This window comes from Chromobacterium paludis, assembly GCF_008275125.1.
Classification (GTDB): Bacteria; Pseudomonadota; Gammaproteobacteria; order Burkholderiales; family Chromobacteriaceae; genus Chromobacterium; species Chromobacterium paludis.
This window is the reverse complement of record NZ_CP043473.1, coordinates 1,258,229-1,313,024: the sequence shown is the minus strand read 5'-3', so window position 1 is coordinate 1,313,024 and position 54,796 is coordinate 1,258,229. Positions and strand designations below refer to the sequence as shown.

Annotated in this window: 57 protein-coding genes and 1 other RNA gene (2 of these 58 cut by a window edge); 19 read left to right on the top strand and 39 right to left on the bottom strand. The window is 63.9% G+C overall.

The features are described 5' to 3' along the window. From FYK34_RS05950 to FYK34_RS05940, 3 genes are all read left to right on the top strand, one after another. Positions 1-303, top strand: the 3' end of a protein-coding gene (locus tag FYK34_RS05950; RefSeq protein ID WP_149295511.1) for a transglycosylase SLT domain-containing protein. It extends 597 nt beyond the left edge of the window; 303 of the gene's 900 nt are visible here — the last part of the coding sequence; its start codon lies beyond the left edge, outside the window; its stop codon occupies positions 301-303. Between the two features lie 66 nt (positions 304-369). Continuing rightward, on the top strand, positions 370-3,387 hold the full coding sequence (locus FYK34_RS05945) for an ATP-binding protein (protein ID WP_168209658.1): 3,018 nt from the start codon (positions 370-372) through the stop codon (positions 3,385-3,387). 202 nt (positions 3,388-3,589) lie between these two features. Then, a complete protein-coding gene (locus FYK34_RS05940; RefSeq protein WP_149295509.1) occupies positions 3,590-4,981 on the top strand; it encodes a methyl-accepting chemotaxis protein in 1,392 nt (463 codons plus the stop codon). Positions 4,982-5,210: 229 nt separating this feature from the next. On the opposite strand, the gene FYK34_RS05935 is transcribed toward FYK34_RS05940, so the two are convergent. The 3 genes from FYK34_RS05935 to FYK34_RS05925 are packed head-to-tail and all read right to left on the bottom strand — an operon-like array spanning position 5,211 to position 5,989. Beyond that, positions 5,211-5,408, bottom strand: a complete 198-nt coding sequence (locus tag FYK34_RS05935; RefSeq protein ID WP_149295508.1) for a hypothetical protein — start codon at positions 5,406-5,408, stop codon at positions 5,211-5,213. Beyond that, positions 5,405-5,719, bottom strand: coding sequence for a helix-turn-helix domain-containing protein (locus tag FYK34_RS05930; RefSeq protein WP_149295507.1), 315 nt, complete (start codon positions 5,717-5,719; stop codon positions 5,405-5,407). Before FYK34_RS05930 ends, FYK34_RS05935 begins: the two co-directional genes overlap by 4 nt. Positions 5,720-5,728: 9 nt before the next feature. Then, the gene (locus FYK34_RS05925; protein ID WP_149295506.1) at positions 5,729-5,989 is read right to left on the bottom strand and encodes a helix-turn-helix transcriptional regulator; all 261 of its coding nucleotides are present in this window, start codon (positions 5,987-5,989) and stop codon (positions 5,729-5,731) included. Positions 5,990-6,386: 397 nt separating this feature from the next. Between FYK34_RS05925 and FYK34_RS05920 the strand changes: the two genes are divergently transcribed. Then, positions 6,387-7,472: an IS5 family transposase gene (locus FYK34_RS05920; RefSeq protein ID WP_149295505.1), complete on the top strand. Its 1,086-nt coding sequence runs from the start codon at positions 6,387-6,389 to the stop codon at positions 7,470-7,472. A gap of 142 nt (positions 7,473-7,614) precedes the next feature. On the opposite strand, the gene FYK34_RS05915 is transcribed toward FYK34_RS05920, so the two are convergent. The 6 genes from FYK34_RS05915 to FYK34_RS05890 all read right to left on the bottom strand — a co-directional run bounded on the left by FYK34_RS05915 (position 7,615) and on the right by FYK34_RS05890 (position 11,870). After that, a complete protein-coding gene (locus FYK34_RS05915) occupies positions 7,615-8,265 on the bottom strand; it encodes a hypothetical protein (protein WP_149295504.1) in 651 nt (216 codons plus the stop codon). Beyond that, positions 8,249-8,530 (bottom strand): hypothetical protein, encoded by a 282-nt coding sequence (locus FYK34_RS05910; RefSeq protein ID WP_149295503.1) that lies wholly within the window; start codon positions 8,528-8,530, stop codon positions 8,249-8,251. Before FYK34_RS05910 ends, FYK34_RS05915 begins: the two co-directional genes overlap by 17 nt. A 99-nt stretch (positions 8,531-8,629) precedes the next feature. Beyond that, positions 8,630-9,850, bottom strand: coding sequence for a tyrosine-type recombinase/integrase (locus FYK34_RS05905; protein ID WP_149295502.1), 1,221 nt, complete (start codon positions 9,848-9,850; stop codon positions 8,630-8,632). 184 nt (positions 9,851-10,034) lie between these two features. After that, positions 10,035-10,400: a transfer-messenger RNA gene (gene ssrA / locus FYK34_RS05900) on the bottom strand. A gap of 68 nt (positions 10,401-10,468) precedes the next feature. Continuing rightward, positions 10,469-11,086: a GTP cyclohydrolase II gene (gene ribA, locus FYK34_RS05895; protein WP_149295501.1), complete on the bottom strand. Its 618-nt coding sequence runs from the start codon at positions 11,084-11,086 to the stop codon at positions 10,469-10,471. A gap of 61 nt (positions 11,087-11,147) precedes the next feature. Next, the gene (locus FYK34_RS05890) at positions 11,148-11,870 is read right to left on the bottom strand and encodes a GAF domain-containing protein (RefSeq protein WP_149295500.1); all 723 of its coding nucleotides are present in this window, start codon (positions 11,868-11,870) and stop codon (positions 11,148-11,150) included. 103 nt (positions 11,871-11,973) lie between these two features. Here FYK34_RS05890 and FYK34_RS05885 point away from each other — a divergent pair, with 103 nt between their 5' ends. Then, positions 11,974-13,047 (top strand): hypothetical protein, encoded by a 1,074-nt coding sequence (locus FYK34_RS05885; protein ID WP_149295499.1) that lies wholly within the window; start codon positions 11,974-11,976, stop codon positions 13,045-13,047. Positions 13,048-13,095: 48 nt separating this feature from the next. On the opposite strand, the gene FYK34_RS05880 is transcribed toward FYK34_RS05885, so the two are convergent. From FYK34_RS05880 to FYK34_RS05835, 10 genes are all read right to left on the bottom strand, one after another. Further along, positions 13,096-13,434, bottom strand: a complete 339-nt coding sequence (locus FYK34_RS05880) for a DnaJ family domain-containing protein (protein ID WP_231137382.1) — start codon at positions 13,432-13,434, stop codon at positions 13,096-13,098. Positions 13,435-13,669: 235 nt separating this feature from the next. Continuing rightward, on the bottom strand, positions 13,670-14,008 hold the full coding sequence (locus FYK34_RS05875; protein ID WP_149295498.1) for a hydrogenase maturation nickel metallochaperone HypA/HybF: 339 nt from the start codon (positions 14,006-14,008) through the stop codon (positions 13,670-13,672). Beyond that, positions 14,001-14,486 carry a hydrogenase maturation protease gene (locus tag FYK34_RS05870; protein ID WP_149295497.1) on the bottom strand — a complete coding sequence of 162 codons (486 nt, stop codon included), beginning with the start codon at positions 14,484-14,486 and terminating at the stop codon, positions 14,001-14,003. Before FYK34_RS05870 ends, FYK34_RS05875 begins: the two co-directional genes overlap by 8 nt. Continuing rightward, positions 14,483-15,982: a Ni/Fe hydrogenase subunit alpha gene (locus tag FYK34_RS05865; RefSeq protein ID WP_149295496.1), complete on the bottom strand. Its 1,500-nt coding sequence runs from the start codon at positions 15,980-15,982 to the stop codon at positions 14,483-14,485. The genes FYK34_RS05870 and FYK34_RS05865 overlap by 4 nt, the downstream gene beginning before the upstream one ends. Positions 15,983-15,991: 9 nt before the next feature. Continuing rightward, positions 15,992-16,534 carry an NADH-quinone oxidoreductase subunit B family protein gene (locus FYK34_RS05860; RefSeq protein WP_149295495.1) on the bottom strand — a complete coding sequence of 181 codons (543 nt, stop codon included), beginning with the start codon at positions 16,532-16,534 and terminating at the stop codon, positions 15,992-15,994. A gap of 5 nt (positions 16,535-16,539) precedes the next feature. After that, a complete protein-coding gene (locus tag FYK34_RS05855) occupies positions 16,540-17,241 on the bottom strand; it encodes a 2Fe-2S iron-sulfur cluster-binding protein (RefSeq protein WP_149295494.1) in 702 nt (233 codons plus the stop codon). Between the two features lie 20 nt (positions 17,242-17,261). Beyond that, the gene (locus FYK34_RS05850) at positions 17,262-19,022 is read right to left on the bottom strand and encodes an NAD(P)H-dependent oxidoreductase subunit E (RefSeq protein ID WP_149295493.1); all 1,761 of its coding nucleotides are present in this window, start codon (positions 19,020-19,022) and stop codon (positions 17,262-17,264) included. A gap of 98 nt (positions 19,023-19,120) precedes the next feature. Beyond that, entirely contained in the window at positions 19,121-19,999 is an 879-nt protein-coding gene (hslO, locus tag FYK34_RS05845; RefSeq protein ID WP_149295492.1) for an Hsp33 family molecular chaperone HslO, read from the bottom strand. Positions 20,000-20,001: 2 nt separating this feature from the next. Continuing rightward, positions 20,002-20,592, bottom strand: coding sequence for an Ntn hydrolase family protein (locus FYK34_RS05840; protein WP_149295491.1), 591 nt, complete (start codon positions 20,590-20,592; stop codon positions 20,002-20,004). Positions 20,593-20,721: 129 nt separating this feature from the next. Next, positions 20,722-21,396, bottom strand: coding sequence for a substrate-binding periplasmic protein (locus FYK34_RS05835; protein ID WP_407923602.1), 675 nt, complete (start codon positions 21,394-21,396; stop codon positions 20,722-20,724). A gap of 101 nt (positions 21,397-21,497) precedes the next feature. On the opposite strand from FYK34_RS05835, the gene FYK34_RS05830 reads away from it, so the two are divergent. Both FYK34_RS05830 and FYK34_RS05825 read left to right on the top strand, forming a co-directional pair. Next, positions 21,498-22,574, top strand: coding sequence for an ISAs1 family transposase (locus FYK34_RS05830; RefSeq protein WP_149294873.1), 1,077 nt, complete (start codon positions 21,498-21,500; stop codon positions 22,572-22,574). 365 nt (positions 22,575-22,939) lie between these two features. Next, entirely contained in the window at positions 22,940-23,203 is a 264-nt protein-coding gene (locus FYK34_RS05825) for a hypothetical protein (protein ID WP_149295489.1), read from the top strand. A 74-nt stretch (positions 23,204-23,277) separates the two neighbouring features. Here FYK34_RS05825 and FYK34_RS05820 read toward each other — a convergent pair whose 3' ends face one another. Continuing rightward, on the bottom strand, positions 23,278-24,645 hold the full coding sequence (locus tag FYK34_RS05820) for an MATE family efflux transporter (RefSeq protein ID WP_149295488.1): 1,368 nt from the start codon (positions 24,643-24,645) through the stop codon (positions 23,278-23,280). A gap of 106 nt (positions 24,646-24,751) precedes the next feature. Between FYK34_RS05820 and FYK34_RS05815 the strand changes: the two genes are divergently transcribed. Then, entirely contained in the window at positions 24,752-25,366 is a 615-nt protein-coding gene (locus FYK34_RS05815) for a TetR family transcriptional regulator (protein WP_168209657.1), read from the top strand. Between the two features lie 15 nt (positions 25,367-25,381). On the opposite strand, the gene FYK34_RS05810 is transcribed toward FYK34_RS05815, so the two are convergent. The 8 genes from FYK34_RS05810 to FYK34_RS05775 form a co-directional block, all read right to left on the bottom strand. After that, positions 25,382-26,473, bottom strand: coding sequence for an ABC transporter permease (locus FYK34_RS05810; RefSeq protein WP_149295486.1), 1,092 nt, complete (start codon positions 26,471-26,473; stop codon positions 25,382-25,384). A gap of 4 nt (positions 26,474-26,477) precedes the next feature. After that, positions 26,478-27,590: an ABC transporter permease gene (locus FYK34_RS05805; RefSeq protein WP_149295485.1), complete on the bottom strand. Its 1,113-nt coding sequence runs from the start codon at positions 27,588-27,590 to the stop codon at positions 26,478-26,480. Next, a complete protein-coding gene (locus FYK34_RS05800) occupies positions 27,587-29,305 on the bottom strand; it encodes an ATP-binding cassette domain-containing protein (protein WP_149295484.1) in 1,719 nt (572 codons plus the stop codon). The genes FYK34_RS05805 and FYK34_RS05800 overlap by 4 nt, the downstream gene beginning before the upstream one ends. After that, entirely contained in the window at positions 29,302-30,288 is a 987-nt protein-coding gene (gene hlyD / locus FYK34_RS05795; RefSeq protein WP_149295483.1) for a secretion protein HlyD, read from the bottom strand. Before hlyD ends, FYK34_RS05800 begins: the two co-directional genes overlap by 4 nt. After that, a complete protein-coding gene (locus FYK34_RS05790; RefSeq protein WP_149295482.1) occupies positions 30,285-30,935 on the bottom strand; it encodes a TetR/AcrR family transcriptional regulator in 651 nt (216 codons plus the stop codon). Before FYK34_RS05790 ends, hlyD begins: the two co-directional genes overlap by 4 nt. Positions 30,936-31,058: 123 nt before the next feature. Then, a complete protein-coding gene (locus tag FYK34_RS05785) occupies positions 31,059-31,559 on the bottom strand; it encodes a metal-dependent hydrolase (protein ID WP_149295481.1) in 501 nt (166 codons plus the stop codon). A 306-nt stretch (positions 31,560-31,865) separates the two neighbouring features. Then, a complete protein-coding gene (locus FYK34_RS05780) occupies positions 31,866-33,500 on the bottom strand; it encodes a methyl-accepting chemotaxis protein (RefSeq protein ID WP_149295480.1) in 1,635 nt (544 codons plus the stop codon). A 171-nt stretch (positions 33,501-33,671) separates the two neighbouring features. Continuing rightward, positions 33,672-35,567, bottom strand: coding sequence for a methyl-accepting chemotaxis protein (locus tag FYK34_RS05775; RefSeq protein WP_149295479.1), 1,896 nt, complete (start codon positions 35,565-35,567; stop codon positions 33,672-33,674). A gap of 17 nt (positions 35,568-35,584) precedes the next feature. Here FYK34_RS05775 and FYK34_RS05770 point away from each other — a divergent pair, with 17 nt between their 5' ends. Continuing rightward, a complete protein-coding gene (locus tag FYK34_RS05770; protein ID WP_149295478.1) occupies positions 35,585-36,253 on the top strand; it encodes a hypothetical protein in 669 nt (222 codons plus the stop codon). 328 nt (positions 36,254-36,581) lie between these two features. Beyond that, on the top strand, positions 36,582-36,761 hold the full coding sequence (locus FYK34_RS05765) for a hypothetical protein (RefSeq protein ID WP_149295477.1): 180 nt from the start codon (positions 36,582-36,584) through the stop codon (positions 36,759-36,761). A 31-nt stretch (positions 36,762-36,792) separates the two neighbouring features. On the opposite strand, the gene FYK34_RS05760 is transcribed toward FYK34_RS05765, so the two are convergent. The 4 genes from FYK34_RS05760 to FYK34_RS05745 form a co-directional block, all read right to left on the bottom strand. Next, on the bottom strand, positions 36,793-37,170 hold the full coding sequence (locus tag FYK34_RS05760) for a nuclear transport factor 2 family protein (protein ID WP_149295476.1): 378 nt from the start codon (positions 37,168-37,170) through the stop codon (positions 36,793-36,795). Positions 37,171-37,181: 11 nt separating this feature from the next. Next, positions 37,182-38,318 carry an MFS transporter gene (locus FYK34_RS05755; protein WP_149295475.1) on the bottom strand — a complete coding sequence of 379 codons (1,137 nt, stop codon included), beginning with the start codon at positions 38,316-38,318 and terminating at the stop codon, positions 37,182-37,184. Between the two features lie 70 nt (positions 38,319-38,388). After that, positions 38,389-38,790 carry an RNA-binding S4 domain-containing protein gene (locus FYK34_RS05750; RefSeq protein ID WP_149299793.1) on the bottom strand — a complete coding sequence of 134 codons (402 nt, stop codon included), beginning with the start codon at positions 38,788-38,790 and terminating at the stop codon, positions 38,389-38,391. Then, positions 38,790-39,440: a fumarylacetoacetate hydrolase family protein gene (locus FYK34_RS05745; RefSeq protein WP_149295474.1), complete on the bottom strand. Its 651-nt coding sequence runs from the start codon at positions 39,438-39,440 to the stop codon at positions 38,790-38,792. The genes FYK34_RS05750 and FYK34_RS05745 overlap by 1 nt, the downstream gene beginning before the upstream one ends. A 338-nt stretch (positions 39,441-39,778) precedes the next feature. On the opposite strand from FYK34_RS05745, the gene FYK34_RS05740 reads away from it, so the two are divergent. Both FYK34_RS05740 and FYK34_RS05735 read left to right on the top strand, forming a co-directional pair. Further along, entirely contained in the window at positions 39,779-41,485 is a 1,707-nt protein-coding gene (locus FYK34_RS05740; RefSeq protein WP_149299791.1) for a PHA/PHB synthase family protein, read from the top strand. A gap of 81 nt (positions 41,486-41,566) precedes the next feature. Further along, positions 41,567-42,745 carry an acetyl-CoA C-acetyltransferase gene (locus FYK34_RS05735; protein WP_149295473.1) on the top strand — a complete coding sequence of 393 codons (1,179 nt, stop codon included), beginning with the start codon at positions 41,567-41,569 and terminating at the stop codon, positions 42,743-42,745. A gap of 69 nt (positions 42,746-42,814) precedes the next feature. On the opposite strand, the gene FYK34_RS05730 is transcribed toward FYK34_RS05735, so the two are convergent. Both FYK34_RS05730 and soxR read right to left on the bottom strand, forming a co-directional pair. After that, a complete protein-coding gene (locus FYK34_RS05730; protein ID WP_231137380.1) occupies positions 42,815-43,423 on the bottom strand; it encodes an HAD family hydrolase in 609 nt (202 codons plus the stop codon). An 89-nt stretch (positions 43,424-43,512) separates the two neighbouring features. Continuing rightward, on the bottom strand, positions 43,513-43,953 hold the full coding sequence (gene soxR, locus FYK34_RS05725) for a redox-sensitive transcriptional activator SoxR (protein WP_149295472.1): 441 nt from the start codon (positions 43,951-43,953) through the stop codon (positions 43,513-43,515). A 71-nt stretch (positions 43,954-44,024) separates the two neighbouring features. Between soxR and FYK34_RS05720 the strand changes: the two genes are divergently transcribed. Both FYK34_RS05720 and FYK34_RS05715 read left to right on the top strand, forming a co-directional pair. Then, positions 44,025-44,603, top strand: a complete 579-nt coding sequence (locus FYK34_RS05720; RefSeq protein WP_149295471.1) for a flavodoxin family protein — start codon at positions 44,025-44,027, stop codon at positions 44,601-44,603. Then, the gene (locus FYK34_RS05715; RefSeq protein WP_168209656.1) at positions 44,600-45,004 is read left to right on the top strand and encodes a VOC family protein; all 405 of its coding nucleotides are present in this window, start codon (positions 44,600-44,602) and stop codon (positions 45,002-45,004) included. Before FYK34_RS05720 ends, FYK34_RS05715 begins: the two co-directional genes overlap by 4 nt. Positions 45,005-45,142: 138 nt before the next feature. Here FYK34_RS05715 and FYK34_RS21055 read toward each other — a convergent pair whose 3' ends face one another. Then, positions 45,143-45,271, bottom strand: a complete 129-nt coding sequence (locus FYK34_RS21055) for a hypothetical protein (RefSeq protein WP_269203864.1) — start codon at positions 45,269-45,271, stop codon at positions 45,143-45,145. A gap of 403 nt (positions 45,272-45,674) precedes the next feature. Between FYK34_RS21055 and FYK34_RS05710 the strand changes: the two genes are divergently transcribed. The 3 genes from FYK34_RS05710 to ampH all read left to right on the top strand — a co-directional run bounded on the left by FYK34_RS05710 (position 45,675) and on the right by ampH (position 49,996). Beyond that, positions 45,675-47,459: an aminopeptidase P family protein gene (locus FYK34_RS05710; protein WP_196782701.1), complete on the top strand. Its 1,785-nt coding sequence runs from the start codon at positions 45,675-45,677 to the stop codon at positions 47,457-47,459. A 67-nt stretch (positions 47,460-47,526) separates the two neighbouring features. Next, positions 47,527-48,444: a LysR family transcriptional regulator gene (locus FYK34_RS05705; RefSeq protein ID WP_149295468.1), complete on the top strand. Its 918-nt coding sequence runs from the start codon at positions 47,527-47,529 to the stop codon at positions 48,442-48,444. 262 nt (positions 48,445-48,706) lie between these two features. Continuing rightward, the gene (ampH, locus tag FYK34_RS05700) at positions 48,707-49,996 is read left to right on the top strand and encodes a D-alanyl-D-alanine-carboxypeptidase/endopeptidase AmpH (protein WP_149295467.1); all 1,290 of its coding nucleotides are present in this window, start codon (positions 48,707-48,709) and stop codon (positions 49,994-49,996) included. A 104-nt stretch (positions 49,997-50,100) separates the two neighbouring features. Here the strand turns inward: ampH and FYK34_RS05695 are convergent, their stop codons facing one another. The 3 genes from FYK34_RS05695 to FYK34_RS05685 all read right to left on the bottom strand — a co-directional run bounded on the left by FYK34_RS05695 (position 50,101) and on the right by FYK34_RS05685 (position 51,708). Then, positions 50,101-50,799, bottom strand: coding sequence for an SDR family oxidoreductase (locus FYK34_RS05695; RefSeq protein WP_149295466.1), 699 nt, complete (start codon positions 50,797-50,799; stop codon positions 50,101-50,103). Continuing rightward, positions 50,796-51,323 (bottom strand): ester cyclase, encoded by a 528-nt coding sequence (locus FYK34_RS05690; protein WP_149295465.1) that lies wholly within the window; start codon positions 51,321-51,323, stop codon positions 50,796-50,798. Before FYK34_RS05690 ends, FYK34_RS05695 begins: the two co-directional genes overlap by 4 nt. A gap of 196 nt (positions 51,324-51,519) precedes the next feature. Next, complete coding sequence (locus tag FYK34_RS05685; RefSeq protein WP_149295464.1) at positions 51,520-51,708, bottom strand: hypothetical protein; 189 nt, start codon at positions 51,706-51,708, stop codon at positions 51,520-51,522. Between the two features lie 122 nt (positions 51,709-51,830). Here FYK34_RS05685 and trxB point away from each other — a divergent pair, with 122 nt between their 5' ends. Further along, positions 51,831-52,787, top strand: a complete 957-nt coding sequence (trxB, locus tag FYK34_RS05680; protein WP_149295463.1) for a thioredoxin-disulfide reductase — start codon at positions 51,831-51,833, stop codon at positions 52,785-52,787. A 15-nt stretch (positions 52,788-52,802) separates the two neighbouring features. After that, on the top strand, positions 52,803-53,435 hold the full coding sequence (locus tag FYK34_RS05675; RefSeq protein ID WP_149295462.1) for a Smr/MutS family protein: 633 nt from the start codon (positions 52,803-52,805) through the stop codon (positions 53,433-53,435). Between the two features lie 202 nt (positions 53,436-53,637). On the opposite strand, the gene FYK34_RS05665 is transcribed toward FYK34_RS05675, so the two are convergent. Continuing rightward, positions 53,638-54,796 (bottom strand): IS3 family transposase gene (locus FYK34_RS05665; RefSeq protein WP_149295461.1). Its coding sequence is split into 2 segments (ribosomal slippage): positions 53,638-54,551 and positions 54,551-54,796, totalling 1,173 coding nucleotides (it continues 13 nt past the right edge of the window); the frame shifts between segments, so codons are not numbered across the junction.

Below are 54,796 nucleotides of genomic sequence, written 5' to 3'. Positions count from 1 at the left end.
AGCGTAGAGGACAGCCTGCGAGCGGTGGACAGCGGCAAATTGGACTTCACCCTGCTGGATTCCGACATCGCCATCTGGACCACCCGCCACCAGCTGAAGCACGCCTACGTCGCCTTTCCCGTCGGCGCCAAGGACGAGGTTGGCTGGGCCATGCGCAAGCAGGACAAGGACCTTCAGGCCGCGGTGGCGGCTTTCTTCGCCGAGCAGAAACGAAATGAGGACTCCGCGCTGAACCGCATCTGGACCCCGCACTACGGACTGAGCCTCAATCGCCTGATCACGTTGGTGAATTCCACCCAATAGCCCATGCCGCTCCTCCATGCCCTGCGCCATCGGCTGAGGCACTCGATTCGCGATCGGCTGATCGCGATGAGTTGCCTCATCGTGTTGGCCGTGGTCTGCGCCCTGACCCTGGTCATCGCGCTCGCTGCCGCCGGCATGCTGCGCCAGGCGGCAGAACAGGAACTGTCCCAAGAACTGGAGCAGAGCAGCGCGCTGCTCTCCAATTTCCTGGCCGTCCGGGAGTCCAACCTGAAGCTGTGGGCGGCCAACCCGCTGTCCGAGGCCATGTTCAGCGATCCGGCGCTGGCGGCGGTGTTTTCCCCCAGCCTGCGCAGCTACTTCGCCGACGCCCGCTCCCGCGAGCCATGGATCGCCCATATCCTGCTGATGCGCAAACAGCAAGTGATCTATGACGACAGCGGCGGCTTTGAGGCCCATCCCGGGGCGCCGGCCGTGGCCGCCTGGCTGCAAGGCCTGCCCAACGACGCGCTGGCCGTGCTGGACATGAAGCGGCTGGATCCGCGCCTGGACCAGCGCGCCCTGGTGCTCAAGCGCCCCCTGATCAAGGAAGGCGCGGCGCTGAAAGGCGCCTTCATCATCCTGGTGCTGGACCTGGATCAAGTGCAGCGCGCCTTGTTTGAGCGCATGCGCATAGGCGAGCACGGTTTCGTCGCCATCGCCGCCGCCTTGCCCCAAGGCCGCATAGCGGTGCCCTCCCGCATCGCGGCTGCAGGAGAATCCCAGGCCGAGTTCCTGCGCCTCGCCGCGAGCCTGCCGCGGCTGAACGCGCTGCCGCCGCAATCCGACTCATTGGTGATTCGCTATCGCGCGCTGCCGCCAGGCCCCCTGGCGCTGATCGGCGTCGCCTCCCGCCACGACATCCGCGCGCCCATCACGCAACTCATCCTGTACTCCGGCGCCTTTGGCCTGCTGGCCTTGCTGGCCGGCGCTCTGGGCGCCGTCGTTTACGCCAGGCGGCTGACCCAGCCGATTCTGGAGCTGTCGCTGGCCGCGCAAGCATTGAAACAGGGCAATCTGGCCGACCCCATCGTCTGCGCCGGGGAAGACGAGATCGGCCTGCTGGCGCAGAGCCTGGAGTCCACGCGGCAGTCCTTGGCCGGACTGGTGGCGGACCTGGAGTCGCGCGTGCGGCAACGCACCCAGGACTTGTCGCGCAAGAGCGAGGAGGTGGCGAGACTGCTGGACAATTCAGGCCAAGGCTTTCTGTCCATCGGCGCGGACCTCAGCGTCGGCTCCGGCTACAGTCGCGAGTGCGTCCGCCTGTTCGGCCGCGACATTCAAGGCCTGGCGCTGCCGGACCTGTTGGCGCCTGACGACCGCGCCCTGCGCGAGCATGTCGCCAAGACCCTGCGCCTGGCCATAGGCAGCGCGGACAATGCCCTGCGCCGCGAGGCTTTCCTGAATCTGCTGCCTGCGGAATACCAGCTGGACGAACGCAGCTGCAAAGCCGAGTACCGCCCGCTGAGCGAAGAGCGGATGATGCTGATCCTCACCGACATCAGCGCGCAAAAAAAGCTGCAAGCCCGACTGGCGCGGGAACAGGCGCAGCAGGCCTTCATCGTCAACGCGCTGGAAAACCGGGATGAACTGCAGGAGGCGCTGCGCGACTACGATCTTTTTCGCCGCAACACGCTGCCACAGTTGCTGAGCTTCCAGCAGGACCCCCATGCGCTGCTGGCAGAACTGTTTCGCCGCATCCATACCTTTAAAGGCCTGTTCGCCCAGGCCATGTTGCCCACGCTGCCCGACGTCCTGCATGCGCTGGAGTCCAGACTGGGAGCATTGCGGGAGGCGCGGCCAGACCTCAACGACATCAAGCGGGCGCTGGGCAGCGTCGACCTGGGCGGCGCGCTGGAGGCCGACCTGGCGCTGTTGCGCGAAAAGCTTGGAGCGGGCTACCTCAACGCCGGACGCCAGGCATCCGTCTCCGCCGACGCGCTGGACGCGCTAGAACGGGAAGTCCAGACCCTTGGCCTGGAGCATTCGCGGCTGGCCGACCTGACGCGGCAATTGCGCCATGAACCGCTGCGCCGGCTGATCGAACCGCACTTCCGGGCCGCGCGCATGCTGGCGCAACGACAAGGCAAGCGTCTGGCGCCGCTGGTTTACGAAGGCGACGATCCGCCAGTGGACCCCGCGCGCTATGGGTCCTTCTGCAAGAGCCTGGTCCACGTGTTCCGCAACGCGGTGGACCATGGCATCGAAGATCCGGATGCGCGCCTGATGGCCGACAAGCCGGAGGCGGCCACCCTGCGTTGCCGCGTCGACGCCGCCGGCGGGACCCTGACCATCGCCATAGAAGACGACGGCCCCGGCATCGACCCGGCCCGGATCCGCGCCGCCGCCCTGCGCAAAAAACTGATCACGGACGAAACCGCGCAAACGCTGGACGATGCAGGCGCCTTGCGTCTGATACTGGAGGACGGCCTCACCACCCTTGCCGATGCCAGCGACGTGTCTGGACGCGGGGTTGGGCTCTCGGCCACCCATCAGGAGCTGCTCAAGCTGGGCGGCAGCCTCAGCATTGCCGCCCAGCCGGGCCAGGGCACGAAACTGACATTCAAGCTGCCCTATCAGGCCGTGCCACCCTCCGCTGCGGACGTGACCAGCCAGCGGCACCGCGAGCTGCTCAGCGCCCTTGCGGCCATCACGTCGCAGTTCTGCCGCGATCACCTTGGACTGACGTTAGCCCTGGACGGCGACAGCCAGCGCATCCGCGCGGACGATCTGGAAGCGTTCAGCGTCTTCATTCCGCTGGGCAGCGGCTTGGCCATCGGCCTGGGCCTCTCCTTGAGCCGCCCGCTACTGCTGGAAATGGTCCGTCGCTTCGAACCGGACTGGAGCGCCGAAGACATCGCCCCGCTCGCCGACAGCGTGGGCGCGGAAATCGCCAATATCGTCGTCGGCAAGACCCTGCCCTACCTGACCCACCTGGCCCGACAGGTAGAGATGGGCACGCCCAAGCGCGTGGACGCCGCCGCAAAAGGCCTGTTCGACCACCCGGACAGCCTGGGCATCCGCGCCTCCGCGCCCGCCGGCCGCCTGCTGGTGTTCTGTCTGCCACTGCCTCACCGCGCCGCTTGATCCAGGCCAAGAAAGCCAGCGAAAGCGCCTGCGCCTGCGCCGCCCCCTCTAGTATCATCCTTAAATATCAGCATGTTCTGATTGATAAGACCTGACGTCATTCCTGCGGTTGCAGACAGTCAATCAAACACAATGGCATAATCCATCCATTCAACACAGACGCACGCACAGGCCATCGCAGAGTGGCCAGCAGGAGAACACAATGTTCGTATCGGTTCGCAAACTCACCCAATTCCTCAAGCCGCTCGCGGATGCCACGCGCGACGGCGTCGACCTCACGCTGACGCTGAATGAAAGCGGCAGCCTGGCCTGGGCCGCTCAACGCATCAAAGCCTTGATCCAGCGCTTCCACGCCGCCTTGATCAAGATCGCCGGCACCGCCATCGGCCTGTCGCAACAGGCGCCGGAACTGGCAAGACTGTCCCGCCTGATGGAGGAGCGTTCCCACACGCAGCAGCGCAACGCGGAAAGCATCAGCGAGGCCAGCCGCATCCTGGCGAACACCGTGGACTCGATTACCCAGAGCGCCAGCGAGGCCTCCGCCTTTTCGCGGCAAGTCGCCGACGCGACCCGCAACGCCAATGACAACGACCAGCAAAGCCGGCTCCAAATCCAGGCGATAGGCGACAGCGCCGCGGCGCTGGAAGCGCAGATGAATCTGCTCAAGGCCAGCTCCGCCTCCATCGGCGAGGTGGTGGAATTGATCAAAAGCATCGCCGACCGCACCCGCCTGCTGTCGCTGAACGCCGCCATTGAAGCCGCCCGCGCCGGCGAGCAGGGCCGCGGCTTCGCCGTCGTCGCGGACGAAGTCCGCAAGCTGGCCGATCAGACCACAACCGCCACCCAGAACGTGGAGGAACTGCTGGCCACCATCCAGGAACAGGTTGCCACATCAGGCAAGACCATGGCCGCCATGTCGGAGCAGGTGCAAAACGGCATCCGCGTCTCCCAGGCCGCGGGCGCCTCCATTGAAACCGCCGCGCTCGACATCGGCACGCTGATCGAGCACGTGCGCGTCATCGCGGATGCCAGCGCGTCGCAAAACGAGAAAGTCCACGCCATCGCCGACCAGATCGGCGCCGTGGTGGCCAGCTCCCAGCAGCAACTGGAAGACGCGAAAGAACTGGCCGGGCGCGCCAGCCAGGTCAGCGAACAGTGCGACCTGCTGCTGACGGAAGTGGGCGAGTTCCGCTTTGAAGGGCACCGCCGCATGCGCCAGGCCGTGGAAGAAGCCATCGCGCAATGGAAGCTGCAGCGCTTGGACCCGGACGAGCTGGACCGCAGGCTGGTCGAGCTATATCAACGCGAGCCCTCGTTCGAGATGCTGTGCATCACCGATGCCGGCGGCCGTCAGATCAGCTCCGACGTCGCCGCCGGGCGCATCGACACGGCAGGCCGCCAAAACCATTGGCACGACCGCCGCTGGTTCCTGGAGCCGGTGCGACAGCAACGGCTATATGTCTCCGATTTGTATCGCTCCGTGGATACCAACCAATACTGTTTCACCATAGGCACGCCGCTATTCGACACGCAGGGCAAGCTGCTGGGCGTCATGAGCGCCGACGTGCGTTTCCATCACATCATCTCCGGCTAAGCCCCTCGCATCCATCAGCAACCCATTTGAGCCGTCATGATGTTGGCGTGAGCTTGGGCGCGATTCCCGGATCCCAACGTAGCGGATTTGAGCAGGCCGCCGCTGACGGTGGTGCTTACGCTGGATATGCCATGAGCCGCGGATCACCCCGAGAACGGGGCATCCGCCCTACGAAGAATGGTCCACCGTAGGGCGGAATCCCGGCAACGCCGGGAGTTCCGCCACAGTGTCAAAACAGCGGCGCTGTTGCATAAATCCTGAACAGGTCGAGGCCCCCCTTTCCCCAAACGGATTTACGCCACAGCCACCGTACAAGGACGGCCCAGCATGCTTCATACTTCTCCGCCGCAGTCGTCGCATTGAACCAGCCATCAGCGGTGAACTGCATCGCCTGGCCGTTGAAATCGGCTTGAATTAGCTTGGTCATGCGGCGTCCTCCTGGGTCTTGCATTCTCCGAGCAGGATATAGCGGGCGATCCCGCTATGCTTGCGGCCGTTTTCGTCGGTAATGGTGACGCGCTCTGTTTCGATCTGCATTCCAGCGCCGCGCAAGTCAGCAATGCGGCCAGCTGGGTGAAGGATGTTCAGGCGGGTTCGCGCTTCAAACGTGGTGACGGGGCCGATTTTTAGGGCGGTTAGCAGCCGGTAGCATTGCGCCTCTACACTCGCGTCGGTAACATCGATAAAGGTGTTGGCGCTCGTTACTGCTTCGGCGGTGCGGACGTTTTTGTTTTCCATGATCGCCCCTTATGCCGCTTGGCCTTGCTCATCAAGCCATTGCCGGATGGCCTCTGCACGCCAGGCGGTGACCCGCTCGCTGATTTTCAAGGGTGCCGGAAATGTTCCCGCCGCCACGCGCCGCCACATCGTGCGGACAGAAAAGGGAATAATGGGGATCAGGTCTTTTTCGCGCACAAAGCCGGTTTCAGGCAGTGCGCCGTAAGGCTTCAAAAGCCTGGCTTGCGCCGGGGCGATGTTAGTGCTGTTGGGACTGTCCTGTCTCTGCATGTTGCGTCACCTCTTGCGGTTGGAAGTGACGTCACGATAAATCCCCAATTAACAGGAATGCGGAAAGTTCCGCCATCAACTTCGGAACTTTCCGGCACTTTTCTTATTTGGTGCGGGTTTCCAGCGCCCTTGGTATGTCCGACAACCACGTAGATATTGCACGGCCAGTCAGTGAACAACCAAGTTGGGAAACTGAGCTTGAGAGAATTTCCCCTGTTCGGCTTGGCTGGCTTACATCAAGTTTTGCCTCCTTGGCCAACGCCGCCATGATGAGAAGAGCGCTGTTTCGACCTTGGGTGGCGAGAATGTCTTGCTGGTCACCTAACAGGCCGTTGAAAAACCAACAGCCATTCATTTGGTATAATCATCAACATCCAACGAGCCGCGAAAGCACCCGATGAGAGGCGTCCGCAACGACACGCAGACCAATCTGTTCAGCTACATCCAGCTGGAGGATCGCATTCCGGCCAATCACCCGCTGCGCAAGATCCGCCAGATGGTCGACCTGGTGCTCGGCTCGATGAATGACGTATTCGACGGCTTATATTCCCGCGTCGGGCGGCCTTCGATTCCGCCCGAACATCTGCTGCGCGCCTCCCTGCTGCAAGTGCTCTACACCATCCGCTCCGAGCGGCTGCTGGTCGAGCAACTGGACTACAACCTGCTGTTTCGCTGGTTCGTCGGCCTTTCCGCCGATGCCCGCGTATGGGATCACTCGACCTTCTCGCAAAATCGCGACCGCTTGTTTACCGAAGACGTCGCCCGCGCCTTCTTCATTCGCGTACGCAGCCTGGCCGAGTGGGGCAAGCTCACCAGCGACGAACATTTCAGCGTCGACGGCACGCTGATCGATGCCTGGGCTTCGCACAAAAGCTTTGTCCGCAAGGATGACGACACGTCCCCACCCGCAGGGCGCAACCCGGACGTCGATTTCCGGGGCGAGAAGCGAAGCAACCAGACGCATCAATCGCGAACCGATCCGGAAGCGCGACTGGCCCGCAAGAGTGCCGGCGACGCCAGCCGCTTGTGCCATATGGCCCATATCCTGACCGAGAACCGCAACGGTCTGGTTGTGGACGTCTCGGTGTCCGAGGTCAATGGCCACGCCGAAAACGTCGAAGCGCTGAATCTGTTGCTGCGCAATGCCAAGAAAGGCAGCACCGTCGGCGCGGACAAGGGCTACGACACGCCGGCTTTCGTGAACGGCTGCAGAGGCTTGGGCATCACGCCGCACGTGGCGCGCAAGCGTGTCGGCAGCGCCATCGACAGCCGCACCACGCGCCATGAGGGTTACGCGATCAGCCAGCGGCGACGCAAACGGATCGAGGAATGCTTCGGCTGGCTGAAAACCGTCGGAGGCCTTCGCAAAACCAAACTGATCGGCCGGGCCAAACTGGCCGGGCAAACTTTTTTAGCGTTTGCGACCTATAACCTGATCCGCATGGGCAGCCTGTCCGGTTGCTGGGGCGGATCGCATGTATAGGGCGTATTGCGCCCAAAATCGCCGGATAACTGGCAAACAGCCTGAAAACCCAGGCAGAGAACGGATTTATTGACATTCTGCCCGCTGAAACCGCCCATTTTTGTTCATACGGAAATGGGTTGGGGCAAGATCGACGTGTTTTTCAACGGCCTGCTAGTCGTGTTTGCAGGGATGCAAGTTCGGCTTTACTGGCAGCGGCCTCCTTGACAGCTCCGATCAAGTCTCCCTCTAACAGCCTGACATCCTGGCGAGCCTTGTCGCGCTCACGGGTCACAGTTGCCAGCTCTTGGGTCAGTCCTTCTGCTTTCACTTCTGCGGCCGCAAGTCGCTGCGCAATATCAGAGCCAGCGCCAGCTGCTACGACTCGTGACTGAGCCGGCGACAGTGGCCATGCAATGCCATTTGAAGTGCACCATCCAGCAATGGATAGGTGGCTCACCTTATCACGACCTTCGGGCCTACCACACCGCCCATCCATATCTAATTCAAGCTCGGATGCCGAATCTATTATGGCTGCAAGCATGTTAGCGACATTGCTCGGCCAGGGCTCGCCCCACCAACCTTCCATCTCATCAGGATGTCGGTTGCAGATAATGCAAGCGGCCTCATGAAGAGAGAACCACTTTCTTAGCCGTAGTCCCTCCCCCCAATTCTTATCATTTTCAGGAGTGCTGGATGCACCTGCAGGATAAATGCCAGAACTAGCGAGCAGGCTCAATACGGCTTCCCGGTTAAAACCCGCCTCATGGAAGATCGGGTGGCAGTTCGGCATAAAATCAGAACGGGATATCATCGGGATCCTTCCAATCTCCAAAGCGAGCTAGACGCCCCAATGCTAGATATGCCTCTGACGATTCCGTTCTTGTGGCAGCACTAACTCCTCTGGCCACGTCATAGGTGGACAGCTGCAAGCGGCTCCAAGTTGCATCATTGTGAAGGGTTTGAGAAAGACTCTGAGCTGCTACCTGTGGAGCCCACTCCTTGGCCTGCGCAATTATGAAAAGAATTTCATGAAAACTGATAAAAGCAGTTTTCTGTTGATCGGTTGGATCAATCATCGCGCTCCCTCTGCGCATCCCTGTAAGTGGATTGCCAGCGCCAGGCGGGCAGGGTTTCCCGCTTTTCGCCCCGTCGGGCTAGGCGCTGGCAAAGCTGTGTCAGGCCGTCTTGAATAATGGCGTCACTTTCGCGCCTGCCTTCAAGCCGTCCAGATAATCCGACCACGACTGCATCATCCTTGCCCGTTCCGGCAGATACTCGGCGTAGTTGTATGTCGCCCGGATGCTGTTCCGCTCTCCGTGGGCCATCTGGCGTTCAATGGCGTCCCTATTCCACCCCTGCTCATTCAAGAGCGTCGATGCCATATGGCGGAAGCCGTGGCCGGTCATGTCGTCCTTGGCGTAACCCAGCCGGCGCAATGCGGCGTTGACTGTGTTTTCCGACATGGGCCGGCCATTGGTGCGCGCGCCGGGGAAAATATACTGGCCGCTTCCGGTCAGGGCTTCCAACTCTTTCAGGATGGCCAGCGCCTGGCGTGACAGCGGGACGATATGCTTTTCACGCATCTTCATACGCTCGGCCGGGATTACCCATTGCTCAGCCTCGAAGTCGATTTCAGACCACTCCGCCTTGCGCAGCTCGCCAGGGCGCACAAACACCAAGGGCGCCAGCTTGAGCGCGCATTGCGTGATGAATGATCCCTGATAGCCGTCCATTGCCCGCAGCAGCTGGGCGATCTTCTCCGGCTCGGTAATGGTGGCGAATGAGGTCTTGATGACGGGTGACAGCGCGCCGACCAGATCGGCGGCGGAATTGCGCTTAGCGCGACCGGTGGCGACTGCATAGCGGAAGACTTGGCCGCAGTTCTGCATTGCGCGGTGCGCGGTTTCGATGGCCCCGCGGTGTTCTATGCGGCGCAGGACGGCCAGCAGCTCAGGGGCTTCGATCTCAGCAATCGGCCGCTTGCCAAGCCAGGGGAAGATGTCACGCTCAAGCCGGCGGATGATCTTGTCTGCATGGCTATCCACCCAGGACGGCTTGTACTTTGCAAACCATTCCCGCGCCACGGCTTCGAAGCTGTTTTCTGCCTGTATGGCCCTCGCCGCCTTCTGCACCTTGCGATGAATGCCGGGGTCTATGTCCTCGCCCAGCAGGCGGCGGGCCTCGTCGCGCTTCTTCCTGGCATCGCCCAGGGTCACATCCGGGTAGACGCCCAGCGCCAGCCGCTTTTCCTTCCCTGCAAAACGGTATTTCAAGCGCCAGTATTTGGCTCCGTTCGGCATAACTTCCAAGTACATGCCTTTTTCGTCAGACAGGCGCAGGCGCTTTCCATCCTCGCGTGGCTTGGCGTTTTTGCATTTTGCGTCAGAGAGCGGCATAAGCACCTCTTAGGGGGCATTGGGGGCATCGGCTTATGCCCCCATAATTTACGCTCCTAAATGTGCCCCCCAATGCTGGGGCATGTCAAGACACCTCATGACACGACCTGACATAAAGAAAAACCCCGGAAGGCTTATTTTCCGGGGTTCTTGGCGTGTCCTGACAGGCTGTGACACTTGAATTTGGTGGAGGCGGCGGGAATCGAACCCGCGTCCGAAAGTCCTCTACAGTGAGTTCTACATACTTAGTCGTGTCTTTTGGGATTTAACCGCTGCCACGCCGACGGACAGGCTGGACTTTGGCGAGTTACCTATTATTTCGCACTGAACCAAGTAACCCGGGACAGCACTAGCAGATGTAAAGTGACACTACAGGGTTTTGACGCCCCCGGCCCATCTGCGAACCGTTGTAGTGTCTGGCCGGCCGTTAGGCTGCCAGAGCGTAAGTTTCGTCGTTTGCGACTATATAAATTCAGCGTTTTACGGGGTGACTGAAATCCCGGTATGCCCTCATCTGCTTCGCAACCCCCGTCGAAACCAGGTCGCCCCCAGATAAGAAGGTTCATTATATTACAAGCATCATCGCTTGGCGAGCCTTATCCTGCAGCCGGTCGCACCTTACTTGAACAGCATATGACCCAACTTGGCCGCCTTGGTATCCAGATAATGATCATTGTAGGGATTGCGCCCCACCTGCAGCGGCACCCGTTCCACCACCTTGATGCCGGCCGCTTCCAACGTGGCCAGCTTGCGGGGATTGTTGGTCATCACCTTGACGCTGCCTATTCCTAAATGTTCCAGCATGTGGCGGGCGATGCGGAAATCTCGCATATCGGCCGGAAAGCCCAGCTGTTCGTTGGCTTCCACGGTATCCGCGCCGCCATCCTGCAGCTTGTAGGCGCGGATTTTGTTGATCAGACCGATGCCGCGGCCCTCCTGGCGCAGATACAGCAGCGCGCCGCGCCCGGCCTTGCTGATGGCCTCCATCGCGGCCTCCAGCTGGAAGCCGCAATCGCAGCGCAGGGAGAACAGCGCGTCGCCGGTCAGGCATTCCGAATGCAGCCGCGCCAGCACCGGCTGTCCATCCGCCACCTCGCCCAGCGTCAACGCCACATGCTCCTGGCCGCTGTCCTCCTCGAAACCATGCATGATGAACTCGCCCCACGGCGTGGGCAGCTTGCAACTGGCGATGTAACAGATGACGGGTTCGGGGGTGGCTTGCGGGTGCGACGACATGACTACTCCAAACTCTGAAAGACGCAATGCGAAAAGGCCGCAGCGGCGGCCTGGGTCCTGCTTAGTTGGGGAGGTTTTCCCCGTTTTCAAGCGGCGGCAGTTGAAGCAGCAATTGTGGCAGCACCACGGCCAGCGCCACCAGCCACACTTGGCGCTCAGGCGTGAAATGTCCGGTCTGAAACGATTCGGCATCAATGATGCCCAGCACGTTGTCGTCGCTGTGCAGCACCGGCAGGCAGGCCTCGCTCTTCACCTTGGGGTCGCATTCATAGTAGCCGCCGCCTTCCTCGCGCCATTGCGCCACGTCGTCCAGCATCACGGCCCAGCCGGTCAGGCCCACGCGGCTGTTGTTGCTGATGGCGGCAAACTCTTCGGTCAGCGGAAACTCCGCGCGGCTTTCCACGCCCTTGTAAGCCAGCTTGACCAGCACGCCGTTCTTGCCTGCTCCAATTTTGCGGTAGATGCCGATCCAGTCCGCGCCTAGCTTATGATTGACCGAATCAAGCAAGGCATGGAGATTGGCCAGCGCGAGGGTGGTTTCGCGCGTCTCCGCCCCCAGTACCACGCGCAGGTCATAAGGAGCTTCCTCCAGCTCGTCGATCAAGGAGCAGCTGCCGCCCTCTCCCAGTTTGGGCACCTTGTAACGGTACAGGTCGCGGCTGGGCGCCGGCTTGTCCACGGCAATCACAGCCTGCAGCGTCATCACGGCGATCTGCAGCTCCGTGAGGTCTAGCTTCAGGGCCTGCTCTCGCAGATAGTCGGTCAACTGGCTTGCGGGTATCATGAAGGAACTCCTGTACAGCGGCGCGGCATGCGCGCTGGCAACTTGAAACATGACAGGATAACAAACCCGACCACGCAGCGCCATTTCGTCACTTTATATCGTAATGACCGCCATTCATATCCGCCAAGCCGTTCTCACCATCAAGGCCGGCCGCCGCGCCCGGCAATTGCTGCAGCAAGGCCTGCGCCCGGAACAGGTGGCCATGCTGCCCGGCGCCGCTGGCGGCCCCAAAGCCGTAGGCCTCACCGGCCTGGACCAGGCCGTTTTCCGCTGGCTGGCCAGCGCGCCGCGCGAGCGCGATCTGGTAGGCGCGTCGATAGGCGCCTGGCGCTTCGCCTGCGCCATGCAGCCCGACCCTGCGGCCGCGCTGCGCCGTCTGGCAGATCGCTATACCGAGGAGCGCTACCACCCCGGCGTCACCACGACCCAGATCACCGCCCAGACCAGGCAAATGCTGCGCGACATCCTTGGCGCGGATGGTCTGCAAGCCATCCTGAACCATCCGCATCACCGGCTCAGCCTGCTGCTGGTTCAGTCCCGTGGATTGGCCAACCGCGAGGGCAAGGCCGCGCTTCTATCCGGCCTGGCGCTGGCCGCGGCGCTGAACGCGGTATCCCGCCCCTTGATCCGGTACAGTTTCAGCCGGGTGATCTGCCACGATCCGCGCAGCGCGCTGCGCTTCCGGCCGCAGGACCACATTCCCACCCGGCTGCAGTCACTGAACGCCGACAATCTGGAAACCGCGCTGATGGGCACCGTAGCCATTCCCGGCGTGCTCAACGGCGTGCAACTGCCGCAGGCGCCACAGGCCATTTACCGCGATGGCGGCCTGACGGACTATCACATCGACTTTCCCTTCGCCCATGGCGACGAGATCGCGCTGTATCCTCACTTCACGGACCGCATCGTGCCCGGCTGGTTCGACAAGACCCTGCCCTGGCGCAAGCCCAGCGCGGACAACCATGCCAACACCGTGCTGCTGGCGCCGTCGCGCGAATACCTGGCCGCCCTGCCCGGCCGCGGCCTGCCGGACCGGAAGGATTTCCGCCGCTATCTGGGAAGAGATGAACTGCGGCGAGAGCACTGGCGCGCCGCCACCGCAGAGAGCCAGCGCCTGGGCGACGCGTTTTTGGAATGGCTGGAGAAACCGGGCAAGATCGCCGTGCAGCCGCTGTAGCCGTGAGTCCGGACCGCCCGCCGACGGACCACCGCCACGCCGCTCGCGCTAGCCGCCGCGCAAGGCATCCATCTGCAAGGCCAGGGTAAGTTGTGCTTTCTGGATTTCCTGCCTCAAGGCCTGCGCCTCTTGCGAGCCAGGCTCCAGGGCAGACAGTTGCTCGCGCATGGCATGCAACGACTTCATGATCTCGACTTCAGGCGGCACCACGCCGGCGTTCTTCAGTATCTTGTAGCCCATGCGCAGGTCGGCGGGCGTCGCCTCGTAACCTTCATCCGCCTCCAGCGGCTTTCCCCAATTGCGGGCACGCCGCAGTTCGCCGCTTTCTTCGCTTCTGCGGATGTAAGCGGCGATCTCCTGATCGAATGTTTCCAGCATTTTCGCCATCGCACGCCCCTCTTCTTGACGCGCGGGCGCCGGGCAATCCAGCGTCTCTCCACGCGGCCCGCCGGCGGCGGCAAATCCCTCCGCAGCGGCTATCGGCATGGCGCATACTAGCAAAATGCCAATTGCATTTAAAGCCATCCCCGTATGATGGCGCCTGCGCCAAGGCCCGGCATAGGCCTTACCAACAGCGCGTCAAGCCGGCGCGAGGTTGCATCAGGCGTCTTGTTGGCCGCGCCTAATCCACCCCGGCAATCGCCGACACCTGCAGCTCATCGCCGCAAATCAGCGCCAGACCCAAGGCGCCGCAGGCCGCGCATGCGCAGATGCGCTCCTCGAGCCGCTGCTCCAACCCGCAATCCCGGCACACCGCGCGAGCCGGCGTCTCCTCGATTTCAATCTCGGCCGCTTCCGCCTTGCCTCCGCGCAGCACGGTTTCCAGGGCAAACCGCAGCGCAGCCGTATCGACGCCCGCCAGCGACCCCACGCGCAGCCGGATGGACGTGACGGCGGACAGCCCGACCGCGTGATGCTCGACAATGGCCAGTATCTCTTCCGCCAGCGACAGCTCATGCATGATTGGGCGCCTCCGCGCAAACCTCCCGACACCACGCCAGCAGCCAGCGCCATGCCTGTTCCAGCCGCTCCGCGGCGTCCTCGCTGAGCGGCGCCCCCAGCTCGAAGCGCTCGCCGCGCACCGCCAGCAGCTGCGCGCGCGGCAAGGGCCCGCCGGCCACTCGCTCGCAAATGGCCAGCAAGGCGGCCGGGGAAACCGCGTGCGTGGTGTAGCTGGCGTCATCCGCCGCCGGCACCGTTCGGCAATCGAAAGGCGCCTCTCCATCCAAGGCGGTGTCGATGAACAGCACGCGCCGGCGGCCAACCAGATCCAGCGCGTGTTCGATATTGAGCTGCATATCGGTCATCGCCTCCACGCCGCTCATATTCCGCTCAGACAGCCAGCCGCGCAGCCGCTCGGCCAGCAAGGGGCCGATGGCGTCGTCGCCGCGGCTGGGGTTGCCGAAGCCGAACACCAGGATCGCCGCGCGCCCGCTCATGGCGCCAGCCCGCGTTCGAAACTGCCGTCGCCATGGCGGATGGCGCGGTCCGCCACGGCCCCATCCACGGTTAGCAGTTCCACCAGCAACGGCATTTTGCCCATGGCGTGGGTGGCGCAGGACAGACAGGGATCATAGGCGCGCACCGCGGTTTCCATGCGGTTCAGCATGGCCTCGCTGATTTCGCGGCCGTCGAAAATTTCCGCCGCGGCGGAACGGATGGACGCGTTCATCGCCTGATTGTTGCTGGTGGTGGAGACGATCAGATTGGCCATGCTCACCAGGTCGTCCTCGCCCACCCGGTAATGGTGGAACAAGGTGCCGCGCGGCGCCTCGATCACGCCTATGCCCTCGCTCGCGCGCCGGCCTTGCGCCAGCAAGTCCGTGTCCAGTATGGCCGCATCGCCCAGCAGTTCCGCGATGGCCTCCACGCAATGCAGCAGCTCTATCATGCGCGCCCAGTGGTAGGCCAACGTCGCCTGCACCGGCGCCCCCGCGCCATATTCGACAAACTCCCGCCGCGCCGCTTCGGCCAGCGGCGTGGCGATGAAGCCGCAATTATTGACGCGCGCCAGCGGCCCCACGCGATACCAGCCGCGCTCCGGCCCCAAGGCGGCCAGGTAAGGAAACTTCATATACGTCCATGGTTTGACCTCCTCGCGCAGCAAATCGGCATAGCCGCGGACATCCACGTGATCCATCACGATGGCGCCGGCCGCGTCCTTGACCCGCAAGCCGCCGTCGAACAGCTCCAGCGCGCCGTCCGCGCCTATCAGCGATAAAAAGTTCGATGGCGCGGCAGCAAAGGTCCGATAGCGGTCGCCGCCGGCCAGAAACAATGATTTAGCGACGTCCAAGCCCTGCCTCGCCCAATCCAGCAGGTCCGGCAGCCCCGCGCGCAGCGCGTCGCGCTCCGCCGCGCGCAAGGGTTTGTTGAAGCCGCCCGGCACCGAGCCGGTGCCGTGGATGCGCTTGCCGGTCAGGGTTTGGATCAATTCTTGCCCGTATTTGCGCAACCGGATGCCGTTCATCGCCAGCGAACGCTCATCCTCCAGCACGCCCAGGAAATTGCGATGCGCCACCGCGTCGTCAGCCCCAAACAGCAAGTCCGGCGAGGCCAGATGGAAGAAATGCAGGGCGTGGGACTGCAGCACCTGGCCGAAGTGCAGCAAGCGGCGCAGCCGGGTGGCGGCCGGCGGCACCGCCGCATCGCCCAGCGCGATCGCGTCCATGGCCTTGGACGCGGCCAGCAGATGGCTCACCGGGCAGATGCCGCACAGCCGCTGCACCAGCGTCGGCACCTCCCAATAGGGCCGGCCCTGGATGAATTTCTCGAAGCCGCGAAACTCGACGATGTGCAGCCGCGCTTGGCGCACGCGGCCATCGTCGTCCAGCAGCAGCGTGATCTTGCCATGCCCCTCCACCCGGCTGAGCGGCGCTATCGCCACGCGCCGCAGGCGTTCCGGATGGTCTGCCGACTCCAGGCTGTCGCTCATGGCCTCTCCTTAATCAAAACGGCGCAGCGCATAGTCCAGCCGGGGCTCACGCCCATCCAGCAAGGCCGTCAACAGCTCCCAGAACGCGTCGGCCGGCGGCGGACAGCCCGGCAGGCAATAATCGACGGCCACCAGCTCGTGCACGGGATAGACCTTGTCCAGCAAGCGCGGCAGCTCAGGATCGCCCGGCCGCAGCGGCGCGGCCAGCGTGGCGCCGCCGCCGTAGGCCTCGGCCAAGCACGCCTCCGCCGAAAAGCGGTTGCGCAGGGCCGGCACGCCGCCGGTCAGCGCGCAGGCGCCGACGGCGACCAGCACGCGGCACTGTCGGCGGAATTCGCGCAGCGTTTCGACATTCTCCTCATTGCATACCCCGCCCTCGATCAGGCCCAGGTCCACGCCATCGGACACGCGCTTGATGTCGGTCAGCGGGCTGCGGTCAAAGGCCACGCGCTCGGTCAAGGCCGCCAATCGCTCGTCGATATCGAGCAGCGACATATGGCAACCGAAGCAACCCGCCAGCGAACAAGTGGCAACCGTCAGTTTGCGCGCCATGCCCTTCACTCCTCGTCTGGCCGACGATTGCCCACTTCGGCTATCGTCCGCTCGTCGTACAGGCGCTCGCCTATCGCCGCGCGGTAGCCTTGGCGCTTGATCAGGATGGCTCCCACCGGACAGACATGCGCCGCCCTATCCGTGACCTGCAACGCAGAATCCTTGAGCAGGCCGGAAGGCGAATTCACGATCAACTGCGTGGCCGCGCCGCGCCCGGCCAGCTCGAACACGCTCTTGCCGTCCGCCTCGCGGCTGGCGCGCACGCACAGCGCGCATTGGATGCAGCGGTCGCGGTCCAGCAGGATGTCGGGATGCGAGGCGTCCAACTCGCGCCGCGGATAGAAATGCGCGTAATGCGCCTCCTCCATGCCGACAAAGTAAGCCACGGCCTGCAGCTGGCAGTTGCCGCTGCGCTCGCAAAACGGACAAAAATGGTTGCCCTCCACGAATAGCATCTGCACCAGCAGCCGCCGGTCGCGCTGCAAGTCTTCGCTTAGGTTCTCCACCGCCATCCCCGCCTGGGCCGGCGTGGCGCAAGCTGCCTCCACCCGGCCATTGACGCGCACGCAGCATAGGCGGCAGCTGCCGTGCGGCGGAAAATCCGGGTGATGGCATAGATGCGGGATGTAGACGCCGGCCTGCAAAGCCGCGTCCATGATGGTTTGGCCCGGCTCGAACGCGATCTCGCGCCCGTCCAGCAGAAACATGCTTGCCGGCTCAGGCGCCATCATCGCGCCTCCCTGCCGCATGGCCGGCGGCCGTCAACGGCATCCGGCGCAAACCCATCGCCGCGCAGCCTCGATTCGCACAAGGGACGAAAGCGCGACAGGAGGTCCAGCAAGGGATTGGCCGCCGTCTGCCCCAAGCCGCAATGGCTCGTTTGGCGCATGAGGCGGCCCGTCTCCTCGATTCGCCTCAGGTCCGCGCCGCCCGCGCGTCCATCGGCCAGCTGGTCCGCCGCGCGGGCGAGCAGCTGCGTGCCCACCCGGCACGGCGTGCACAAGCCGCAGCTTTCGAAGGCGAAGAAATGCGTGAACTGGCGGGCGATGTCCACAAGATCGCGGCTCGCGTCGAACACGGTGAAGGCACCGCCAGTGGACAAGTCCTCGAAGGCGATGCGCCGGTCGAAATCGGCCGCGGAAATCAGGACGCCGCTGGGTCCGCCCACCTGCACCGCCTGCGTATCGGCCGCTCCGCAGGCCATCAGCACCTCGCGGACAGTGATGCCAAAGTCAAACTCATACACGCCCGGCGCCGCGACATCGCCGGCTATGCTCAGCAGCTTGCCGCCGGGCGATTGCGCCGTGCCGCGCGCGCGAAAACCTGCCGCGCCGCGCGCCAGGATATGCGCGGCCCAGGCCAGCGTCTCGACGTTATTGTTGACAGTCGGCCCACCCAGATAGCCTGCGCTGACCGGATACGGCGGCCGCAAGCGCGGGATGCCCCGCCGGCCCTCCAACGATTCCAGCAAGGCGGTTTCTTCGCCGCAGACATAGGCGCCGGCGCCCAACTGGATATCGATGTCGAAAGAAAAATCCGTCCCCAGCACGCGATTACCCAGCAGGCCCTCCGCATGGCGCCGCCGCAGCGTCGCGCGCAAATGCGGCATGAGGTAAGCGTATTCGCCGCGCAGATAGAGCAGGCCCCGCTTGGCGCCGATGACATAGCCCGCCACGCTCATGCCCTCAAACACCAAGTCAGGCCGGCGCGCCAGCAGCAACCTGTCCTTGAAGGTGCCCGGCTCGCCTTCGTCCGCATTGCAAGTGACATAGCGCGCCGCTCCGACCGCCTCTTTGGCCAGCCGCCATTTCAGCCCGGTGGAGAAACCCGCGCCGCCGCAGCCGCGCAAACCGGCGAGACGGATTTCATGCAGCGCCGCGTCCCGCCCCTGCCGCATGGCTCGGCGCAATGCCTCGCCCCGCCTTGGCCGGCCGGACAACAACGGCCCCGCCAGCCGCACAGGCTGCGCCACAGAAAACCAGCCGCGCGGCCAGTCGGCAAGGGGAACGCCGCGTTCGACCAGGTCCGCCAGCCGCCGCGCCCGCGCCAGCGTCAAACGGGTCAGCGGCTGGCCATTGACCAGCGCCGCCGGCCCTTGGTCCGCCAGGCCTATGCAGGAGGTCATATGCACGGAAACGCGGCCGTCTGAGCGCGTGACGCCCTGCTGCGCCCCCAGCCTGGCCAGCAGGCCATCCCGTATCGCTTCCCCTCCGCCCAATCGGTCCGTCACGCTGTCCGACAGGCGCAGGCAGTAATCGCCCAGCGGCTCCGCGCTGAGAAAATGGTAAAACGCGATGGCGGCGCGCACTTGGGCCAGGGTCAGGCCCAAGTGGTCGGCAATGCCGCCATGCAAGGATTGCGGCACGCAGCCCAGAGCTTGCTGCGCATCCAGCAGCAACGGCAGCAAGGCTTCGGTCCGGCGCGGGTGGCGAGCCAGCAGCGCCTGCACAAGCAGGGCATCCGGCATCATGTGGCGAGCGGCAGTCATGCACTAGGTATAGCCCATGCCCGCATCCCGCCGCGCCAGGAGCGAAAACGGCCATGGTTTTCAGCCATGGCCATCCGCGAGAACTGCAACAGCAAGTCTTAGTGGCGCGCCTCGCGCACCGCCGCCATCACATCGTAATCAAACAGCTGGTTGACATCGTCCTCGTCGAACACGTAGTGCTGGTTGCAGTAATCGCAGACAATCTCCACGCTGCCTTGCTCCAGCATCACCTCGCCCACTTCCTGGCCGCCTAGCATGGTCAGCATGCCTCCGACCCGTTCGCGCGAACAATTGCAATTGAAGCTGACGCTTTCCTGGTCGAACACGCGCACCGTTTCCTCGTGGAACAGACGATGCAGAATGTCCTCGGCGCCCAGCTCCAACAGTTCTTCCGCTTTCAGGGTGCGGCCCAACATTTGGATGCGGTTCCAGCCCTCGGCCTCGCCATGCCCTTCCGGCAGGCGCTGCAGCAGCATGCCCGCGGCAGTGCTGTCGCTGCTGGCCAACACCAGCGTGGTTTCCAGCTGCTCGGAGCGCAACATGTAGTTTTCCAGCATCTGGCCCACCGAGTCGCCCTCCAGCGCCACGATGCCCTGCCAGGTCTGGCTTTTATCCAGGCGCGGCTCCAGCGTCAGCACGAACTTGCCGCCCTCGCCCAACAGTTCGGCCAGCGGTTTGTCTTCCGGCTCGCCCTGCCATTTGGCGGTGGCGCGCACGGTGCGGTCGTTATTGCACTCCACCACCGCCAGCTTCAGCGCGCCGGTGCCGTGGATCTGCAAAATCAGCGTGCCGTCGAACTTCAGATTGGCCGCCATCAACACCGAGGCAGCCATCATTTCGCCCAGCACGGTCTTCAGGACGGGCGGATAGTCGCGGCGGCTCAGCACCTGTTGCCAGGCGCCATCCAGCCGCACCAGCGCGCCGCGCGCCGGCGCGCCGTCAAACAGGAATCGTTGCAGTGTGTCGTTTTGCTTCATGCTTATGCTTCCTTGGCCGCCTCGGCGGCCAGCTCTACGGTATAGACAGACATCGGCAGCGAGGAGCTGACGTCGAACTCGCAGCCGGCGCGCACGCCGATTTCGGCGATCTCGCGGGCGGACAGGTCCTGATCGTACACGGCATACATCGCCCCCATGGCGAACTTGCGGCCGGAGCCTATCGCCCAGATGCGGGAGAATTCATAGATTTCGCGCATGGGGTAAACGCCGAAAATGCCATGGCGGTTGGCGATCACCACCATCATCTGACTGGACTCGTACGGATCTTCCTCGTCTTCCTCCGGCCGCAGATAAAACGCGTCCTTCAGCTTGGGGTGCAGCTTGCGGAAGGTGTCGAAAATGCCCTGGCGGCTGCTCAAGTCCTTTTTCTTCAGGTCCTTCAGCGCGCCTTGCAACACCAGATCATGCGCGGCGGAGCCGGACACGGCCAGATAGCTGTCGCCATGGCGGAAAATCTTGTTGTGGAAGCAGTCGTACGGCGCCAGCAGTTTCTGGTCGTCGCCAAAGGTGGTCTGGCTGTCGGCGGCAATGGCAATCTGATTGCCCTTGCGCACGGCCACGATGGTTGTCATGCGGCTTACCCTAGTTCTGTTGCGGACCGAGACGGCCCCATCCGATGCCAGATAAGGGCGATGCGTCGGTTTTCCAGCCCCACCGGCCAAAGCGGGCGAATATACCACAGGGCCCCCGCCCTCCGCACCTCAAGGAGCCAGCCCTGCCAGCTCCACCTGCATGGGCGGCGGCGCGCCGGGCAACCAGCGCTGATAGAGCTTGCGGAAGCTCCCGTCGCGCTTCATCTCTCTCAGCGCTTGTTCCCACTCCAGTATCGTGGCCCGGCTCGTCCCACGCGAGAAGGCCAGATACAAATCTATCTTCTCCAGAGGAAGCAACAGCTCGATTTCCTCTGCCGGCAGGCCAGCCTTGCGCAGCACATTGTTCACCACGCTATCCCCCTCCGACCACATGGCCACTCTGCTCGCATGCAACAGCAGGGCCGACTGCACCGGGTCCGTGCTCTCCACGATGTTGAGGAAGCCATGCCGCTTGGCCGTGGTCAGAAAAATGCTGCTGCGAAAGGCCGCCAGGGGTTGCAGCCGCAGCTTGTCGCCCAGACGTCGCAACGCATCGCCCTCGCCCTTGCGGCAATACAGATTGATTGCCGCGGTCGCCACCGGGCCTATCATCGTCATCAGCTTCTCACGCTCCGGCGTGCGGCCCATCACAAACAGCAGCACATTGGGCCGGGTCAGCAAGAAGTTGTAGGCGCGCGCCCAAGGCAGCAGCCTGACTGGCTGCTCGGCACCGAGTCGTTGCTGGATCTGGCCTACCAGATCGACCGCCATGCCTTTTACTTGCCCGTTTTCTTCAAAACTGATTCAGGGCAATCGCACCTTCTTGTCATAAGCAAACAGACTTGCCAACCCACCCAGACTTGAGGTGAACTCCCAGGTTTTACCGGTGCGGGATGGGAACGTTGATGGAACATTTGGCCGAGGTGCCCGAGCCGAGGACCGGGCGCTACATCGCCCATCCGCTGGACGAAATTCTGGTGATTGCCGTGTGCGCCATCTTCGCGGGGGCGGAGAGCTTTGTGGAGGCGGTCGAGTGGGCTGAGGTTAAGGAAGCTTGGCTGCGGCGCTTCCTGCCGTTGAAGAATGGCATTCCTTCTCACGATACCGTCAACCGCGTGTTCCGACTGCTGGATCCCAAGCAGTTCGAGAACGCCTTCCGCAGCTGGACGCAAGGACTGCTGGGCTCGTTCCAGCAGATCGCCATCGATGGCAAATGCCTGCGCGGCACCGCTCGCGGCGCGCACAGCCCGGTGCACATGGTCAGCGCCTTCGCCACCGAACTGGGCTTGGCGCTGGGGCAGGAGAAAGTCGCCGACAAAAGCAATGAAATCACTGCGATTCCGGCGTTGCTGGCCGCACTGGATGTGGAGGGCTGTCTGGTCAGCCTGGATGCGATGGGCTGCCAGAAAGAGGTTGCCAAGACCATCGTGGCGCGTAAAGCGGACTATTTGCTGGCGGTGAAGGAGAACCAGCCCAAGCTACGTCAGGCCGTAGCGTGCGCGCTGCATGACCATCCCACCGAGCGAGTGGCCAGCGCGCAAAAAGGGCATGGCCGCACGGTGTTGCAACATGTGGTGACAGCCCGGGCGGACGGCATTGTCGACGCTCAGGCCTGGCCCGGCTGCCAAACAGTGGGTCGCGTGGATTCGGTGCGGCTGGATGGTCGCGGACAATCGGCGCTGGAGCAGCGCTATTATTTGTCGTCGCGCGCGTTGAGCGCGGAAGAGCTGGCGCAGGCGGTGCGCCGTCATTGGGCGATCGAAAACGGCCTGCATTGGTGTCTGGATGTGATTTTTCGGGAAGATAACTGCCCATTGCGCGAAGATCATGGACCGCAGAATTTTGCGCTGCTGCTGAAATTCGCGCTCAACCTGCTGCGTAGTTCGCCGTATCAGGCCAAGAAAAGCATGCGGGTGCGACGCAAGCGTGCCGGCTGGGATGATGAGGCCTTGGCTGAGTTGCTGGGCATGTCGCCTTTATGACGTGAAGGTGCGATTGCCCTGAAACTGATTGGCGGCCACTCGTCGGTGTAAATGGTCAACGGCTCTGATGCGCGCACAGGCGCGACCATGCAGAAAAGCGCCAGAAGAATCAGCAAACAACGCGACATTGACATCACCCCGGAAGCATGATTCTTCAGCATAAACCTCGACTTCGCGCTTTGCCGGCCGCCGCTCGCCCCCGGCCTGCACGCCAAGACAAGCCCCTGCAGAATCAAGACTTTAGATCAGGGATTGTGGTTCTTACTTATAAACAATCAGCCGACAGACGAATATCATGCAAGGACAACGTTAGTCCGCCCCGACACCCCGCAGGGCGGATACCCCTTCTCCGAAAGGTGTGTGCCATGCGTGACATCTATGAAATGGACGAACCGCTAGAGTCCATCCTGCAACGTCCCTTGACCGGCTTTGAAAAACAGCAGATCAACGCCAAGCCTAAGGCGCTGCCTCATGACGGCCAGACTGGCGGCGAAGAAAGCGACGACACTCCCGTCATGCGCCATCGTTTAAAGGAGATGGCGCTGATGCAGGTGGCGAATGTTGACTATCCACCGAGAGAAATCAGACGGTCGCTGATTGAAATCCCGCCGGGCGCGCGGACAGCCTGAGCCCAGCAGACATGACAAGGCCCCGCCATCTAGTCGGGGCCGTTTCATTTGCGAAACACGCGCTCGACGCAGACCTAGGCCAAGGCGACCGGGACGCTGCGAGCCAATCGGCGGAACACGCGCCACAACACAACTGCCATCAGGACGCCAAGGAGCAGATTGACCAGCGGCATGGCCAGCCATACGCCGTCCAGACCCAGCAGCAGCGGCAGCAGCCCCAACGCAGGCAACAGCAAGGCGGTCTTGCCCACCGTCACCCCCAGCGCCAGCCGCGTCAAGGCCATGGCCTGCAGAGCGGTGCAGCCCACCACCACCAAACCATCCATGGGCATGGCCAGCAGATGCAGGCGCAACGCGCGGCTGCCCGCATCGATCAAGTCCGCGCTGCCGTCGCTATACCAGCTGGCGATGAAGGCGGGAAACAACTGCACCGCCGCCAGCGCCGCCACACCCAAAGCCAGGCACACTTTCAAGCCATGCGACAAGGCGGCCGCCACCCGATCCGGGCGCCCCGCTCCGGTGGCATGCCCCAACAGCGGCTGCATCCCCACCGCCAGGCCATGAATCAGCAGCGTGAACAGCGACTCGGTGTAACCCGCCACGGCATAGGCCGCCACGCTGAGGTCATTGCCCCACTGCAACAGCTGATAATTATGCGCATACAGCAGGAATGCGAGATTCAGCTCCATCAGCAGGCTGGGGGCGCCCAGCGCCAAAATTGGCGCAAGCGCTTGCCAATCCGGTCGCATGGCATCAAGACGCAGGCGCAAGGATGCATGCCGGGTGAAGAAATAGCCCAAGCCCAACACCAGCACGACGGTCTCCGCCATCAAGGTGCCAATAGCCGCGCCTTCCAGCCCCATGCCCAGCAGCCCAACCAGCAGGTAGTCGAGCAGGATATTGAGCACGGCGCCCAGCGTGGTCAGCACGGTGGCCAGGCCCGGCCGGCCATCGTTGCGCACCAGGTAGGTGGCGAGCATCTGACCCATGGTCAGCACGGCGCCGCCCAGCATCCATCCCAGATACGCGCGCGCCTCTCTCTCCACCTCGGCCTGTGCGTCGGCGCGCAGCCAGCCCAGCAGCGCGTCAAGCCTGGGCAGGCCCAGCGCCGGAATGATGGCGCCCAGGGCTGCCAGCAGCAGCAAGGCCGCCAGCATGGCGCCGCGCGCGCCGTCGATATCTCCCGCGCCTTGGCGGATGGCGATGCGTGTGGCCACGCCCATGCTGATCATCGCCCCCAAGCCCACTTGCAGCATCACGACGGGGTACACCAAACCGATCGCCGCCAGACCATGGCTGCCCACATAGTGGCCTACGAATACGCCGTCGATCACCGCATACAGGCCGGTGACCAGCATGCCGGCGACAGAAGGGATGGCATAGCGCCAGAACAGGGTGGAAACGGGAAGACTGTCCAGATCGCGGGTTTGCAGCACAGACATAACTCAATGAACGGTAAGGGAAGCGGCCATTCTATCATTTAATCAGTCATGCATGATTAATTAATTTCCGGCACCATTCGCAGACAAGAACATGAACGGAGACGAGATGGCGCGCAAAACCAAGGAAGATGCGCAGAAAACGCGCGATGCGATACTGGATGGCGCGGAACAGGTTTTCCTGCGCAAAGGCATCGCCAATGCCACGATGGCCGACATCGCCGATGCGGCCGCCGTGTCGCGCGGCGCGGTGTACGGCCACTATGAAAACAAGATGGAGGTGTGCCAGGCAATGATAGGCCGGGCGTTCGCGCTGGACGCGCTGCGCTTCCCCGCCCCCCAACCCTCCGCCTGCTCCACCTTGCTGCAGGCCGCTTGCTACTACCTGGCGCAATTTCTGGAGCCGGGATCGCCGCAGCGCGTCACGCTGATCCTGTACCAAAAATGCGAACACATCGCGGAAAACCGCAGCGTGCTGCGCCGCCGCGAAATGGCGGACCGGTTGACCATGCACTACACGCGCCGCCACCTGCGCCGCGCCATCGCCCAGGGCGAGCTGCCGGTCGATCTGGACATCGGCCTGTCGGCCGATTATCTGGTCTACCTGTTTTCCGGCTTGTACGAACTGCTGGAGCAAGGCCCGGCCGCGCTGCCGCGCTGCGAGCGCATCTTGCGCGGCGCGCTGGAGGGCTTGCCCCACGCGGTCAGCTTCCGCAAGGCTTAGCTGCCTCAAGCGCGCTTATTCGACATGGCGGCGGAAGCACCACAAGGCCAGGCTGAGCGTGATCAAGGCGATCAGCCATAGCGGCAACAGCCAGGGCCAGGCGTCGGCAAAGCCAAAGCCCTTCAAGAACACGCCCTTCAGAATGGGGATGAAATAACTGAGCGGATTGATCCTGGCCAGCCATTGCAGAACCATGGGCATGTTCTCTATCGGCGAGACATAGCCCGACAGGATCACCGCCGGCACCATGAAGGAAAACACGCCCAGAAACGCCTGCTGCTGCGTGCGCGAAATGGACGAAATGAACAAGCCCACTCCGGCCAGCGCCAGGCCGTAACTCGCCATGCTGATCAGCAGCAATGGCAGCGAACCGCCAAAAGGCACGCCATAGACCCAAACCGCGGCCAAGGCGATCAAGCTGCCTTGCAGCAAGGCCACCATCACGCCGGGCACCGCCTTGCCCGCCATCACGTAGGCGGGCGTCAAGGGCGAAACAAGCAGCTGATCGAATGTGCCCTCCTCGCGCTCGCGCGCCACGGACAAGGCGGTGACGATCAAACAGCCTATGGTGGTGATGATGGCCACCAGGCTGGGCAGCACGTGCCACTGGTATTCCAGATTGGGATTGTAGCGGTTGCGCACCGAGACCTGCGGCACCGCGCCCCCCCGCTCCGCCTGATAAGCAGCCACCACTTGGCTGATGTAAGCGCTGGCTATCTGCCCGCTATTGGAGCGCCTGCCGTCCACGATCACCTGCAACGGCGCCTCGCGCCCCTGCGCCAGATGGCGGGAAAAATCCTGCGGAAATACCACCGCCAGCAGCGCGCACTGCCGGTCTATGCAGTCTCGGAGCTCTGGCAGGCTATGCACCGAGAGCACATGATCAAACGTCACGCTGGAGGCCAGCCGCTGAACCAGCTCCCGCGATGCGGCGCCCACATCCTGGTTGTACACCGCCAAGCTGGCATGCTTGACCTCCAGCGTGGCGGCAAACGGAAACACCAGCAGCTGCAGCAACACCGGCACCACCAGCAGCAGACGCCCCTGGCGGCTGCCCATGATGGTTTGCAGCTCCTTGACGATCAGCCACAACAAGCGTTGCCACATGGTATCAATCCAGGGTTCGTCTGGTCTTGCGCACGGTCTGTCCCAGCCAGAACGCGCCCAACACGATGAGGCTGGCGGCATTGAGCCAAAGCAGCGACGGAATCACGCCGGCCTGAAACAAGGTTTGCAACGTGCTGGCGAAGTAGCGCGCCGGCAGGATGCGCGTGAGCCACTGCAGAGGCGTGGGCATGCTGGAAATCTCAAACACAAAACCAGACAGCATCAGGGCCGGCAAATAGCCGGCCGTCAACGCCGCCTGCGCCGCGTCGAACTGCGTGCGCATTACCGTCGACAGAAACAATCCCATGCCCAGCGCATTGGCCAGAAACAAGGAAGACATCAACCACAAGACCCAGACGGCGCCGCGGAACGGCACCCCCATCACAAAAACCGCCACCAGCAGGCACATCAACATGGCGGCGATGCCCAGCACGTAGTACGGCAGGATTTTGGACAGCAGCAGCTCGGCGCGGCTGACCGGCGTGGCCAGCAAGGCCTCCATGGTGCCGCGCTCCCATTCCCGCGCCACCACCAGCGAGGACAGCAGCGCGCCGATGATGGTCATCACGATGGCGATGGTGCCCGGCACCAGGAAATTGGGGCTTTCCGCGCTGGGATTGAACCAGACGCGCTGCCGCACATCGATGCCGGGCGGTGGGGCCCGGGCATGTTCGTCGCCCTCGGCGCGCACCCATTGCAGCCAGGCGCCTTGCACATAGGCCGCGACAAAGTTGGCCGTATTAGGCTCGGCGCCGTCCGTCACCAACTGGATGGCGCCGCCCCGGCGCTGCCAGTTTCGGGAAAAGTCGTCCGGGATGATCACGGCGCCGCGAATCTTGCCATGCGCCAGCATCTCGTCCAGCTCCCCCCGCGAAACCGCCGGCTTTACGTCGAAAGAAGGCGTGGCGTGCAATGTAGCCGCCAGCCGCTGTCCGGCCGCGCCGCCATCCAGATTCAGCAACCCCAGCCGGATATGCGCCGAATCCAGGTTCACCGCATAGCCCAGGATGAACAACAAGGCCACCGGCAGGATGAAGGCGATCAGGATGCTGCTGGGATCGCGCACGATCTGGAAGCTTTCCTTGCGGCACAGGGCCCACAGCCGTCGCCAATTCATCGGTCAGCCTCCTCCACCAGCTGGATGAAGGCATCCTCCATCGTCGGGTTCGGCCGCGCCGCGTTCGCCACGCTGGCCTTGAGCACGTCCGGCGTATCCAGCGCCAACAGCTTGCCGCGGTATACCAGGGCAATGCGGTCGCAATACTCCGCCTCGTCCATAAAGTGCGTGGTCACCAGCACGGTGACGCCTTTCTCCGCCAGTCCGTTGATATGCGTCCAGAATTCGCGCCGCGTCACCGGGTCCACGCCGGAGGTCGGCTCGTCCAAAAACAGCAAGGGCGGCTCGTGCATCACCGCGCAGGCCAAGGCCAGCCGCTGCTTGTAACCCAGCGGCAGCTCGCCCGAAGGACGGTCCATATAAGGCGTGAGGCCGAACACCCGCTCCATCTGCGCCACCTTGTCGCGCTGCGCCGCGCCGGCCAGGCCATAGACGCCGGAGAAGAACATCAGGTTGCGCCGCACGGACAGCTGCGCGTACAGCGAGAATTTTTGCGCCATATAGCCCAGTTGCTGCCGGGCGGCGCTGGGGCTGGTTTTCAGGTCCAGACCCATCACCCGCGCCCGGCCGCCGCTGGGTTTGAGCAAGCCGCACTCCATCTTGAAGGTGGTGGATTTGCCGGCGCCATTAGGCCCCAGGAGGCCGAACACCTCGCCGCGGCGCACTGTGAAGCTGACGTCGTCCGTGGCATAGAAATCGCCAAAACGCTTGGTCAACCCGTCAGCCTCTATCACCGCCTCGTCGTAGTGCGGGGGCACCGCCGGCATCACTTCCGCCAGAACCGAGTCCCCGCCCGGACCGCCGCCCAGCAGGCTGATGAAGGCGTCCTCCAGCCTTGGCGCAGCCGGCGCCAACACCGCAGCCGGCCCGGCTGCGGCCCGCTGCAGGTCCGGCCATCGCCCCTCCTCGCGCAGCAATAGCCGCAAGCCGCTGCCCTGTATCGTGCCATCCATCAGCTCCGGCTGGCGCAGCAGGCGCTGCAGCAGCTGCCGACGGTTGCCGGCGATGCCCGTCAGCCGCAGGCAACGCCCGGCCAGCGGCTGCGTCAACGCCGCCGGCGGGCCGCTGGCGCGGATGCGACCTTCCGCCATCAAGTAGACCGCGTCGCAGCCTTCGGCTTCGTCGAGATAGGCGGTGCTAAGCAGCACGGTGATGCCCTCGGCCGACAGCGCGCGGATCAATTTCCACAACTCGCGGCGCGAAATCGGATCCACGCCGACCCCAGGCTCGTCCAGCAGCAGCACGCGCGGCCGGCCCAGCAGCGAGCAGGCCAGCCCCAGCTTCTGCTTCATGCCGCCGGACAACTTGCCGGCATAGCGGCCGGTGAACGGCGCCAGATCGGTCAAGGCCAGCAGGCGCTGAAAATCCTGCGCCCTCGCCTCGCCGCGGACTTCGCGCAGCTCCGCGTACAAGTCCAGGTTTTCCTGCACCGTCAGGTCTTCGTACAAACCGAATTTTTGCGGCATATAGCCGATATTGCGCCGCAGCGCGTCGGCGTCCGCCTGCGGGTCCAGCCCCGCCACCCGCACCGTGCCGCCGCTGGGCGTCAGCAAACCGGCCAGCATGCGCAACAGCGTGGTCTTGCCCGCGCCGTCCGGCCCGACCAGACCGGCAACGCAGCCCGCCGGAATGTCCAGCCCCACCTGCGTCACCGCGTCCACGACCGCGCCAGGGAACCGCTTGCTCAACCCTTCGGCGCGGATGGCGGCGCTCATTTCTCCAGCCTCAGCGTCACCGGCATGCCCTGGTTCAGGCCGGCGTCGGCATCGTCCACCACCACGCGGATGCGATAGACCAAGGCGGTGCGCAGGTCTGCCGTTTCCACGCTCTTGGGCGTGAACTCCGCCGTGGGCGACACGAAGCCGACCACGCCGTGATAGCGCTTGTCCGGGTGGCTGTCGCTGGCCACCGTCACCTTGACGCCGGTGGTGAAGCGTCCCAGCTGGTTTTCCGCCACATAGGCACGCACCCACACCGGCTGGCGCAGCGACAGGGTGAATGCCGGCGTGCCTGCTTGCACCATGGTGCCGGCCTCCACCGCGCGCGTCAGGATGATGCCGGCGCTGGGAGATTGCAGATTGCCATCGCGCAAGGCCAGCCGGGCAGTGGCGACATTGGCGCGCGCCTGTTTCAGCTGCGCGTCGGATTCGGCGATTTCTTCCGGCCGAAAGCCAGCCTCCAGCGCGCGCAGCTGCTGCGCCGCGGCATCGCGCTGCGCCACGGCCTGGTCTCTTTGCATGCGCGCCAGCTCCAGCTGCTGACGACTGCTGCCGCCGGCCGGCTCCAGCGCGCGCTGGCGAAGGTAATCGCTCTCTGATTGCGTGACAGCGGCTCCGGCCCCGGCCAGCCGGTCCTTGGCCTGGGCAATATCCTCGCGGCGACTGCCCCTATGCATCAGCGCGTTGCGCGCCGCCAGCGCGGCCTCGTTGGCCAGCGCGGCATTCAGGCTGTTGCGCAGCGGCTCCGCGTCCAGCCGCGCCAGAATCTGCCCCGGCTGCACCGCATCGCCCTCGTCCACCAATACAGTCGCCAGCCGGCCAGCCACACGGAAGGCCAGCGTCGCCTCGCGGATGTCCACATTGCCGTAGAGCGTGGACTCGCGTTCAGCCTGTGCCGCGCGCTGATAAAAGTAATAGGCGGCGCCGGCCAGGGCCAGGAGTACGGTCGCCGCCAGGGCGATGATGCTGCGCTTGCTCATCGTTTTTCTCCGTTGCGGACAATGCCGGCGAGCGCCCAGTCCAGACGCTGCCGCGCGGCGGGGATCTCCCCCATCCAGCCCTGCAGCTGCCTCGCCAGCGGGGGCAGCCAGTCGCAAGCGGCCAGCGGGCCGCGCGCCAAGAGCAAGGGCAAGCCAATGGCGGAAATCAGGTAGCACAACAGCTGCGGCGGCGGCGCGCCTATCAGCCGCCCTTGCCGCTGCGCCCTGGCCAGCAGCAACAGCAACAGCCGCACGTGGCGCGACGGCAGGCTCAGCAGAAACGCCTGCGCCACGCGCTCGCCCGCCAGGGCATCCGCCAGCACGTGGCTGGCGACGCCGGCGTTCGCGGCCGCCAGCTGCAATAGCTGTTCGAACACCGCGCGCAGCTTGTCCAGTGCGTCGCCGGGCTGACGCAGCCTGGCCGCCTGCCGCAACTGGCGATAAATGGGCGCGTACCAAAGCTCCACCAGTTCCGTGACAAATTTATCCCGGCTACCGAAGTGGTAGACGAAGCTGCCCGGGTTGACGCCCGCGGCGGCGGCAACCTCTCGCACCACCAAACCGCGCAGGCCAGTGCGCTCAACCATGGCCAGCCCCTGGCGCAAGAGGCGTTGGCGGGTTCCGTCCGATTTTCCAGGGGCATCCATGATCTGACTTATACACCCGTATAAATCCAGTCGCAATGCATAAGCCCCCATGCGCCGCCATTACCGGCGAGGGGCCGCCATCGGCGCAACAGCTTATCCTTGCTCAGCCGAACGGCAGGCGCGTCAAAAGGTCTTGCACATCAGGAAGCCCGCGCCAAACCACAGGCCGGCCGTCATCAAGGGTTCCACCAGCTTGGGCCCCAGCAGCATCAGCGGGGCGCGAAAGCGCACGCGCACCGGCCACAGCAGCGGGATGCCGGCCGGCGTGAGCCAGTCCCCCACCAGATGCGAGGCGTAACCAACGCATAGGCCGAGCACCAGCGGCATGGCATGCCCCAGCTTGATGTCCCAGCCATGCAGGCAGGCGACGCTGGCATAGAACACGCCCGCCACGGCCAGCAGGCTGTGCGTGATGCCGCGGTGGCCAAATAGATATGCCACCGGGCGGGAAAGGAAGGGAATGCGCCGGCCCAGCCAGCTCTTGGGATGGTCGATGTCTGGCAGCAGCGATCCCGCCAAGCCGCCGGCCAACAGCAGGAGCGCCATCATGCCCGGCAGATGCAGAATCAGCGCCGCCGAAACCGCGCAAAACGCGCAAAACGCGACATGCGTGGCCACCATCATGGCGCCACCTCGCCGCGGAATTTCTCAGTCATTTTTCTTGTTGCCCTACGGCCGATTGCTTCTTGTTGCCTAGCCGCGACGAACGCGGGGCGCCCATGCTACTGCAGCAGGAGCGGAGAAGCAAAACCGCGCATGAAAAATGCCAGTTTGCAGGGCGCGGGACGCGTCCGCCGGACGAAAGGCGTCAGTCCCAGCCAGGCCATGCCAGGTGGAGCGCCTGCCGCCGGCCAGCCTGGCGCGGAGTGGCCCGGCCTCGGCCAAGCCTGCGAGCCGGCCTCCCCAAGGCGGCAAGGCCCAGGCCGGGGCTTAGACCTGGAACTGCGCCACGGAGGAGCGCAGGCTGCCGGTCACTTCCTCTATGCGCTGCACGCTTTCCGAAGCCTGGGTGGCGGCCACCGCGTTGCCGGACGCCACCTGGGCGATGCGCTCCACATGGCGCGCGATGTCCTGGCTGGCCGAACCCTGCTCCTGCAAAGCATGCGAGATGTCGTTGACCACGCGCACCACCTGGCTGGCGCGGCCATGCAGCCGCTGGATCAGCTCGCCGCCCTGCTCTGCCAGTTCCAGGCCGGTTTTCACCCGGACCACGGTCTCGCTCATGTTCTGGCGCGACAAGTCCGAGCTGGCCTGGATCTCGCCTATCATCTCGGCGGTCTGCTCCGTGGCCTTGGCGGTGCGCTCAGACAGCTTGCGCACCTCGTCCGCCACCACGGCGAAGCCGCGGCCGGTCTCGCCGGCGCGCGCCGCCTCTATCGCCGCGTTCAGCGCCAGCAGATTGGTCTGGTCCGCGATGTCCTTGATGACTTGCATGATGTTGGAGATGGTGGCGGTCTTGCTGGCCAGTTCGGCGATGGCCGCCTCCGTCATGTCCACCGTTTCGCTGATGCCCTGCATTTCCGCCACAGCCTTGGCGATGACCTCGCTGCCGGAGGCGGACAGTTCGCCAGAATCCTGCGACACGCTGCGCGCGTCCACCGCGTGCTGGGCGATATGGTTGATGCTGACCGTCAGCTGCTCCACGGAAGCCGCCATCGCCGCCGCCCCTTCGCTCTGCCCCTGGGAGTTGTCCGCCACCATGCGCGCGCCGTCCACCACGTCGGCGTTGAGCCGCCCCAGTTCGTCCGCGTCGCGCATGATCTCGCCCACCAGCCGCCTGAGTTGGCCCTGCATCTCGCGGATGTGGGCCAGCAGGCTGTCCCTGTCGCCGGCCCCCAGCCGGATCTCCCTATCCAGCTTGCCGGCGCTGATCTCGCGCACGATGGCCGCCGCTTCCGACGGCTCCGCGCCCAGCTCGCGCATGACGCTGCGGTATACCCACCAGCCCAGGGACAGGCTCACCACCACGAACAGCAACACCTGCCCGCCCACGCTCAGCAGCTGCCGCAACAGCACCGCGTTCACATCATCCAGGTACAGGCCGGTGCCGATGATCCAGCCCCAGCGCCCCGTGGTCTGGAAATAGGCCAGCTTGGGCTGCGGCTCGGCCGCCCCGGGCTTGGCCCAGACATACCGCACATAGCCCTTGCCCCCGCCCAAACGCACCGACTGTTCGAACAGCGCGCCGATATCCTGTCCGGCACCATCCTTCACGCCATGCATATTGCGCCCCACCAGCTTGGGGTTCACGCCATGCGCCAGCCAGTTCAAGTCCTTGTCCAGCACGAAGAAGTATTCATTGCCATCGAAACGCAAGCGCGTCATTTCCTGCAGCGCCTGGCGGCGCGCCTCGGCCTCCGGCACCAGGCCCGCCGCCGCCTGTTCCTCATGCCTGGCCACCAGGCTATTCACCGTTTCCACCTGATTGCGCAACAAGTCCTGGCGATCAGACAGCATCTGCTGCCGCAGCGCGTTCATCAGCAGTGCCCCCAGGATGCAGACCAGCACAATGGCGCCGACTGTCTGCAACAGCAGGCGTCTCTTCAAGGAAAAGGTTCTCGCCATGACTCCGTCCGGTTTTGTAAGGAAAGCTGCACGATAACGCAGCTTATTATTCATTTTCAATATTCATTTCGATTTTATTGATCAACGTCATTTCGCATTTTGCCTACCGCGCGGGTCCAGATGCGACAACGCCCCGCGGCGGCGGGGCGTTCTGTCCGCATCGTCTCAACGCTAAGCCTTGAAGCGCTCGAAGGTGCCGCTCATTTCATCCGCCACTTGCTCCAGCTGCAGCAACACGTCGCGCGTGCTGCCCATCCTCTCGTCCGACTGCACGATCTGGGCGTTGATGGATTCCGTGCTGAGCGCCATGGATTGCGTGGACTGGCGCTGCTCATGCGTGGCGCTGGCGATGTCGCCTATCTTCTGCTTGATCTCCAGCATGGCCGCCACCATGCCGCTCAGACTTTCACGCGCGGCGTCGGTCAGCTGCGCGCTTTCCGCCACCATGTCCGTGGTGCCGCGCATATTGCCCAGCGCGCGCTCCACCTCGCTGGAGATGGATGTGACCATGTCCGAGATTTCCACCGTGGCCTGGCCGGTGCGCTCGGCCAGCTTGCGCACCTCGTCCGCCACCACGGCGAAGCCGCGGCCGGTTTCCCCCGCCCGCGCCGCCTCGATGGCGGCGTTCAGCGCCAGCAGATTGGTCTGATCGGAAATGTCGCTGATGACGTTGGTGATTTTGGAAATTTCCTGCGAGCGCTGGCCCAGCACCTCCAGCATGCCAGCCAGGCCGGCCACGGACTGCCGGGTGGCCGCCATCTTGTCAGAAATGCGGCGCATGTCCTCGGCGCTGCCGGCCGAGATCCGCTGCGTGGCGGAGACCAATTGGTCGGTATCCTGCGCCGTTTGCGCGATATTGCTGACGCTGATGGTGACTTGCTGGATGGCGCTCGCATTATTGCCGCTGATGTCGGCCAGCTGGCTGGCATCCGCCGCCAGCCGTGAAACCAGATCGCCCACCTCGCCCACGCCGTCGGTCAGCTGCTTGGACTTGCCGCGCAGGGCCACGATCACCTGGCTCAGATGCTCGGAGAAGGCATTGAACGCACCGGCAGTCTCGCCCACCTCGTCCTCGCCGGACACGGCGATGCGTCGCGTCAGATCGGCATCGCCGCTGGCGATTTCGGACATGGCGTCGCGCACGCGCACCAAGCCTGCCAGCCGGGAGCCGATGTAGGCGCGGCTGAGCAGCAACACCAGCACCAGCACAACGGCCAGCGCGGCCAGCGTCTTGCCCAGCCTGGCGTACAGCGGGGCCAGCAAGGCGTCGCGCCGGCTCACCACCACCAGGATGTAATCGGAATGCGGAATGGCGTAAGCGCGCACTAGGCTGTCCTGCCCATTCACTTGCAGATCGCGGAAATCGCCCTGCCCCGCCATGCTCTGCAGCACGTCTCCGCTCAGGCCCGGGCCCAGCATGGAAACCGGCTTGTTCAGCAGGGCGGTGTCGGCGTGGGCAAATACCTTGCCGTCGCGGTTGGCGATAAACATGAAGCCATCGCCCATCACTTTGAGGTATTGCAGCTCCTTGACGATGGAGGCGATTTGCATGTCCGCGCCCAGGATGGCCACGATCTTGCCGCCCCGCACCAGCGCGCGTGCCATGGACGACACCGGCTGGCCGGTGGCGGCGGCGATGGAAGGCATGTCCACAAAAGCGTGATTGGGTTCCGCGTACGCGCGCTTGAACCAGTTCCACTTGCGCGGATCATTATTGTCCGGCGGCAGCTTGATGTGGTTGGCATTGGCCAGCGTCCCGTCCGGATACGCGATGAACACATTGTCGAAAGAAGCGGCGTCGCGCGCGTAGGCGAGCTGGGCATCCAGTTGCGCCGGGTCCGTCGTATTGGGAAAACTGTCCAGCACCTTGGTTTTGGAGGCCAGCCAGCCGGACAGATGGGAGGCGTACAACTGCCCTGCGGAGTCTATCTGCTCCCTAAGCAACTGATTGGAGGCCGTGGTCGACAGATAAAAATCCACGCCGGTGGCCACCAGTCCGGTCACCACCACAAAACCGGCCACGGCCAGTGAAAGCTGCCGCACCAACCCACCCGATCCTAACTTCATCGCCCCCACCCTTCGCCATGGTTATCGGCATTTTTAAATGCAAACATGATAATTGGCCGCATGATCATGAAGATGACGTGGATCAAGCGCGCGTCAACTCAAGCCAGCGAGGGATGGGGCCGTTCCAGGGCGGCAGTGGCTTACTTCTTGGTCTGGGGCTGGTCGAACAAGGAAGAGGCGGCGCGCATCGCATTGCGCAAATGGGTGCGGGAAAAATCGCTCAGATTGGGGCAGCGCTGCAGGAAAGCCTGCTTCTCTTGGTAAAAGCTTTGCAATTCCAGCCTGGAATAGCGGGAGAGAATCGATTCCCACTTAGCCACCGAGTATTGGTCGCGGTTGCTTCGGTCAAAATCGCCGCACTCGTCGGCATGGGCCATCGTGCCCGCCAACAACAAGGCAAGGGCCAAAATATTCTTGAACATCACCACTCCTCGCATCGCTCAGCGCCCATCCTTGACATCGCGGCTCTCATGCAGGCGCGTCCACTTGGCCCAATACCATTTGATAAATTGAATGACGGATTTCACAGTCTGCTCATTATTTTGAAACAAAGCATTTTGATCGCGCAAGCCACGCCGGGTTCCCTTTCCGCCTCGCCATCAATCGGCGTGGCAACGGAAACCCACTGCGGCCGAAGCCCAAAGGGCAAGCCCCGTTTCTCAGCCAGTCCTATCAAAAATCATTGACAAATCAAAAAATACCATGATAATGGGCGGTCATTGCTTCATGTTGTCCCGCTCAAAGAGCTGTCTAGCTCCTCTTCTCAAGCCAAGCTTTTAGCCCCGCATCATCAGTCGTTGGCACGCGAAGATAATTGCCGCGCGCCCAGCCCGCACCCCATTGCGAACGCCATGCCGCCCGCTTTGGACTTGCGGCGACTGATCAGGAATCCGCTGCTCCGCAGCCTCCATGCATCCGGACAAACTCATGAAAACAACGCAAGCCGTCCTTGCGGAAAGGACGCGCCTTAACAGAATCTAGCCATGCAAAATGCATGGAATATAGGAAATAGTCATGAAAATTCAGGAACTGAAACAAGGTGACCAGATCACCCAGCACATCGACAACCTGGTCGTATCTTTCGAAGTCTTGTCTGTCGAACAAATCGGCCGTCGCTACCAAGTGACCTTCAGCTCGGCCTCCGGCATCGCCACCGCCAGCTATCACGCCGACGCCCTCATCACCACCGTCTGACCCAGGTTAGCCGGCCGCCGCGCCGCCCGGCTCACTCAGCAGGCGGACCCAGGTGTTCTTGCAGCAACCGCCAGCCCTGACCATCGCGCACCAGCACGCAGCTGCCGCGACCTCGCCCCTCGGCCCGCTGCCCCTGCACTCGGCCGCGCCAGGAAAAGTCATAGACGCAGGCGGCAAAATCCTCTCCCACATGCGTCCAGTGCAAATCGGCGATGCGATAGTCCTCCCCGCGTATCCATTCAAATGTCTGGCGGATGGCTTCGCACACTGCGGCCTTGCCCTTGAAGGTGCCATCGGAAAACACAAAACAGGCGTCCTCATGCAGCCACGGCGCCACCTGGCGCCAGTTGTGCGTGGCCAAGGCCTGCTTGTACCCCTCCAGGGCCTGTTGTGGCGTGGCGGCAGACATCGCACTCCTCGCTAACGCTTGGGTTTAAGCCAGCGCAGACAGACGAACACGCCGATCAAGGCCGCGCAGGCAGACATGGTGAAAGTGGGCATCACGCCGCCGTGCGGCCACAGCAGCCCGCCCAAAAGCCCGCCGCCGCTGCCGCCGACGCCAAAGGACGCGATGATGTACAAACCCTGCGCGCGGCCGTGATGCTGCTCGGCAAACATGCGGTTGATCAAGCCGATGGCGGATGCGTGATGCAGCGCGTAAGTCAGCGCGTGCAGCGCCTGCGCCGCGGCGGCCAGGGCCGGGATGGACAGGCCGACGGCGATGACGCCGAAGCGCAAGACGGCGGCGATCAGCGAGGTCAGCATCAGCGCTTCCAGCCCAAAACGACGCATGATGCGCGGCATCAGCATGAACACACCCACCTCGAACACCACGCCCAGCGCCCACAGCACGCCGACCGCCGCCTTGTCATAGCCAAACTGCTTCAGACCCAGCGAGTAAAAGGTGTAATACGGACCATGGGCGAAAGCCTGCAGGAAACAGCAGGCGAACAGGGCGATCACCGCCGGCTTCTTCAGCGTGTCCCAGATCGGGCCGGCCGGCTGCTGCCGGCTCTGCAGCCTGACGTCCGGCACTTTGAACGCCGTCAGCGCCACGCCTATCAGCAAGGCCGACACAATCCACGGCGTGGCGGCGATGCCTAGCCAGTCCAGCAGATAGCCTCCCGTCATCGCCAGACAGACGAAGCCGATGGAGCCCCAGACGCGCACCCGGCTGTAGCGGCCTGGGTTGTCGCGCGTGAGGTAGGCGGTGCTGGCCTCCACCAGCGGCAACGCCGCCGCCCAGAAGAAGTGGGACACCGCCATGCTGACGAAGATCCACCAGAAGCCATTGTGCGCACCCACCAGGCAGAAGCTGGCGGCAGACAGAATGGAGGTGCTGATGATGATGTTGCGGCGCTGTCCGCGCTTGTCGGCCAGCCAGCCCCAGAAGCCGGGCGCGATGATGCGGGCAAATGTGGACAGCGCCATCAGGATGGAGATCTGCCAGGCGCTGAAGGACAAGGACTCCAGGTACAGCCCCCAGAACGGGCTGAACATGCCCTGAAAGGTGAAATAGGTGAAATAGAATCCAGCGAACGGCAACAGCGACTGCATTTTTTATCTTTCTAGTGGTTCCATGCCTGGCACCATCCGGCGCCAGGCCGGACTGGCGCCGCAAGTACGGCTAAAACGACGACTTGAAGCGCGAAATTTCGCGTCTGGCCTTCTTGGTGGGCCGGCCCTCGCCATGCGGGAAGCTGGCGTGCTCCGCCTTGAGCAGCAAAGCCCGTTCCTCTCGCGCGGCGATGGACGCCGCATCCTCGCGATACATCAGCACCGCCTCCTTGGCCGGGCGGCGCTGCGTGGCCAGTTGCAGCACCTCCACGTTGTACTCCAGCAGATTCAGGCGCAAAAACAGCTTGTCGCCCTCCTTGACCACGCGCGAAGCCTTGACCCGGTCGCCATTGACCAGCACCCGCCCCAGCTCCAGCGCTTCGTGCGCCAGCTGGCGCGTCTTGAAGAAACGCGCCGCCCACAGCCATTTATCCAGACGAACCTTGCCGTCGTCCTGCTCCTGATTCGCCATCACGCCACCCTCCAGCTTGCCGCCACCTGGCCGTGCAATTCCAACTCCAACGCATCGCCGGACACGATGCGGCCCACACCCTCCGGCGTGCCGGTGAAAATCAGATCGCCGTCTGACAAGCCATAAACCCGTGACAGGTAACTGATCTGCTGCGCCAACGTGAACAGCATCAGGCCGGCATCGCCATGCTGCCGCAGCTGTCCGTTGACGCGCAGTTCAAAACTGAGTCGCTGAGGATCGGCCACGCTGGCGGCAGGCACCAGCGTGGACACGCAGGCCGCGCCGCGAAAACCCTTGGCCTTGGTCCATGGATGTCCCTTGCGCTTGGCCTCTGCCTGCACATCCCTTGCCGTCAAGTCCAGGCCTATGCCATAGCCGGCGACATGGCCCAAGGCCTTTTCCGGCGCGATATCGTCTCCGCCCTTGCCTATCAGCGCCACCAGCTCGCATTCATGATGCACATCGCTGGAATACTCTGGCAGCCGAATCCGGGACGATTCATCCAGCAAGGCCGAAGTTGGTTTCAAAAACACCAGCGGCTCGCTTTCCACCGCATTGCCCAATTCCGCGGCATGCGCGGCGTAATTGCGGCCTATGCAGAAAATATTTCGCACGCGAACAGGCTGTAAACCAAGTTTTACACTTGCCATTGCAATTCCTCATGACTTGTCAGGTCAATTATCCCACAGCGCGATGCAAAAAACATGCGCCCGCGACGACAGGCCTCGGCTTAATTTGTGCATCGCAGCAACAGAAGCGCTTGATTTTCCGGAATTCTCAGATTTTGACAGGCGGATGGCGTGAAAATGTCATGCAACCCTGTTACAGTTTGCAAGTACATCTGCTTGACTCAGCATTCCAGACAGACAGATTCAGACAGGCTTCGATCACGATTTAAATACGTATCAGGAGATTCATCTTGTCCCAGAATAATACCGCCTCGCTGGAAGATTTCTTCGCCGGCCTTTCCGCGGCCAACCAGCAATGGATGCAGCAGTTTGTCAATTCCCTGTCGCTAGGCCAAGGCCAGGCTGAAGCCTCCCACCCGTTGACAGGCGCTTGGTCCCAGCTGATGAGCCAGACCAATCAGCTTCTCCAGCTGCAATCCAGCCTGTACCAGCAGCAATTGGGCCTGTGGACGCAATTCCTGGGCCGCACCGCCAGCAACGACGCCTCGGCAGAGCCGGCCAAGGCCGCCGCCGACCGCCGCTTCGCCTCCCCGGAATGGGACGAGCACCCGTTCTACAGCTTCCTCAAGCATAGCTACCTGCAAACCTCCAAGTGGATGCTGGAGCTGGTGGACAAGACCCAGATAGACGAAAACGCCAAGGACAAGCTGGCCTTCGCCACCCGCCAGTATCTGGACGCGATGGCGCCCAGCAACTTCATGCTGACCAATCCGGACGTGGTCAAGCGCGCCATCGAGACCCATGGCGAAAGCCTGGTGGAAGGCATGAAGAACATGATGGAGGATGTCCAGAAAGGCCATATCTCCATGTCGGACGAGAGCAAGTTCGAGATCGGCCAGAACCTGGTGGTGACGCCGGGCCAGGTGGTGTTCCGCAATGAGCTGATCGAGCTGATCCAGTACACGCCCACCACGGAAAAAGTGTACGAGAAGCCGCTGCTGTTCGTCCCGCCCTGCATCAACAAGTACTACCTGATGGACCTGCAGCCGGACAACTCCATGGTGCGCCACTTCGTCGCCCAGGGTTACCGCGTGTTCCTGATCAGCTGGCGCTCGGCCGTGGCCGAGATGAAGCACTTCACCTGGGAAACCTATATCGAGAAGGGCGTGTTCGCCGCGGCCGAGGCGGTGCAAAAGATCACCAAGCAGCCCTCGATGAACGCGCTGGGCTTCTGCGTGGGCGGCGTCATCCTGACCACCGCGCTGTGCGTGGCCCAGGCCAAGGGTCTGAAGTATTTCGACTCCGCCACCTTCATGACCTCGCTGATCGACCACGCCGAGCCGGGTGAGATTTCCTTCTTCATCGACGAAGCCCTGGTGGCCAGCCGCGAAGCCAAAATGGCCGCCGGCGGCATCATCAGCGGCAAGGAAATCGGCCGCACCTTCGCCAGCCTGCGCGCCAATGACCTGGTGTGGAACTACGTGGTCAACAATTATCTGCTGGGCAAGACCCCCACCCCGTTCGACCTGCTGTACTGGAACAACGACGCCGTGGATCTGCCTTTGCCCATGCACACCTTCATGCTGCGCCAGTTCTACATCAACAACGCCCTGATCCGCCCGGGCGCCATCACCCTGTGCGGCGTGCCCATCGACGTCTCCAAGATCGACATCCCGATCTATATGTTCGCCGCGCGCGAAGACCACATCGTGCTGTGGAGTTCGGCCTACTCCGGCCTGAAATATCTGAGCGGCGCGCCCAGCCGCCGCTTCGTGCTGGGCGCATCCGGGCACATCGCCGGATCCATCAATCCGGTGACCAAGGACAAGCGCAACTACTGGATCCACGACCAGCTGCCGGTCAATCCGGAGGAGTGGCTGGAAGGCGCGCAAAGCCATCCGGGAAGCTGGTGGAAGGACTGGGACGCCTGGCTGGCCCCTCAATCCGGCAAGCAGCTTGCCGCGCCCAAGACCTTGGGCAGCAAGGAGTTGCCGCCGCTGATGGCCGCCCCGGGCAGCTATGTGCTGGCCAAGGCCATGCCCACGGTGGCCGCCACCTTGCAATAAGAAAAACGATTCATTCCCGAACCTCGCCCGACCAGGGCGGCATGGCCCGCTCCGGCGGGCCGCAAGCTCAAGGAGAAAGACATGGAAGTAGCAATCGTAGCCGCGCAACGCACCGCCATCGGCAGCTTTGGCGGCGCGCTGGCCAAGATCCCGGCGCCGGAGCTGGGCGCCACCGTGATCAAGGCGCTGCTGGAAAAAACCGGCGTCAAGCCGGAGCAGGTCAGCGAAGTGATCCTGGGCCAGGTGCTCACTGCCGGCAGCGGCCAGAACCCGGCGCGTCAAGCGCTGATCAAGGCCGGCTTGCCGGTCTCCACCCCGGCCACCACGCTCAACGTGGTGTGCGGCTCCGGCCTGCGCGCCGTGCATCTGGCGGCCCAGGCCATCCTGGCCGGCGACGCGGAAATCGTCATCGCCGGCGGCCAGGAAAGCATGTCGCTGTCCCCGCACATCCTGCCGGGCTCCCGTGACGGTTTCCGCATGGGCAACGCCCAGCTGGTGGACACCATGGTCAACGACGGCCTGACCGACGCTTATAACGCCTACCACATGGGCATCACCGCGGAAAACGTGGCCGCCAAGTACGACATCAGCCGCGAAGCGCAAGACGCGCTGGCCCTGCAATCGCAGCAACGCGCCGCCGCCGCGCAACAGGCCGGCAAGTTCAAGGACGAAATCGTCCCGGTGCTGGTGCCGCAGCGCAAGGGCGACCCAGTGGCCTTCGCCGACGACGAGTTCATCAAGCATGACGCCAGCGCCGAAGGCCTGGCCAAGCTGCGCGCCGCCTTCAAGAAGGATGGCACCGTCACCGCCGGCAACGCCTCCGGCATCAACGACGGCGCCGCCGCCGTGATGTTGATGTCCACCCAGAAAGCAGACCAGCTGGGCCTGAAGCCGCTGGCCATCGTCAAGGGCTACGCCCTGACCGGTTGCGAGCCGGAAATCATGGGCATCGGCCCCGTGTCCGCCACCCGCAAGGCGCTGGCCAAGGCCGGCTGGAAGCTGGAAGACCTGGACCTGGTGGAGGCCAACGAAGCCTTCGCCGCCCAGGCGCTGGGCGTGGCTAAGGAGCTAGGCTGGGGCCCGGACAAGGTCAACGTCAACGGCGGCGCCATCGCGCTGGGCCACCCCATCGGCGCCTCCGGCTGCCGCGTGCTGGTGACCCTGCTGCACGAAATGCAGCGCCGCGGATCCAAGAAGGGCCTGGCCACGCTGTGCATAGGCGGCGGCATGGGCGTGGCGCTGGCGGTCGAGCGCCCGTAAGCGCGCATCCCGCCAAGAAAAACCCGCCGGCGCGCCGGCGGGTTTTGTTTTGTCCCATGCCGGCGGGGATCAAGCCAACCAGCCCGCGCCCAGCATCCGCGCAAGCGCTCCCCGCAACGCGGCCACATCGTTGCGCGCGTCGTCGTGGAACAGCGTCGCCAGGCCCGCGGCGGCGGCCGTATCCAGATTGCGCCGGCTGTTGTCGATGAGCAGGCACTGCGCCGGCCGCAAGCCCGCCAGCCGGCAAGCATGCTCGAAAATAGCCGCGTCCGCCTTGCTCACGCCCGCCTCCGCCGACACCACGATGGGGTCGAACCATGCATCCAGCCCATGCATCCGGCGCAGGCAATCCATGCGGTCCGCCTTATTGTCGGTGATGATGCCCAGCCGGACACGGCCATGCAGCTGTCTCGCCAGCGCCAGCACATCCGCATTCATGGGTGTGCTGCGAAACGCGGCGTCCAGCACGCCGTAGTCGATATTCCACCCCAGCTCGCGGCATACTTCCGGCCAAACATCCCGATGGGTCAAGCGCCCCAGCAGCAGGGCATCGTTATGTCTCTCCAGCGCCTGGTCCACGCGCGCAAAAGCCAGCCCCGTCGTTTGCGCCAGATAACGGTTGGTGGCGTCGGAGCCATACTTGTCGGTCGTCAACACGCCGTCAAAATCGAACAACACCGCCCTTATCGTCTCCGCAGGCTCGCCAAGCGCTGCCCTCTTCCCACCCTGCCGCATACCGCCCCCACCATGTTTGGCAAATAATCCGCCTATCGAGCCTGCAACAGGAAACGCGGGCCATTGCCTTGCGCTCCCGCCTCGTCATCCGGATTGAGCAGCTTGCACCGCTGCAAAGACAGGCAGCCGCAGCCGATGCAGCCATCCAGCTCGTCGCGCAAGCGCACCATGGCATCGATCCGCGCTTGCAACAACGGCCGCCAAGCCTGGGACAGCCTTTCCCAGTCGGCCGTCGTCGGCGTGCGTTGCATAGGCAAGCCCCCCAGCGCTTCGCCGATTTCCTGCAAGCTGAGTCCCAAGGCCTGCGCCGCGCGGATGAACGATACGCGGCGCAGCGCGTCCCGATGAAAACGCCGCGGCTTGCCGGCCGCCCCCACGCTGAGAATCAGGCCCAGCGACTCGTAAAAGCGCAAGGCGCTGGCCGTCACGCCGCTGCGTTTGGCCAGATAACCAATGCTGATCGTCTCATTCATTTTGCCGTTGACTTCAAGTTAACTTGAACATTGATACTAACATCACCATGACAACAGCAAAACGAGAAAGCATGAGCCTCATCTTGATCCTTTACTTTTCCGCCGGCGGCAACACGCATCAACTGGCGGAAGCCATCCACCAGGGCGCATCGCAGCACGGCGCAAGCCGATTGCTTCGCCTGCAATCGGCAGACATCCGCCATGGACGGTTTTTGATTCAGCCGTTCGCCGATGCCCTGCGCCAAGCGGATGGCATCATCTTCGGCAGCCCCACCTATATGGGCGGACCCACGGCCCAGTTCAAGGCCTTCGCCGACGCCAGCAGCGAACTCTGGCGCGATCAAGCGCTGGCCGGAAAACTGGCTGCCGGTTTCACCACCGGATCCGGACTCAACGGCGACCAGCAAGGCACCCTGACTTACTTCGCCACTCTTGCCTCCCAGCACGGCATGCTGTGGTGCGGACTGGACATCCCTAACAACCAGGGTCCGGAGCGGCTGAACCGCATGGGCAGTCAATGGGGGGCGATTGCCCATGCCGAGGAGAAAGCCTTGCACCCGTCCGACCTGGCCACGGCGCGCCACCTTGGGGCACGCGTCGCCAGGCTGGCCCAAAGACTGCGCGCGCCCTCGACGGAAGCATCCTCATGACACCTGACATTCAAGACATAGACCACATCCACGTCTACGTGAGCGACCAGATCGCCGCCGAGGCATGGTATGGCCGCGTCCTGGGCCTGCGGCGAGTCCCCGAGCTGGAGGGCTGGAGCCTTGGCGGCGGACCGCTGACCTTGGCCGATGCCGGGCGCAGGCTCAAACTGGCGCTGTTCGAGTCCGCGGACGCGCCGCCCCGCGCCGTCGTGGCGCTGCGGGTGGACGCCGATGGTTTCCTGCAATGGCGCGCCAATCTACGGACCGAGCTGGGCTGCCTGCCCAAAGCGGTGGATCACGACTTGTCCTGGTCCCTGTATTTCCGCGATCCGGATGGCAACGACTACGAAATCACGTGCTACGAGCATGCCGCCTTGCAGATGCGGCTGCCATCCTGCTGAGCCATATGAAAAAACCTCCCGCCGCTTCGCGCTCGGGAGGTCTATCCGCTGGTCCGGCGCCGTGGCCGGAAAAATCCGCCCGCTCGGGCGGCTGGGTCTAACGATGCCGCGTGAGTGCGGCAGCCTCATCACGCCCGCCTAGTGCGGCACGATGATGGGCGCGCCTTCCGGCGCATGCTTTTTGTGATGTTTGGCGGCCCGTTTCTCCTTCAGGCTCATCTGCGGCTGTTTCTTGGCTTCCTTGGTGCTGTGTCTGGTCTTGCTCATGACTCGCTCCTTGCCGTATGCCGGGAATCCGGCACCGGCCTCAGTATAGACCGCGACGCTGAAAATGACGGCCGGTTCCGCATCAGGACGCAAGTATCAGCCGCGCTCATATTGCAATCGCATGAAATGTCTTTATCATTTTTTGGCCGCCCGCGCGGCAACCCGTCAATCCATAACAACAGGAACCATGATGAATCATTTTCTGCGCACTTTCGTTGAGCTTTGCCACCTTGCCGGACGCCCCGCCTCCAGACATCTGCTGCGACGCTGATCCGCTCCGCCCATCCGCAAGGGGCCGCTTTCCATGAGCATCGCTCATCCCCTTGCGCGACCCGCGCTTTCCCAACAGAATGGATACAATATTTCCACCGGAGCCGGCATGAACACCCTTGCAACCCCGTCCCTGGACACCATTCCGCAACGCATCGCCTCGCTGCGCCTCGCCATGAAGCAGGCCGGTGTCGATGCCTGTCTGGTGCCCTCTTCCGACCCTCATCTTTCGGAATACCTGCCGCAACGCTGGCAGTCGCGCCAATGGCTGTCCGGCTTTACCGGTTCGATGGGCACGCTGATCGTCAGCGCGCAGTTTGCCGGCGTGTGGGCGGACAGCCGCTACTGGGTGCAGGCGGAACAAGAGTTGGCCGGCAGCGGCATCGAGCTGATGAAAATCGAAACGGCCGCCAGCAGCCAGCATCTGCAATGGCTGGCCGATACGCTGCAAGCGGGCCAGACCTTGGCGGTGGACGGCGATGTGCTGGGCCTGGCCGCGTTCAAGGCGCTGCAAGCGGCGCTGGCGCCGCGCGGCGTGATCCTGCGCAGCGATCTGGACCTGATGGACATGGTCTACGCCAACCGCCCGGCGCTGCCCGCCGCCGCCGTCTACCCGCACGAGCCGGACTTCGCGCCGGAAAGCCGCGCCGCCAAGCTCGCCCGCGTGCGCGAGGAGATGGCCAAGGCCGGCGCCGAGCGCCACTTCATTTCCACGCTGGACGACATCGCCTGGCTGTTCAATCTGCGCGGCGCCGACGTCAGCTACAACCCGGTGTTCATCGCCCACGCGCTGATCGAAGCCGACCAGGCCACGCTATTCGTCGCGCCAGGCAAGATTGACGCCGCGTTGGCCGCCCAACTGGCGGCCGACGGGGTCAAGGTGGCCGACTATGCCGCCGCCAAGCCGACGCTGAATGCCCTGCCCGGCGGCGCCTTGCTGATCGATCCGCGCCGCGTCACGCTGGGCCTGCGCCAAGCCGTGACCGAAACCGTGCGCGTCATCGAGGCGATCAATCCCAGCACGCTGATGAAGTCGCGCAAGTCCGCGGCCGAGGCCGAACACGTGCGCCGCGCCATGGAGCAGGACGGCGCGGCCCTGGCCGAGTTCTTCGCCTGGTTCGAAGCCAACGTCAACCAAACCCGCATCACCGAGCTGACCATAGACGAGCAAATCACCGCCGCGCGCGCGCGCCGCCCCGGCTTCGTCTCGCCCAGCTTCGGCACCATCGCCGGCTTCAACGCCAACGGCGCGCTGCCCCACTACCACGCCACGCCCGAAGCGCACAGCGTGATCCAGGGCGACGGCCTGCTGCTGATCGACTCCGGCGGCCAATACCTGGGCGGCACCACCGACATCACCCGCGTGGTGGCCGTCGGCGCGGTCTCCGCCGAACAGAAGCGCGACTTCACCCTGGTGCTGAAGGGCACGCTGGCGCTGTCCATGGCCCATTTCCCGCGCGGCACGCTGTCGCCGATGCTGGACGCGCTGGCCCGCGCGCCGCTGTGGCAGCACGACATCGACTTTGGCCACGGCACCGGCCACGGCGTGGGCTACTTCCTCAATGTGCACGAAGGCCCGCAAAGCATCTCGCGCGCCATTCCGGAACCGCACATGGCGATGCAGGAAGGCATGATCACCTCGATCGAGCCCGGCGTGTACCGCGCCGGGAAATGGGGCGTGCGCATCGAGAATCTGGTGCTGAACGTGCCGTCGGACAAAAACCAGTTCGGCGACTTCCTCAAGTTCGAGACCCTGACGCTGTGTCCGATTGACCGCCGCTGCATGGACATGTCCCTGCTCACCCGCCCGGAAATCGATTGGCTGAACGGCTACCACGCCGAGGTCCGCGCCCGCCTGCTGCCGCTGGTGGACGGCGCCGCGCGCGACTGGCTGCTGGCCAATACCGAAGCGCTGTAAACTGCGGCTTTGCCGACCACAGGCCATGCTTAGCGGCATGGCCTGTTTTGTTTTCAAGGAAGCACCGATGCCATTCGACCGCTTGAGCGACCTGCGCTTGCTGCAGGACGCCGCGCAACTGGGCAGTTTTTCCGCAGCCGGCCGCAAGCACGGCCTGTCTCCCGCCGCCGCCAGCGCCTGCATCCAGCGCGTGGAGGAAGCGCTGGGCGCGCGCCTGTTCGAACGCACCACGCGCCGCTTGCGCCTCACCGAGTCCGGCGAAACCTATCTCGCTCATTGCCGCCAGGCGCTGGAGTGGCTGGAGGAAGGCGAAAACCGGCTGCGCGAGGAGCACACGCAGCTGAGCGGGCTGATACGGCTGTCCGCGCCGTCCGATCTGGGCCGCAACCTGTTGCTGGACTGCCTGGACCGTTTCTCGGCCGACCACCCGGACGTCCACTTCGCGCTATCCCTGAGCGACACCCCGGCCGACCTGATCGGCGACGACATCGACCTCGCCATACGCTACGGCGCGCCGGCCGACAGCAGCCTGATCGCGCGCCCGCTGGCAGACAGCCGCCGCGTGGTCTGCGCCGCTCCTAGCCTGCTGGAAAAACTGGCCGCGCCCCGGCACCCGGCAGAACTGGCCGACTTGCCGACGCTGACCCTGACCACCGGCCACGGCCCGATGAACGAATGGCGCTATCGAGACGGCGGCGCCAGCCGCGTCTTGCGCCTGCGCAGCGCCAGGCAAAGCAACGACGGCGAGGTCATCCGCCGCTGGGCCATCCAGGGCCATGGCTTCGCCTATAAATCTCAACTGGACATCGCCGACGACCTCGCCACCGGCCGGCTGCGCACCGTGCTGGACGAATATTTCGTCGACCCGGCGCCGCTGCACCTGCTCTATCCAGGGCATCGCCTGCAACCGGCGCGCATCCGCCGCCTGATAGACTTCCTGCTGGTAGCGCTCTCCCAGCCCCTATCGGCGCGTGGCGTTTGCTGAGGGGTGGCGCCGGATGGACTTTGTGTCGAGCCGATCGCTCTCGCCCAAGCTTGGCAAGAAGCGCTGCGCATGGCTGCGGTCTGCGCTAAACTGCCGCCTGCCTTGGACAGGGCCTCCTCGATGCGCTTCAGGAAAATGCATTTGCGGACCTCGGCCGCGTACACCGATGACCGGGCTGGCCCGTTATCCCAAACAGACAGAATTCTTACGGCGCGCGCCCTGACGCGAGCCGTCGTTTAGCGCAAGATTTTTCGGAAACAAGATGAAGCCTTTCAAATTGCTGAGCCTGGCCGCCGCCCTGCTGACCTCCTTCGCCCACGCCGCCTTGCCCGATAGTGATCAACAAGCGATAGACCGCTACGGCGAGCAGATTTACCGCAACAGCCGGGCCGTAGGCATGGTCATGGTCGTCATAGACAAAAACCAAGCCGCCCAACGCTTTTACGGCCAAACCCGGCCTGGCAGCCGCACGCTGCCCAATGCCGACTCCCTGCTGCGCATCGCCAGCATCAGCAAGACCATGACCGGCGAAGTGCTGGCCTCGCTGGCCATGCAGCAGCGCGTGCGCCTGGAAGACCCGCTGCAGAAATTCGCGCCGCAAGGCGTGGCGCTGCCGGCTGACAAGTCCGGCAAACCCATCACGCTGCTGAACCTGGCCACCCACACCAGCGGCTTCCCGCGCGAAATGCCCGGCGCCAAACCGCAAGACACGCCGGTATTCGTCTGGCCCACCCAGCAACAACGCTGGCAATGGCTGTCCTCCACCCGCTCCAGCTTTTCGCCCGGCCTGCGCGCGCAATACTCCAACCTGGCCTTCGACTTTCTGGCCGACGCCCTGGCGGCCGCCACCGGCCGACCTTACGCCTCGTTGTTGAATGAGAAGATCACCGCGCCGCTGGGCATGCGCGACACCACGCTGACGCCGTCGCCCGAGCAGTGCGCGAGGCTGATGGAAGGCTACGGCGCCAGCCCCTGCCTGGACACTCGGGCGGCCGGCGGCAGCGGCGGCATCTACTCCACGCCCAGGGACATGCAGCGCTGGCTGCAAGACCTGGTTCACCCGCAAAACGAAGCGCGACGGGAACTGCGCGACCGCATGTTCCACACCTACTTCAAGCGCGACGAACTGCGCAGCCTGCGCGGCATGGATGTGGCAGGCAAGGCGGACGAGCTGGGACTGGGCTGGATACGCATGGAGGCCACGCCGAATGCGCCGGAAATCATCCAGAAAACCGCCGGCGGCGGCGGCTTCATCGGCTATGTCGCGCTGGCGCCCAAGCATGACGTCGCGGTATGGGTTGGCCTCACCCGCACTGGCGGCACGCATTACCAGAGCATGAGCGGCGGCGTGAACAAGCTGGTCACCACCTTGAGCGGCTATCAGCCGGTTGAGACCCCCGCCCCTGTGCGCAGCCACGTCCGCGCCAAACCCGTCAAGGCCAAGGCGCATGCCGCGACCGCCAAGAGCCACGCAAAGCGCAAGGCTCCGGCCAAAGCCAAGCCCTCGACCAAGCCGGCCCATCGCCACGCGCACGCCAAGAAGGCCAAGTAAGGCGCGGAACGCGCATGATCCGGAGCGAGCAGCCGCGCCTCAGCGCGGCGCAGGGCATGCCCCTGCGCCGACTCGGCGCCTGCGCGGCGCCGTCATGGGCAAGGCTACAGCAGCCCCCCGCCGTCCACATCTAGCACCGCGCCGGTGAGGAAGGCGTTGCCCATCGCGAACAGATAAGCCTGGGCCAGCTCCTGCGGCCGCCCCACCCGGCCCAGCGGCAGGCCGGCGCCGATGCGCGCCATCGCGCCGACCCGCCCTTCCGAGCCGGCCTCGCCCCACAGCTCGGTATCGACCACGCCCGGACTCACCGCGTTGACTCGCCGCGGCGCCAGTTCCTTGGCCAGGTTCCGCGCCGCGGCCTCCAGCGCCGCGTTGACCGTGCTTTTCAGCAAGCCGCCGGCGCCGTACTTGCGCGACAGCAGTCCGCTGGTGAGCGTGATGGACGCGTCGGCGGACAGATACGGCAGCGCTTGCTGAATGGCCAGCAAATTGCCGAACAGCTTCACCTCGAAAGTCTGGCGAAAATCGTCGCGCGTCGCCTCCCCCAGTTTGAGTGACCCCACCCGCGCCCCCGCCGTCAGCACCAAGTGATCGACCCGGCCGATGCCGGCGAACGCGTCGCGCAGACTGTCCAAGTCGGCGACATCGGCATGCAAGCTTTGCCATGGTCCAGGCTGGGCGGCCGAACGGCCCAGCACGTAAACCTGCGCCCCGGCCTCCGCCGCAGCCAAGGCCACCGCCCTGCCGATGCCGGAGGTGCCGCCCAATACCGCCACCGTCTTTTGCCGCAGAAATTCGTTCATGGCTTCAGCGCTCCCAATTGCTTCAACAGAGCCAGGTTGTCTTCCAGATGCCAGTTCTCGGCGATGCGTCCGTTTTTCACGCGGTAGAGATCGAACGCCTGGAAATCCACGGCCTGGCCGTGGCCCTGGATATCGCCGAACTTGCCGCTGAAGTGGCCGGTGAAATGCAGGCGCAGCGCCACGCGATCCGCAGCCAGCACCATATCGCTGATTTCCGCCTTCAGGTCCGGCACCGCGGCGCGGAAGGCCTGCGAGGCTTGCAAGGGGCCTGCCGTGCCCTGGCGGCGCCCTTCCGGCAGCGTGCGATCGATAAAGTCCGGGTCCAGCGCCAGATCGGCATAACGCGGGTCGCCGGTGTTCCAGAATGCGGCGTAGCGCATGGCGGCCAGCCTCACCGCGGACGCAGCCGCGCCGCTGCGATCGGCGAATACCCGCTCGGGCTGGGGCAAGACATCAGCGGCCGACGCGGACGCGGCAATCAAGGCCAGCGCGCTTGCGCTCAAATAGTGGGAAATGCGGTTCATATCGACTCCTTGCATGCGTTGCCGCCGGCCCGGTGCCGGCTGCATGAGTCGATTATCTGCCCCCGCTATAAAATTGATAATTAGCCGACGGAAAGATGGATTTGCTTGATAAATTTGAAAATTGCCGTAGGCAAGCCAAAAAAAATGGCGACCTCCCGGTCGCCACTTTGTCGGCATCGGCGCAAACGGATGCCGTCTAAGCCCTTACATCCACACGCTGCCCCAGATGCGCCGGATTGGACGCCTGGATCTGCTGAGCCGATTGCTCAGCGCCTTGCAGCAGGGATAGCGTGGATTGCGCGTCAGCCTGCATCGCTTTCTTCAATGCGAATACTTGCGTATTGCTGCTCACGCCTTGCGCGCTGACTTGACTTAATGCGTTCATACCCCAACCTCCTGCCTGATGGCCAACATTCATAAGCAGTTTAGCCGGCCTGCAGCCAGCTGTCACAACAAAACTGTTAGAATGTGGCTCAAGCCCACCTTTTTGACGACAGGAAAACACACATGAGCGCAACCCGTCACAGCCCTCTGCTGATTCTTGGCTCCGGCCCGGCCGGCTACACCGCCGCCGTCTACGCCGCGCGCGCCAATCTGAAGCCGGTTTTGGTCACCGGCATGGCCCAGGGCGGCCAGCTGATGACCACCACCGACGTGGACAACTGGCCGGCCGACGCCGCCGGCGTGATGGGTCCGGAGCTGATGCAGCGCTTCCAGCAGCATGCCGAGCGCTTCGGCACCGAAATCCTGTTCGACCACATCCATACCACCCATCTGCATGAGAAGCCGATCCGTCTGGTCGGCGACGCCGGCGAATACACCTGCGACGCGCTGATCATCGCCACCGGCGCCTCCGCCAAGTACCTGGGCATGCCGTCGGAAGAAGCGTTCAAGGGCAAGGGCGTGTCGGCCTGCGCCACCTGCGACGGCTTCTTCTATCGCAACCAGGACGTAGCCGTGATCGGCGGCGGCAACACCGCCGTGGAAGAGGCGCTGTACTTGGCCAACATCGCCAAGCATGTCACCCTGATCCACCGCCGCGACACCTTCCGCGCAGAAAAAATCCTGATCGACAAGCTGATGGACCGCGTCAAGGAAGGCAAGATCAGCCTGAAGCTGGATGCCACCCTGGACGAGGTACTGGGCGACGACTCCGGCGTGACCGGCCTGCGCCTGAAGTCGATGAAGGACGAGTCCACGGAAGAAATCAAGGTGATGGGCCTGTTCGTCGCCATCGGCCACCAGCCGAACACCGAAATCTTCAAGGGCCAGCTGGAAATGGACAGCACCGGCTACCTGATCACCAAGGGCGGCCGCGACGGCAACGCCACCGCCACCAGCATCGAAGGCGTGTTCGCCGCCGGCGACGTGCAGGACCACATCTACCGCCAGGCCGTGACCAGCGCCGCCTCCGGCTGCCAGGCCGCCCTGGACGCCGAGCGCTACCTCGACAGCCTCAAGTAAGCCCGGATCGGCACCATGAAGACCTTCAAGGACTCTTTGAAGGGTCTTCGCCAGACGCTGCGGCAGGCCGCCCCCCCGGCGGTCGCGCCGCAGCCCGCTGCGCCGGAAGAACCCGATTTCCGCCAGCTTTTCCGCGACGCCAAGCCGCTGAAAACCGATGGCCGGCACCACCATGAACGTCCCAAGCCCAAGCCTCGACCACGCAAGCCCAGCCAGGGCGCGGCACTGCATGCGGCAGCCTGCCAGGAAATCCTGCAGCATCAGATAGGCTGGTTCGAGCCGCAGGAGTTGCCGCAGCAGTTCGCTCGCCCCGGCATGCCGTCCGCCACGCTGAAACGCTTGCGCCAGGGCAACTGGCCGGTCTGCGCGCAACTGGATCTGCACGGCTACACCCGCCACCAGGCGCAGGATGCGCTGGCGCTGTTCATCCACCGCGTCCGCCAACGCGGCCAATGCGTCAAAGTGATACATGGCAAGGGTTTCGGCTCCCCGCAAGGGGAACCGGTGCTGAAGAAGCTGGTGCGCAGCTGGCTGCAGCACCACCCCGACGTACTGGCGTTCTGCGAGGCGGAAACCGGCGGCGGCGCCGGCTCCTTGCTGGTGCTGCTGCGCCGCCCGGCCCATGGCGAAATCCGCGATGAAGGATAACGTGACAACCGCAAGGCGAATCCGCTAAGCTCAAACCAAGGCGGACCCCTGCACCCTATCCAGGAGCAATGCATGACAGGCACACCCTGCCCCGACTTCACCCTGCCCGGCACCGCCGGCGCCGACTTCACGCTCTCCGCCAGCCGCAAGCCGCTGGTGATCTACTGAGCTTGGGCGCGATTTCCGGATCCCAACGTAGCGCCTATGCTGCCTTTCCTGCGTCCTCGAACCAAGCTGCGTACTGCCGCTCCGGAGTGCGGTAACCCAGGGAAGAATGGCGGCGTTTGCGATTGTAAAACACCTCGATGTATTCAAAGAGATCTTGCTTGGCTTCCGCCCGCGTGGCGTAGTCTTCGTGGAAGACACGTTCATTTTTCAAACTATTGAAGAAGCTTTCCATCGGCGCATTGTCCCAGCAATTGCCTTTGCGACTCATCGACGCCCGCATCCCGTATTCGGTCAGCCGCGCCTGGTAATCGTGGCTGCAATACTGGCTGCCGCGATCCGAATGATGCAGAAGCCCAGGGGCGGGTTTGCGCCGAAAGCGCGCCATTCGCAGCGCGTCCATCACCAGTTCCCGCGTCATCCGGCCATCCATCGCCCAGCCGACAATCATACGGCTGTACAGGTCCATCACGACGGCCAGATACAGCCAGCCCTCTCGGGTCGGGATGTAGGTGATGTCGGTTGTCCAGACTTGATCCGGCGCCGCCACGTCAAATTGCCGATTCAGCAGGTTGGGGGCTACTGGCAATGCATGTTTGCTGTTCGTCGTCGCTTTATAACGCCGCTTGTGCCTGGCGCGGATGCCGTGCCGCGTCATCAGCCGGCGGATGCGAGCCTTGCTAACCGGGAAACCGCGCGATTTCAGCTCCTGGTAAATCCTGGGTGAACCGTAAGCGCCGTTGAGCTCGGCGTGAACGCTGCGGATGAGCACGAGAAGCTGGGCATCTGACAGCCACAGCGTCGGGCCGCCACAGCCTTTCCAGTCGGCAAAGCCACTGGTGCTGACAGACAGCACGCGGCACAGCGATTGCAAGGGGTAGGCGTCGCGCATCCTGTCGATCCAGGCGTACTTCACTGCGACTTCTTCGCGAAGTACGCCGTCGCTTTTTCCAGGATTTCGAGCTCCATCCTGAGACGAGCGTTTTCGGCACGCAGACGAGACAGCTCCATCTGTTCGGGTGTGATCGGCTTGCCCGTGCCGCCGGTCAACTTGCCGGCCTGGTGGGCTTTGCGCCAGTTGGCGAGCGTCTGCTCGGCAATGCCCAGTTCACGGGCAACCTGGGCCTGAGGCTTGCCTTCAGACTCAACTTGCCGGACGGCTTCTAGTTTGAATTCGGCGGTGTAACTCTGCCGTG

Bases quoted from the DNA above. Each gene is read 5' to 3' on its own strand.
- FYK34_RS05870 (WP_149295497.1), bottom strand. From the start codon at position 14,486: ATGAGCGGGCGCGCGGCGATCCTGGTGTTCGGCTTCGGCAACCCCAGC.
- FYK34_RS05750 (WP_149299793.1), bottom strand. From the start codon at position 38,790: ATGGCGAATCAGGAGCAGGACGACGGCAAGGTTCGTCTGGATAAATGG.
- FYK34_RS05930 (WP_149295507.1), bottom strand. From the start codon at position 5,719: ATGGAAAACAAAAACGTCCGCACCGCCGAAGCAGTAACGAGCGCCAAC.
- FYK34_RS05825 (WP_149295489.1), top strand. From the start codon at position 22,940: ATGCGTGACATCTATGAAATGGACGAACCGCTAGAGTCCATCCTGCAA.
- FYK34_RS05790 (WP_149295482.1), bottom strand. From the start codon at position 30,935: ATGGATGCCCCTGGAAAATCGGACGGAACCCGCCAACGCCTCTTGCGC.
- FYK34_RS05945 (WP_168209658.1), top strand. From the start codon at position 370: ATGAGTTGCCTCATCGTGTTGGCCGTGGTCTGCGCCCTGACCCTGGTC.
- FYK34_RS05810 (WP_149295486.1), bottom strand. From the start codon at position 26,473: ATGTGGCAACGCTTGTTGTGGCTGATCGTCAAGGAGCTGCAAACCATC.
- FYK34_RS05770 (WP_149295478.1), top strand. From the start codon at position 35,585: ATGGTTATCGGCATTTTTAAATGCAAACATGATAATTGGCCGCATGAT.
- hslO (WP_149295492.1), bottom strand. From the start codon at position 19,999: ATGAAGCAAAACGACACACTGCAACGATTCCTGTTTGACGGCGCGCCG.
- FYK34_RS05880 (WP_231137382.1), bottom strand. From the start codon at position 13,434: ATGGCGAAAATGCTGGAAACATTCGATCAGGAGATCGCCGCTTACATC.
- trxB (WP_149295463.1), top strand. From the start codon at position 51,831: ATGAGCGCAACCCGTCACAGCCCTCTGCTGATTCTTGGCTCCGGCCCG.
- FYK34_RS05875 (WP_149295498.1), bottom strand. From the start codon at position 14,008: ATGCATGAGCTGTCGCTGGCGGAAGAGATACTGGCCATTGTCGAGCAT.
- FYK34_RS05905 (WP_149295502.1), bottom strand. From the start codon at position 9,850: ATGCCGCTCTCTGACGCAAAATGCAAAAACGCCAAGCCACGCGAGGAT.
- FYK34_RS05865 (WP_149295496.1), bottom strand. From the start codon at position 15,982: ATGAGCGACAGCCTGGAGTCGGCAGACCATCCGGAACGCCTGCGGCGC.
- FYK34_RS05800 (WP_149295484.1), bottom strand. From the start codon at position 29,305: ATGAGCGCCGCCATCCGCGCCGAAGGGTTGAGCAAGCGGTTCCCTGGC.
- hlyD (WP_149295483.1), bottom strand. From the start codon at position 30,288: ATGAGCAAGCGCAGCATCATCGCCCTGGCGGCGACCGTACTCCTGGCC.
- FYK34_RS05745 (WP_149295474.1), bottom strand. From the start codon at position 39,440: ATGGCAAGTGTAAAACTTGGTTTACAGCCTGTTCGCGTGCGAAATATT.
- FYK34_RS05785 (WP_149295481.1), bottom strand. From the start codon at position 31,559: ATGATGGTGGCCACGCATGTCGCGTTTTGCGCGTTTTGCGCGGTTTCG.
- FYK34_RS05935 (WP_149295508.1), bottom strand. From the start codon at position 5,408: ATGACCAAGCTAATTCAAGCCGATTTCAACGGCCAGGCGATGCAGTTC.
- FYK34_RS05850 (WP_149295493.1), bottom strand. From the start codon at position 19,022: ATGACTGCCGCTCGCCACATGATGCCGGATGCCCTGCTTGTGCAGGCG.
- FYK34_RS05690 (WP_149295465.1), bottom strand. From the start codon at position 51,323: ATGAACCGCATTTCCCACTATTTGAGCGCAAGCGCGCTGGCCTTGATT.
- FYK34_RS05715 (WP_168209656.1), top strand. From the start codon at position 44,600: ATGACACCTGACATTCAAGACATAGACCACATCCACGTCTACGTGAGC.
- FYK34_RS05820 (WP_149295488.1), bottom strand. From the start codon at position 24,645: ATGTCTGTGCTGCAAACCCGCGATCTGGACAGTCTTCCCGTTTCCACC.
- FYK34_RS05705 (WP_149295468.1), top strand. From the start codon at position 47,527: ATGCCATTCGACCGCTTGAGCGACCTGCGCTTGCTGCAGGACGCCGCG.
- FYK34_RS05780 (WP_149295480.1), bottom strand. From the start codon at position 33,500: ATGGCGAGAACCTTTTCCTTGAAGAGACGCCTGCTGTTGCAGACAGTC.
- FYK34_RS05695 (WP_149295466.1), bottom strand. From the start codon at position 50,799: ATGAACGAATTTCTGCGGCAAAAGACGGTGGCGGTATTGGGCGGCACC.
- FYK34_RS05910 (WP_149295503.1), bottom strand. From the start codon at position 8,530: ATGATTGATCCAACCGATCAACAGAAAACTGCTTTTATCAGTTTTCAT.
- FYK34_RS05840 (WP_149295491.1), bottom strand. From the start codon at position 20,592: ATGACAACCATCGTGGCCGTGCGCAAGGGCAATCAGATTGCCATTGCC.
- FYK34_RS05675 (WP_149295462.1), top strand. From the start codon at position 52,803: ATGAAGACCTTCAAGGACTCTTTGAAGGGTCTTCGCCAGACGCTGCGG.
- FYK34_RS05890 (WP_149295500.1), bottom strand. From the start codon at position 11,870: ATGATACCCGCAAGCCAGTTGACCGACTATCTGCGAGAGCAGGCCCTG.
- FYK34_RS05885 (WP_149295499.1), top strand. From the start codon at position 11,974: ATGACCGCCATTCATATCCGCCAAGCCGTTCTCACCATCAAGGCCGGC.
- FYK34_RS05720 (WP_149295471.1), top strand. From the start codon at position 44,025: ATGAGCCTCATCTTGATCCTTTACTTTTCCGCCGGCGGCAACACGCAT.
- FYK34_RS05740 (WP_149299791.1), top strand. From the start codon at position 39,779: ATGCAGCAGTTTGTCAATTCCCTGTCGCTAGGCCAAGGCCAGGCTGAA.
- soxR (WP_149295472.1), bottom strand. From the start codon at position 43,953: ATGAATGAGACGATCAGCATTGGTTATCTGGCCAAACGCAGCGGCGTG.
- FYK34_RS05860 (WP_149295495.1), bottom strand. From the start codon at position 16,534: ATGGCGCGCAAACTGACGGTTGCCACTTGTTCGCTGGCGGGTTGCTTC.
- FYK34_RS05685 (WP_149295464.1), bottom strand. From the start codon at position 51,708: ATGAACGCATTAAGTCAAGTCAGCGCGCAAGGCGTGAGCAGCAATACG.
- FYK34_RS05830 (WP_149294873.1), top strand. From the start codon at position 21,498: ATGGAACATTTGGCCGAGGTGCCCGAGCCGAGGACCGGGCGCTACATC.
- FYK34_RS05755 (WP_149295475.1), bottom strand. From the start codon at position 38,318: ATGCAGTCGCTGTTGCCGTTCGCTGGATTCTATTTCACCTATTTCACC.
- FYK34_RS05940 (WP_149295509.1), top strand. From the start codon at position 3,590: ATGTTCGTATCGGTTCGCAAACTCACCCAATTCCTCAAGCCGCTCGCG.
- ampH (WP_149295467.1), top strand. From the start codon at position 48,707: ATGAAGCCTTTCAAATTGCTGAGCCTGGCCGCCGCCCTGCTGACCTCC.
- FYK34_RS05855 (WP_149295494.1), bottom strand. From the start codon at position 17,241: ATGTTTCTGCTGGACGGGCGCGAGATCGCGTTCGAGCCGGGCCAAACC.
- FYK34_RS05735 (WP_149295473.1), top strand. From the start codon at position 41,567: ATGGAAGTAGCAATCGTAGCCGCGCAACGCACCGCCATCGGCAGCTTT.
- ribA (WP_149295501.1), bottom strand. From the start codon at position 11,086: ATGTCGTCGCACCCGCAAGCCACCCCCGAACCCGTCATCTGTTACATC.
- FYK34_RS05920 (WP_149295505.1), top strand. From the start codon at position 6,387: ATGAGAGGCGTCCGCAACGACACGCAGACCAATCTGTTCAGCTACATC.
- FYK34_RS05815 (WP_168209657.1), top strand. From the start codon at position 24,752: ATGGCGCGCAAAACCAAGGAAGATGCGCAGAAAACGCGCGATGCGATA.
- FYK34_RS21055 (WP_269203864.1), bottom strand. From the start codon at position 45,271: ATGAGCAAGACCAGACACAGCACCAAGGAAGCCAAGAAACAGCCGCAG.
- FYK34_RS05805 (WP_149295485.1), bottom strand. From the start codon at position 27,590: ATGAATTGGCGACGGCTGTGGGCCCTGTGCCGCAAGGAAAGCTTCCAG.
- FYK34_RS05925 (WP_149295506.1), bottom strand. From the start codon at position 5,989: ATGCAGAGACAGGACAGTCCCAACAGCACTAACATCGCCCCGGCGCAA.
- FYK34_RS05765 (WP_149295477.1), top strand. From the start codon at position 36,582: ATGAAAATTCAGGAACTGAAACAAGGTGACCAGATCACCCAGCACATC.
- FYK34_RS05775 (WP_149295479.1), bottom strand. From the start codon at position 35,567: ATGAAGTTAGGATCGGGTGGGTTGGTGCGGCAGCTTTCACTGGCCGTG.
- FYK34_RS05760 (WP_149295476.1), bottom strand. From the start codon at position 37,170: ATGTCTGCCGCCACGCCACAACAGGCCCTGGAGGGGTACAAGCAGGCC.
- FYK34_RS05915 (WP_149295504.1), bottom strand. From the start codon at position 8,265: ATGATATCCCGTTCTGATTTTATGCCGAACTGCCACCCGATCTTCCAT.